This window comes from Nocardiopsis sp. ATB16-24 (genome assembly GCF_030271535.1).
Classification (GTDB): domain Bacteria; phylum Actinomycetota; class Actinomycetes; order Streptosporangiales; family Streptosporangiaceae; genus Nocardiopsis.
This window is the reverse complement of sequence record NZ_JASCXJ010000020.1, coordinates 1-55,786: the sequence shown is the minus strand read 5'-3', so window position 1 is coordinate 55,786 and position 55,786 is coordinate 1. Positions and strand designations below refer to the sequence as shown.

Here is a 55,786-nt window from a genome sequence, read left to right as displayed (position 1 = left end):
ACCGGATACCTGCTCCAACGCTTCCACGTCCGGCAGGTCTTCGTCACGGCGATGACGCTGTTCAGCCTCGGCACGCTCCTGTGCTTCCTGGCGCCCGATTTCGCCTTCCTGCTCCTGGGACGCGTGGTCCAGGCGATGGGAACGGCGATCATGATGCCGCTGCTCATGACGACCGTGCTGAACATCGTTCCGACCGAACGCCGTGGGCGCACCATGGGCAACATCTCCATCGTCATGTCCGTCGCGCCCGCCGTCGGCCCCACCCTGGCCGGACTCATCCTCAGCGTGCTCGACTGGCGGTGGATGTTCGGGCTCGTGCTTCCCATCGCGCTCCTGGGGCTGGCCCTGGGCGCGTTCTTCATCCGCAACGTCACCGAACCACGTGCGGCGAGCATCGACGTGCCCTCCCTGCCGTTGTCGGCGGTGGCCTTCGGCGGACTGGTCTACGGCTTCTCGGGTCTGGGGGAGGGGGAGGCCGCCGCCGTGGTCCCGCCCCTGGCCGCGATCGGCGTCGGCACCGCCGCCCTGGTGCTGTTCGTGTGGCGCCAACTCCGCCTCCAACGCCGAGACCGCGCCCTGCTCGACCTGCGCGTGTTCGCCTCCACGCAGTTCTCCGTCTCGATCGGCCTGGTCGTGATCAGCTTCATGGCCCTGTTCGGCGTCCTCATCCTGCTGCCGGTCTACATGCAGAACGTCCTGGGCCACGACACGCTCGTCACCGGACTCACCCTCCTGCCCGGCGGCCTGGCCATGGGCCTGCTCGCCCCGTTCGTCGGACGTCTCTACGACCGGGTGGGGCCGCGCCCCCTGGTCATCCCCGGCGCGGCGGTGGTCTCCGTGGTGCTGTGGAGCATGACCCTGCTCGACGCCCACACACCGGTCGGCTTCGTCGTGGCCGCACACGTCACGCTGAGCCTGGGGCTGGGCCTGATGTTCACACCGCTGCTCACCGGGGCCCTCGGATCACTCCAGCCCAGGCTGTACTCGCACGGCAGCGCCGTGGTCGGCACGGTGCAGCAGGTCGCGGGCGCGGCCGGTACGGCGACGTTCGTCGCGATCATGTCCGCGACCTCGGCCGGTCTGCTCACCGACGGGCTCGCGGAGGTCGACGCCCAGGCGGGCGGCGTCCACGCCGCCTTCCTGGTGGGCGCGACGGTCTCGGTCGTGGCCTTCGCCATGACCTTCTTCGTGCGGCGCGTGCAGGCCGACACCGGAGCACCGACGGCGACGGCCACGTCCTGAGGAACCCCACGGTGGAGGACCTTCCGCGGTCGCACACGAAGGACCTCGCGTGTGCGGCCGCCGCCCCTCGCCGCGGGTTCCGAGCACGGGTTCGGCCCGAGGCGGGGCCGGGTAGGGGCCCGCGCAGAACGGATATCCGCCGGGGGGACGCATATGGCACACCTGATCGACCTGCACGGCACCGCGATGGGCGAGTTCGGGAGACGGGTCCGCGAGATCAAGATGACCGACTGGGCCCTGCCCACTCCCTGCCGGGACTGGGACGTACACGACCTGGTCAACCATCTGACCACCGAACAGCTGTGGGTGCCGCCCCTGCTGGCCGGAGAACGGGTCGAGGACGTCGGGGACCGCTTCGAGGGCGACAACCTCGGAGAGGAGCCCATCACCACCTGGGAGGTCGCCTCACGTGAGGCCCGCACCGCCTGGCTCGCCCCCTCCTCCCTGGAGAGCACGGTGCACCTGTCCTTCGGTGACACGCCCGCGGAGGTCTACCTGTGGCAGATGACCTTCGACCTGACGGTCCACGCCTGGGACCTCGCCCGGGCCCTGGGTGTGGACGAGACACTCGACCCCGACCTGGTCAAGGAGGTCCACACCTGGGCGAGCGCCCAGGGATTGGGGCCCGGGGCGCTGTTCGACGCACCCGTCCGGGTCGGGGACGGCGTCGGCACCCAGGACCGACTCATCGCCCTGACCGGCAGGACTCCGTGAGCCACGCCCCCGCACGGGCGGACACGTTTCGGCGGAGCGGTTACGGAAAGTGCGCCTGACAGGGAGTCCCAAGGTCTCAGGAGGCGACATGCGCGCGGTACGGGTACACGAGTACGGAGGACGGCCTTCGGTCGACGAGGTCGACGAGCCGCGGATCCGGGGACCACTGGACGTCCTGGTGCGGGTCGACGCCGCGGGCGTGTGCCGCACGGACCTGCACATCGTCGAGGGCCAGTGGGCGGACAGGAGCGGCGTCGCACTGCCCTACGTCCTGGGACACGAGAACGCCGGGACCGTGGTCGAGATCGGCTCGGCCGTCACCAACGTCCTGGTCGGTGACAAGGTGATCCTGCACCCGCTGGCGACGTGCGGCCTGTGCCGTCCCTGCCGTGCGGGCGACGACGTCCACTGTGAGAACTCCTCCTTCCCCGGCATCGACGCCGACGGAGGCATGGCCGGACTGCTGCGCACCACCGCCCGCTCCTGCGTCAGACTCGCCGACGGCCTGGAGCCCGTGGAGGTGGCCGCGCTCGCCGACGCCGGACTCACCGCCTACCACGCCGTGCGCAGGGCCGTTCCGTTGCTGTACCCGGGCGCTCACGCCGTCCTGGTCGGCGCCGGAGGACTGGGCCACATCGGGATCCAGGTGTTCACCGCGCTCAGCCCCGCGGAGCTCACCGTCGTGGACCGTTCGCCGGAGGCCCTGCGCGTGGCCGAGGAACTCGGTGCGGCGCACACGGTCCTGGCCGACGGCTCCCAGGTCGAGGCGGTCACCGACATCACCGAGGGCAAGGGCGCACGGGTGGTGCTGGACTTCGTCGGTGAGGACGGCACCGAGAAGGAGGGCGTGACCATGACCCGCGACGGCGGGTCCTACTTCGTCATCGGTTACGGTGGCGCGCTCGACGTGCCCACGATCGATCTGATCTCCCGCGAGATCTCCGTCGTCGGCAACCTGGTGGGCAGCTACAACGACCTGGAGGAGCTCATGCACCTGGCCGCGATGGGCAGGGTGCGTCAAAGGACCAGGACGTACTCGTTGGACGCCGCCCTGGACGCCTTCGACGACCTCGACCAGGGACGACTGCCGGGGACCCGGGCCGTACTCGAACCCAACGCCGGCTGACCGGCATCGACGCCGCCTCCCACCCGCCGGGCGAACGTCGTGTCGGCCTTCGAAACGCCGTCACGCGCCGAGCCGCCGAGACCGCAGGGCCCGGGCACGCGACGCGGTCACCAAGGAGGGGCTCACCTCGGTGTCCACTCCGGGCGACCACAGCACGGAGACCGGTTCGCGGTCGTCGACGGGCACGCCCGCGGCCCGCAGCAGGTCGCCCTCGTAGGACCAGGAACGCACACGGTGCAACGGCCAGGGCCGGTGCTCGACCCGGATCCACCACGTGTTGGCGGCGTGGCGGGTGTGCAGGCCCCAGCGGGCGGTGACGAAGCGCTCCAGCCTCGACACGCGGTCCAGCCGTTCGCCCACGGTCAGTCGCCAACGACCCCGTGCGCCGCCCCCGGGCAGACGGCGGCGCACGGAACCCGCGTGGACGTCGTCGACACCGCGCATGCTGACGTCCGACCACATGTAGGGCAGCCCCGTCAGGGCCCGGGCCGCCAGGACGCCGTGCGCCGCATCGGCGTCCATGGAAAGGAAGACCACACCCCGGCGACCGTGGGGGTCCACCGAGTACAGTCGCACGTTGACCTCGTCGAACCCTCCGACGGGGATCCCCGCGGCCTCGGTGAAGGGGACACGGAAGGCCACGAGGCCGACGTAGGTGAGGCCGTCGAGGGTGTCGGGCCGTGTGTGCGCGGGCAGCAACGACGCGGCGCGCGCGGGTGGGATCGACCAGTGCGCGAAGACGGCGTCGCGCCACCCCTGCCGGAGCAGCGGGGGCCCGGGCAGGGGAGGAGGATCTGCGGGAGGAAGCAAACGTGTCGGGTCCGTCGTAGGCCCTCGCACCGGATCTCCTGCGGAAAGGGTGGAAAGGGAGGCCATGGGGAGGATCTCGCGCGCAAGCCCTCCTCCACCCGGTGTTCTCCGAGGGCGGAGGAGGGCGCTCGTCCACCGAGGGCTATTCCAGGGTGTCCTTGAGCTTGCCCATGACGCCTTCGCGCTTGGTGGCCTTCGAGGCCCCCTTGGTCGAGCCCTGACCCCCCTGGCCGTTGAAGGAGGCGTACAGCTCGGGGTCCGGCGGTGGAGCGCTGGCCGGTCCGCCCAGAGGATCGGGCTGGTCGAGGTAACGCAGCTCGTGCCGACCGTCGGGCCCGGTCCCCCGGGTGGCCCAGTGGGCCCGGGAGGCCTCCGTGCCGTCGGACAGGCCCCAGATCGTGTTGGCGTGTTCCTGGTTCTCCTCGTCGAACAGCGCGTCGGGGGCGATCTCGCCCTCGACGCCGTCCTCCTGAAGTTCCTCGATGGCGGCCAGCCACATGTTCTGGTGGACGGTGTCCCGGGCCAGGTTGAACTGGAGCATCGCCTTGACCCCGGGGTCGTCGGTCATGTTGTACAGGCGCGCGGTCTGTAGTCTGCCCTGGGCCTCGGCGGCGACATTGGCGCGAAAGTCCGCCAACAGGTTCCCGCTGGCCACGATGAACTTGCCGTTCCACGGGGTGCCCCTGGCGTCGGTGAGCATGGCCCCGCCTCCGGAGACGATGGCCTGCTGCGGGTCCATGCCGCCCACGATGGCCGCCACCGCCGGGTCCTCGACCGCCTTGGCCACGGTGGTGGAGGGCGCGCCCTCCAGCAGCCGCGCCACCATCGTGGCGAGCATCTCGACGTGGCCGATCTCCTCGGTGGCCACGTCCATGATCAGGTCCTTGTACTTGCCCTCGATGCGGCAGTTCCATCCCTGGAACAGGTACTGCATGGTGACGGTCATCTCGCCGTAGGCGCCGCCGATGAGCTCTTGGAGCTTCATCGCGTAGTGGGCGTCGGGAGCCTCGGGCTTGGCCTCGAACTGCAACCGCTTGGTGTGTCGGAACATTCTCTCGCCTCACCGGGGGATGTGATCACGGACGCCGGTCGTCCTGGCGGTCGCTACCCCAGGGCACGGGCGGCAAGCACGCTTGGAACAGAATTGGACAGCGCTATGACCACCCTGAAGACGAGCGGTACCGGACGAAGGGGCGGTGCGGAACCGGCGGAGGAGGTGACGTGCCGACGGCGTCGGTGTCGTAGCCGCGTGCCGCCCGGGCGGCACGCGGGCGCTCACTCCACCCGATGGAGTTCGACCTCGCGCAGGTGCCCGTTTTCGGCCACGGCGGTCATGTAGGTGTGGTGGGGCCGGCGGCGCCGGTCCGTGGGGGAACCCGGGTTGAGGAGACGGAGCCCGGAGGGGGAGACGGTGTCCCAGGGAATGTGCGAGTGTCCGAACACCACCACGTCGCAGTCGCCGAAGCGCCGCTCGCAGCGCCTTTCGCGGCCCCGGCTGTCCCCGGTCTCGTGCACGACCGCGAAACGCACGCCGCCGAGCGTGACACGGGCGGTCTCGGGCAGCCGTGCGCGCAGTTCGGGCCCGTCGTTGTTGCCGTGCACACCGACCAGACGCCGTGCGCGCGCCGACAGGCGCTCGAAGCCCTCCAGGTCGCACCAGTCCCCGGCGTGGATCACGACGTCGGCCCGATCGACCTCACGCCACACCTGTTCGGGCAGATCACGGGCGCGGCGCGGCATGTGGGTGTCGGACATGATCAGCACACGCATGGCTCCAGCCTAGGCGCCCGAGGGCCCCTCGCTCAGCCTTCACCGCCGATGGTGTTGTATCCGTCCACCCGCTCCTGCCCCGACATCCGGTGGATGGCGTCCATGACGCGGTCGGTGATCATCCTGCGGGCCTTGCCCGGGGCCAGGTGATCGTAACCGGTGGAGAAGTCCATCGGCTCGCCGAAGCGGATGGTGAAGGGGCGGGGACGCGGCATGGACGCGCCGATGGGCTGCACGTGTTGGGTGCCGCTGAGGGCCACCGGCACGACCGGTGCCTTGGACTCCATCGCCAACAGGCCCACGCCGGTACGGCCCCGGTACAGGCGGCCGTCACGGGAACGGGTGCCCTCGGGGTAGATCACGCAGGCCTCGCCCTCGCGCAGCCGGTCCAGCATCATCTCCAGGGACAGCATGGCTCCCCGTGCGTCGGCCCGTTGCACCGGCATGGCCCCCAACGAGGTGAACAGTGCGCGGGTGAGGCCGCCCTTGAGGCCGCGGCCCTCGAAGTAGTCGGACTTGGCCAGGAAACGCACCCGGCGCTGTGTCACCGACAGGGGGATGACCACACTGTCCACGAACGACAGGTGGTTGCTGGCGAGCAGTACCGCACCGGTCTTGGGGATGTTCTCCCGGCCCTGGACGGTCGGGCGGCACAAGGTACGGGCCAGGACCGAGGCCGTTTGCCGCAACGCACCGTAGAGCACGAGTTCTCCCTCACCAATGGCCGGATGACGCAGTCCAATGTAAGGGCGACCGGTGGGTAACCACGGATCGGAGTGCTCAGAAGGTGCGCCGGCTCACCCGGTGGGGACGAGGGGCCCCACGGGCGGCGGCCGCGGTCAGTCCGTGCGGCGCCATTCGGCGTTGGCCCCGCACACCACCACACAAGGACGCTCGCCGGGAACGCGTCCCGCGAGCCAGGCCGCGAAGGGTACGGCCGCGGCCGGCTCCGTGGCGATGCGGAACTCCTCCCACAGACGGTCCTGGGCCTGGACGATCTCGGCGTCGTCGACCAGCGCCGGCGTCACCGGATGGGCGCTCAGCACCTCGAAGGGCACCCGGCCCAGGGCGGCGGCGCCCAGGGCGGAGGAGGCCACCGACTCCACGGGGCCCTGCACGGGGCGGCCCGCGGCCAGCGCGGAGTGCATGCTCTGGCAGCCCTCGGGCTCCACCCCCACCACCCGGCGACCCTGCGCACCCAGACGCACCCCGGCGACCAGCCCGCCACCGCCCACCGCGACCGCGACGGTGTCGCACTCGGGAGCGTCGGTGGCGATCTCCAGGCCGATCGTGCCCTGGCCGGCGACGACGAGCGGATCGTCGAAGGCGTGCAGGTAACGCACCCCTTCGCTCTCGGCGCGTTCCCTGGCCGCCTCGGCGGCCACGGCGTAGTGCTCGCCGACCCGGACGATCTCGGCACCGGTGGCCGCCAACGGCGCCGCCTTGGCCTGGGGAACGGTCTGGGGAACGTAGACCGTGGCCTGGACGCCGAGCATCCGGGCCGCGGTCGCCACTCCGAGCCCGTGGTTGCCGCCGGAGGCGGTGATCACGCGGTCGGTGTCGGGGCCGCCCAGCAGTGCGTTGAGCGCCCCGCGCAGCTTGAAGGCACCCGTGCGCTGTAGGTGTTCGAGCTTGAGCGTCAGCGGCCGTCCGTCGACCTCGGTGTGCAGGACCGGGGTGCGGCGGGCGTAGGGGGCGATGCGTTCGGCGGCCGCACGGACGTCGGTGGCCGTGAGTGCGACGTGCGCTGTCTTGGGGCTCATGGATACCACTGTGCCGCTACTGGGTATTAACTTAAAGTTAAGACTGCTAAAGATACTTAAGTAAAAGTTTGTACCCTTATTTGTGCCAAGGTGGTGGGTTCGATGCTGGACGCCAACCGGCTGCGCGTGCTGGTGGAGATCGCGCACGCCGGGTCGATCGCGGCGGCGGCCGAACGACTCTCCTTCACCCCGCCCGCCCTGTCCCAGCAGCTCACCAAACTCGAAGGGGAGGTCGGCTGCCGTCTGGTCGAACGTCATCGCACCGGCACCACCCTCACCGAGGCGGGCAGGGTCCTTCTGGGCTACGGCGAGCGGGTGCTGGGAGAGCTGCGCGACGCCGAGGCCGCCGTGCGCGCCCTGTCGGGGGCCTCGCCCGAACGGCTGTCCCTGGGCGCCTTCGCCAGCGCGGGCAAGGTCCTGCTGCCCGCCACCCTCGCCGCCTTCGGGAACCAACACCCTCAGGTGCGGGTGTCCCTGGCCGACATCGAGCCTCCCGGCGGGTACGACCTGGTCACCTCCGGAGAGCTGGATCTGCTGCTGACCCACCGCTACCCCGGCGTTCCCCTGCCCCGGGCGGGGGGTCTGCACCGTGAACGCGTCCTGGTGGACCCGTTGATGGTGGTGGCCCCCACCGGCCACCCGATCACCGACCACGACCCGTCCCTGGCCGAGCTGGCCGGACAGGAGTGGATATGCGGAGCCCCGGGCATCCACAACCGCGTCAGTCTGGAGAGCGCCGCCGCTGCCGCCGGGGTGCGTGTGGACGTGGTCTACGAGACCCGGGACTACGAGGTGGCCCTGGCCCTCATCGAGGCCGGTGTGGGCCTGGCCCTGATCCCTCTCAGCATCCTGGGCGCGGCCCGCGCGGGAGGCTGGGTGAGCCGCCCCCTGCGCGACGTCCGACTGGCCCGCGAGATCTACGCCGTACACCGCCCCCGGCCGCCGGAACCGGTCCCCGCCATGGTCGCCGTTCTGCGCGGTGTCGCGAGTCGGGCGTTGGAACCGGGCGCCTCCGGGGGACGGGCCGCCGGAGGCGGCTGAGGGCACCGATCCTCACAGCGGCGAGGCGCCCGGCGGGGTGGGCGCGCTCCAGCGGTACATCAGGGCCAGCAGCCGCACGGTGAAGCACAGGACCGCCCCCACCACGGAGATCCAGCCCCAGGTCAGACCGACGGTGTAGGCCAGGGCGACCAGACCCGCGCCGATCAGGGCCGGGATCGCGTACAGGTGCGAGTTCGAGCTGAGCACGGTGGGGACCCGGTTGAGCAGCACGTCGCGGATGGTTCCGCCGCCCACACCCGTCAGGACGCCCAGAAGGGTGGCCTGCAAGGGGCCGAAGCCCAGCTCCAGGGCCTTGGTCACACCGATCACCGCGAACAGACTCAACCCCGCCGCGTCGAAGATCAGGATGGGCTTGGCCAGGTGGGTGAGTTGGCGGCTGAGGAAGAAGGCGACGGTGGCGCCCAACAGGGCGGTGCAGATGTAGCGCCAGTCCTGGAAGGTCTCGGGGGTCACCCCGAGCAGCAGGTCCCGTATGATGCCGCCCCCCAGAGCGGTCACCAGGCCCAGGACCATGACACCGACGATGTCCACGCGTGCGGTCCGAATGGCGGTCAGCGCCCCGTCGATGGCGAAGGCGAGGATGCCGATGAGGTCGAGGATGATGATCAGCGTCTTGGTGGACATGGGCATGTGCCGGGGCGGCGGTTCCTTCCGTTCGACCGGATCCCGACCGGTCATTGCACCACGGCCTCCCTCGGGCCGGGCACCCCACGACGCGACCCGTCCGAGAACGCGCCGGGCCCTCCTGGGATCGCCGACGGCGTGTCGGCCCTTCCCCGTGGTCGGGCGATGGAGAACATCGGAGGCGAACGGGAAACGGGCGGAATGAGGGCGTATGCGGCACAGGGACGTGGTGGTCATCGGTATGGGGCCGGGCGGTGAGACCGTCGCGGAGCGGTTGCTCTCCGCGGGCAGGGACGTGGCGGTGGTCGAGCGTGAGCTCATCGGCGGTGAGTGCGGTTACTGGGCCTGCGTCCCCACCAAGGTGCTGCTGCGTCCCCCCGCGGTGCGCAGGGAGGCCGAGGACGCGGCCGGGGTCACCCGTCCGGACCTGGACTGGCCGGGGCTGCGAGCCTATCGCGACCAGATGATCCGTCACCTGGACGACTCCGAGCAGATCGAAGGGTATCGGAGACGAGGAGCCCTGGTGCTCAAGGGAGGGGCGCGTCTGACCGGCCGCGATCCGTGGCGCGTGGAGGCGGAAGGCACCCAGATCACCGCCGATCATGTGGTGGTGGCCACCGGTTCGGAGGCGGTGCGGCCTCCGATCGAGGGATTGGAGGACCTGGACGCCTCGGTGGTGTGGACCAACCGGGAGGCCACCTCCCTCACCCGGATCCCCGAACGGGCGATCGTGGTCGGCGGCAGCGCCGTGGGCGTGGAACTGGGGCAGTTCCTGGCCCGGATGGGTTCGCGGGTGACCCTCGTCCAACGCGGTCCCCGCCTGATGGACCGGGAGGAGCCCCGGCTGAGCTCTTTGGTCGGTGACCAGTTCGCACGGGACGGCATCACCGTGCGCCTGGACACCGAGGTCTCCTCCGTGGTCCAGAACGGCGAGGAGGTCCAGGCCACCCTGGACGACGGTGGGCGGGTGCGCGCCGACGTGGTGGTGCTCGCCACCGGACGTCGTCCCCGCACCCGCGGACTCGGACTGGAGGAGATGGGCGTGCGGACGGACCACGGCGCCCTCCTGGTCGACGAGCACTGCCAGGCCGCACCGGGGTTGTGGGGAGTCGGCGACGTGACCGCGAAGGCGATGTTCACCCACGTGGCCAAGTACCAGGGGCGCATGGTCGTCGACGGCATCCTGGGCCGTGCTCGTAGGGCCGACTACACCGCCGTGCCGCGCGTGGTCTTCTCCCACCCCGAGATCGCGGGCGTGGGCCTCACCGAGGAGCAGGCCAGGGACCAGGGCATCGACACCGTCACCGCCGAGGTGGACCTGCCCGAGACCCTGGTCCGGCCCTGGACCCATGAGACCGAACCACGCGGCACCCTCGGCCTGGTGGCCGACCGCGAACGGGGGGTGCTCGTGGGCGCGTGGGCGTTCGGGCCGATGGCCGGTGAGTGGATCCACACCGCCGCGCTCGCCATCCGTACCGGCCTGCCGGTCGCGGCCCTTGGCGACACGATCCCACAGTTCCCGACCTTCAACGAGGCCTACCTCATCGCCGTGGACCGGCTCGCCCTGTGAGACCGGTACGCTTTCGGCCTCAGCCCCCGGACGCGGCCAGGGCCTTGGCCTCCTCGGCCTCCACGCTCTGGTTCCACGCGGCCTTGGAGGCCTGCCAGCCGTCCTCGTCACGACCCGACCTCCAGTAACCCGAGATCGACAACCGCTCCTTGGGAAGGCCGTGCTCGACGCGCAACAGACGGCGCAGGTCACGGACGAAGGCGGCCTCTCCGTGCACGAAGGCGTGGACCCCGCCCTCGGGGAAGTCCAGGGAGCGAACGGCCGGCACCAGGAGCGATCCCACGGGCCGATCCCCACGGTGCAGCCACCGCACGTGCACGTTCTGGCCGCCGGCGAGTTCGATCTCCTCCTCAGGGCCTTCGACCTCCACGAACACGTGGGCGAGGGCGTGGGGGGCGAGCCGTTCCACGGCGGCGGCGATGGCGGGCAGGGCGCTCTCGTCACCGGCCAGGAGGTGCCAGTCGGCCTCGGGGTCGGGGGAGTAGCCTCCGCCCGGACCCAGCAGCCGGACCCGGTCGCCGGGCCGGGCGGCGGCGGCCCACACGGCGGCCAGGCCCTTGTCTCCGTGGTGGACGAAATCGAGGGTGAGTCGCAGGGCCTCGGGGTCCCAGGATCGCACGGTGTAGGTGCGGGTGACCGGCCACTCCTGGCGGGGTCGCTCGGCGCGGAACCGGTCCAGGTCGAAGGACTCGGGGTCGCCGGGGGCGGGCGGCGGAAAGAGCAGTTTGACGTAGCTGTCGGTGTGCCCACGGGTGGCGAAGGCGGACAGGCCCTCCCCACCGAGCACGACCCGGATCATGTGCGGCGTGAGCCACTCGACGCTCTCCACCCGGCCGGTGTGGACGGTCCTGCTCCCACGTTCCCTCTGCTGCGCCACGAAGCCTCCTCATTCGGGTCAGGTTAGCCAACCCTAAGTAAGGCACACCGTAGGGTAAGGGGAGGTAAAGGGCAAGACCACGCCGAGGTGGGAGCCCTTTTCAGGCCGCGTCGGGACGATCCTGTTCGGGGCTTTGCTCGGGGCGGGTGAACGCCGAGTGCAACCGGTGGTCCTGTTCGTGGACCCCCGTGCGCAACGCCGCCAGCCAGGCCGCGCCGCCCGCCGTGCACCCGGCCATGGTGATCGTGGACCTGGCCGCCCCCAGCGCGAGCTTGCGCGTGAGCGCGGCGCGCACCGGCTCCGACCCGGCCAGGACCCCGCCCACCAGGACCACGGGCAGTCTCTCGCCGGGACTGCGCACCTGATGCACCGAGCGCGCCAGGTGCCCGGCGGCGGCCTCCACGATCACCCCGGCCGCCGGATCCCCCAGTTCGTGGGCCTGACTGACCAAGGGGGCGAGCTCGGCGAGTGCGACCGGGGCCGCGGCGGTCAGGGCGCGGGCGAAGTCGCGGGCGTGCTCCTCGGGCGGGCGGCCTCGGCCGTGCGCCGACCCGTGCCCGGAGAGGACGCGTTCGGACACCGCACGCGCCAGCGGGCTGAGTTCTCCGCCCCGGGACAGCTGCCGCGCCGTCTCCCGAGCCGCCTGGTGGCCCATCCAGACCCCGGAGCCCTCGTCGCCGATCAACCAGCCCATCCCGTCGGCCGAACGGGCCCGCTCGCGCCCTTCGATGCGGGTGGCGATCGCCCCGGTACCGGCGATCAGTACCGTGCCGTCGGCCGCGGGGGTCCCCGAGGCGAAGGCGACCTCGTCGTCGCCGGTGAACACCCCGCATCCGGCAGGCAGGCCCGCGTCGATCAGCGCGCGTACCATCCGGTCGCGCACGTCCTTCTCCCGCAGGGAGGAGACCCCGGCCAGACCGACCACGGCGGCGGCGACGCTTCGGCGGGCGCGGGCGTCGGCCTGGTCCAAGGCCAGGCCGACCGCCTCGGAGAGCCGCTCCGCGGCCGTCCGCGCACCGTGGGCGTTGGGGTTGCAACCCTCGGCCCTGGCCTCGCCGACCCGTTCTCCTGACAACGTGGTCACCAGTGCCCGTGTGGTGGTCCCCCCGGCGTCCACCCCCACCACGAATCCGTCCCGACCGTCGTGGTCGGAGGAGTCGGACCGGGCCCGGGAAGAAGAGGTAGTAGTACGTGTCACAGAGGAAAGGTGCCCCGGGAAGAAGCAGGTTACTCACCCGCTCCGACGAAGGGGCGCCGCACGCCGAGAGGAGGGCGAAAAACAGTGGCGTCCACCCGAGCGCGAATGAAAGGGTCTGCCCATGGCGGACGTGCGACAGGACGAGCCCTCCGGGGCGCCATGTCGCGTGCGCGGGCCCGGGAACCGCGCGGGAGGGGTCCCCCGGCGTCGTGGAGGTCCACGAGGAGCCGACGCCCTTCCTTCCCCGGCCGACCTCCGAACACCGGCCGCCGACGCCCGGGCGGGTCCACGGACGCCGTCCATCCGGGTACCGCTCGTCCCCGACGCCGCTCGCCCCCGACCACCTGGGCGGGGCCGCGCGCGGAGTAGGCCCTCGGAGTCGTCGCCGCGCCGGACACCGCCGAGCACACCCCACGCCCACCCTCGTGCGGCGTGGTCTTTCGGCCGCCACGGCGCACCGGACCACCGGGCGCCGTCACCGTGCCACCGACGAAGGAACGACAGATGACGATCACTCCCGACCCCGGCGCCGACTGGGTCGTACGGGGAACCGACCGCGACGAGTACACCGAGGTGATGCGCGTCGTCAACGAGGCCCTGCTGATACCGGAGCGACCCGAGGAGCGCGAGCACCTCGTCCGCCCCTTCATGGACGCCGAGGGCTACGACCGTGTCCTGGTGGCCGTGGACGGCGACGAGGTCGTGGGGACGGTCAACGGCTTCGCCTTCGAGATGACGATGCCCGGCGGTCCCCGTGCGGTCACCGGCGTGACCGGTGTGGGGGTGTGGCCCACCCATCGGCGCCGGGGCATCCTCAGCGCGATGATGCGCCGTCAACTCGCCGACGTCCACGCGCGCGGAGACAGGTACGCCGCGCTGTGGGCGTCCGAGGGCGCCATCTACGGCCGCTTCGGCTACGGTCGGGCGGCCACCGAGATGGAGACCTTCGTACGAGCGCCCCACACCGCCCTTCGGCCCGACGCCCCCCGCGACCCGGACCTTCGCGTCCGCCTGGCGGACCCCGGACAGGTCCGCCCCGACCTGGAACGGGTGCACCGCGAGGTCGCCGCCGTCCAGGTGGGCCAGTTCCAACGCGCCGCGCACTGGTGGGACCGCGTCCTACGCGACGTGCCCGGGGCACGCGAGGGCAGGGGGCCGTTGCGGGCCGTGGTGGTCGGCGGACCACGGGGCCCGCTGGGTTACGCGCTCTACCGCACCCGCGGTGAACGGGAACAGGACGGCGCGCACGGCGAGGTGCACGTCAAGGAGATCACCGCCACCACCCCGGCCGCCTGGACCGCCCTGTACGAGCACCTGTTCGGGCGCGACCTCGTCGGCAAGGTCTCCTTCGAGTTCCTGGCCCTGGACGACCCGCTGCGCCACCTGCTCCTGGACCCCGATCGAGCGGCGCCCACGTTGTACACCTCCTTGTGGCTGCGGCTGGTGGACGTGCCCGGAGCCCTGGCCGAGCGCTCCTACTCCGTTCCCTTCGAAGCGGTCCTGGAGGTCACCGACGGGTACGCGCCGTGGAACGCCGGACGCTGGCACGTCAAGGCGGACACCGGAGGCGCCCGGGTGGAGGCCACCGACGCCGACCCCGACCTCAGCCTGGACGCCGCCCACCTGGGGGCGGCCTACCTCGGCCAGACCACACTGGACGGTCACCTGCGCGCGGGACTGCTCACCGAGCACACCCCGGGCGCGGTGGAGCGCCTGGACCGGGCCCTGCACCGCGCCCGGGCGCCGTTCTGCGGGCTGATCTTTTGACGGTCAGCCCCCGAGCGCGTCGACCAACCGGTCCACGTCGGACTCGTCGTTGTACAGGTGGAACGCCGCCCGCAACCGCCCGTTGCGGACGGCGGTGCCGATTCCGGCCTCGGTGACGCGTTCGGCGACCCCCTCGGAGAGGGGCACCGACACGATCGCCGAACCCGTCGGTTCCATGTCCATGGCCGCACGGAAACGGTCGGCGAGGGCGACGTTGTGCGCGCCCACCTGCGCGATCCCCACCTCCTCCAACAGGGCCAGGGACTCCGCCAGGGTGATCCACGCGGGCCACACCGGAGGCAGGTCCAGGCGACGGGCGGTCTCGGCCAACCGTGGCGGGCCTCCGTACAGCGACGTCGACCGGTCCAGACCCGCGTACCAGCTCGGCGCCTGGGGCCGGAGCGCGGCCAGGGCCTCGGGGGTGCCTGTCAGCATCGCGGCTCCGCGCATGCCCATCAGCCACTTGAAGGTCGAGCACACCGTGTAGTCGATCCGGCCCGCGTCCAACGGAAGCCACCCGGCGGACTGGGTGGTGTCCACCAGCAGACGCGCGCCGTGCTCGGCGCAGGCCTCGATCAGATCGTCCACGGGAGCGAGGGCGCCGTCGGCGGACTGTACGGCCGAGACCGCCACCAGGGAGGTCCCGCGGTCGACCTTCTCCGCCAGGTGCTCCAGGGGCACCCGGTGAACGTCGAGGCCGTGCTCCCGGGCCATCAGGGGAAAGGTCACGGAACTGAACTCGTCGACGGCGGTCAGCACGCGCGAACCGGGCGGCAGGCTCGCGGCGACGGTACCGACGAACGGGGAGACGTGGGTGCCGATGGCCACGTCGTCCGCGGACACACCGCTGACACGGGCGTAGGCGGCGCGGACCCGGTCGACGACGAGATCGGAGTCGGACATGGAGAAGCGGCCGGTGGCCACCTCGGCGGTGTGCCGTTCCAGGGCCCGCAGCGCCCGATGGGGCGTCAGACCGTACGTGGCGGTGTCGAGGAAGGTGACCTGAGCGGAGAACTGTCGTCGCGCGGCGCGCAGGCGGGTACGGCTGGAGTCGTCCATGCCTTGATGGTCGCCGGTGCGAGGGGACGACGTAAAGGCCCTCCGTCTGGCCGGGAGGACCTCCCTCAGTTGCGGAACTTGGCCTTGGCGTCGGTGGAGCCCGCCATGAGCTTGTTGAGCAGGCGGACGAACTCTTGACGCTCCTCGGGTTCGAGGGCCGCGGCCCAGGCGCTCTCACGCCGGTTGTGCGCGCGGAAGCCACCGAGGATCGCGCCGTAGCCGGCCTCGGTGAGGCTGAGCTGGAGGGCGCGCCGGTCGTGGGAGGCGCGTTCGCGCACGATGAGGCCGTCGCGTTCGAGGGTGTTGAGCAGCGCGGACAGGGCCGCGCGGCTCATTCCGGAGATCTCGGCGGTGGTCTTGGCCTCCATGGGACCGGCCAGCCACAACGCGAAGATCACACGGAACCCCGGCCAGGTGAGTCCACGAGGACGGTGAACGGAGGACTCCAGGTCGTAGATGACCATGCTCGCGGCTCGGCTGAGGGTCAGGATCATGCGCATGGCGTCGGCGTCGACCGAGGGCAGTTCCTGCTCGGCCTTGCGCACCGCGTAGTCCACGAAGGACCAGAAGGTGAGGTCGCTCGGGGGGAGGGCGTTGTGGGTCACGATCACCAGCGTAGTACTTGGCGTACGAACGCTGTTCACCGTTTTCCCCCCGTCCCGTCGTGTAGGGCGAGCAGGACGCCCGCTCGGCGCGTCCGTCCGTCCGGGAGCGGGACGGCGAGGCTCGGCCCGCGTGTGACCTGCGACACTCCTCAGGTGGCTTCACGCCTCTTGGTGTTGTGGCGTGGGGCACGTTATGGTCTGATTATCAAACCTTTGATTAAAAGGGTGGCGGTCGCCACCCGAAGCGAGTGAAGGGCCCGACCATGGCAGCCAAGCCGTTCGCCTCATCCGCCGACACCCAGGCCAAGGAGCAGACCCTGGAGGTACTGGCCGACGGGGTCTACGCGCTCACCGCCGAGGGCGACCCGAACGTGGGCGCCATCGAGGGCGAGGACTTCCTCGTGGCCTTCGAGGCCCTCGCCACCCCGACCGCGGCCAAGGAGTGGCTCGCCAAGCTGCGCGAGCACACCGACAAGCCCGTGCGCTACCTGGTGCTCTCGCACTACCACGCGGTCCGTGTCCTGGGCGCCAGCGCCTTCGACGCCGAGATCATCCTCACCCACGAAAAGACCCACGAACTCATCCGCGAGCGCGGCAAGGAGGACTGGGAGAGCGAGTTCGGCCGCATGCCCCGCCTGGCCAAGGACGCCGACTCCGTGCCCGGCCTGACCTGGCCCACCCAGACCTTCGCCGACCGCACCACCATCGACCTGGGCGGCGACCGCGGAGAACTCGTCCTGGAGTACTTCGGCCGCGGACACACCGAGGGCGACATCGTCGCCTGGCTGCCCGAGCACAAGATCCTCTTCGCGGGGGACCTCGTCGAGGCCCAGGCCGCCCTCTACACCGGAGACGCCTTCCACCACGACTGGGCCGGACCGACCCTGGACCGTGTCAAGGCCCTGGAGGCCGAGATGCTCGTCGGCGGTCGCGGCGCCGTCAGCCGGGGTCGCGAGGAGGTCGACGCCGCCATCGAGCAGACTCGCAACTTCCTCCAGGTCATGATCGACCAGGTCGGCGCGGTCCACCGACGCGGCGGCACCCTCAAGGAGGCCTTCGACGCCACCCACGCCGCCCTGGTCGACGACTACGGGCACTGGCCCATCTTCGAGCACTGCCTGCCCTTCGACGTCTCCCGCCTGTGGGACGAGTTCTCCGGCATCGAACGCCCCGTCATCTGGACCGCCGAGCGCGATCGCGAGGTCTGGGACCAGCTCCAGAACTGAGCCCGCCCACCAGTCGCCCGTCCCCGTCGCCCGTACGGGACGCCTACGCCGAACGGAGCCAACACATGCGACCCCCTGCTCCACGCACCCCCACCGACGAACCCGTCCTGGTACTGGGCGCCGGGCCCGTCGGCCAGACGGCGGCCCTGCTGCTGGCCCGGCGCGGCGTCCCCGTACTGGTCGTGGACGCGCGCCCCGCCCGTGAGGCCATCGGGTCCAAGGCCATCTGTCAGCAACGCGACGTGCTCGACGTGTGGGACTGGTTGGGCGCCGGAGTCATCGCCGAACAGGGGCTCACCTGGGACACCGCCCGCACGTTCTACCGTGAGCACGAACTGTTCAGCGTCCACCTGTCCGACCCGGGCGCCTCGCCCCTGCCCCCCTTCGTCAACATCTCCCAGTCCCGCACCGAGGAGGTGCTCGACGAACGCCTGGCCGAGGCCGGTGTACCGATCCTGTGGCGACACCGGGTCACCGGCCTGACCCAGGACGAACACGGCGTCACGGTCGCGTGCGACACCCCCGAGGGCACGGTGTTCCTGCGCGGCCCCTACGCCCTGTCGTGCCTGGGCGCCCACGGCGGCGTGGTCCGTGAGGCCCTCGGGATCTCCTTCGACGGCACGACCTTCGACGACCGTTTCCTCATCTGTGACATCCGCGCGGACCTGGGCGGGTGGGAACGGGAACGCCGCTTCTACTTCGACCCGGAGTGGAACCCCGGCCGCCAGGTGCTCATCCACCCCTGCCCCGACTCGGTCTACCGCATCGACTGGCAGGTCCCCTCCGACTTCGACCTGGCCGCCGAAGAGGCCGGCGGACGGTTGGACGCCCGCATCCGCAAGATCATCGGAGATCGGCCCTATGAGATCGTGTGGCACTCGGTCTACCGATTCCACACCCGCGTGGCCGACCGCATGCGCGTGGGACGCGTCCTCCTGGCGGGCGACAACGCCCATCTGGTCGCGCCCTTCGGCGCCCGAGGTCTCAACTCCGGAGTCCAGGACGCGGAGAACGCCGCCTGGAAACTCGCCTACGTCCTGGCCGGATGGGCGGGGGAGGAGCTGCTGGAGAGCTACCACACCGAACGCCACGCCGCGGCCCTGGAGAACGCCGAGATCACCAGCGCCACCATGCGCTTCCTCGTCCCCCACGACGACCAGGAGCACCGCACACGCCTCACCGTGCTGGAACAGGCCCTGACCCAGGAGGAGGCCCGCGCCCGAGTCGACTCCGGGCGCCTGGCCGAACCGTTCTGGTACACCGACTCGACCCTGACCACCCCCTGCCCCGAACGGCCCTTCCGCGGAAGACCCCCGCGTGGACAGGCCCCCGACCCCTGCCCCGGGGTCCTCATGCCCGACGCCCCCGTCACCCTGCCCGGCCACAGCACCCCCTCCCGCATCCGTTCGCTGCTGCGTGAGGGCCTGACCCTGCTGCTGGGCCCCGCCCCCGACGGCAAGGACCCCGACGCCTTCCTGTCAGGGGTACGCACCGCCGCGCGCCAGAGCACCACGGCCCCCGTCACCGCCCTGTACCTGCACGAGGTCGACGGCACCGGCGCGCTCACCAAGGCACTGGCCCCCCGCCCCGGCCAGGTGTGGGTGGTGCGCCCCGACGCCCACATCGCCGCCATCGTCACGGCCGAGGACCTCTCCACGGTGCGCTGCGCGGTGCGCACCTGCCTCGGGCTCTCCGCCTCCGCCTTGCCCGACACGGCCGGCGGCGAACCCGCCCCGACCACCTGACCGTTTCCGACCCACACGCAGGGAGAACACCGCCATGGCCTACTACCGGCAGGTGGGCGAGGTGCCCCGCACCCGCCACACCCAGCACCGCAACCCCGAGGGCGGCCTGTACTACGAGGAACTGATGGGGGAGGAGGGCTTCTCCTCCGACTCCTCGCTGCTCTACCACCGCGCCATCCCCTCGGCCATCGTCGACGCCGCCGAGTGGCGGGTCCCCGACCAGACCCGCACGCCCAACGCGCCGATGGTGCCCCGCCACCTGAGACTGCACGACCTGTTCCCCGGGCAGGGGTGGAAGGGCGCGGACGTGGTGGAGTCGCGCCGCCTGGTCCTGGGCAACGACGACGTGCGCATCTCCTACGTGGTGGCCGGAGCCCCCTCCCGGCTGTACCGTAACGGCATCGGTGACGAGTGCGTGTACGTGGAGTCCGGCACCGCGCGTGTGGAGACCGTCTTCGGTCCGTTGGAGGTCGGCCGGGGCGACTACGTCATCCTGCCGCGCGCCACCACCCATCGCTGGGTGCCCACCGGCGACCGGCCGCTGCGCGCCTACGTGGTCGAGGCCAACAGCCACATCGCCCCGCCCAAGCGTTACCTGTCCCGGTACGGGCAGTTCCTGGAGCACGCCCCCTACTGTGAGCGCGACCTGCGCGCCCCCACCGAACCGCTGCTGGCGGAGGGCGAGAACGTGGAGGTGCTCATCAAGCACCGCGGCGACGGCCCCGGCGGCATCTCCGGAACCCGCTACACCTACCCCACCCACCCTTTCGACGTCGTGGGCTGGGACGGCTGTCTGTACCCCTACGCGTTCAACATCGAGGACTTCCAACCCATCACCGGCAGGGTCCACCAGCCGCCGCCCGTCCACCAGGTCTTCGAGGGCCACAACTTCGTCATCTGCAACTTCGTGCCGCGCAAGGTCGACTACCACCCCGGTGCCATCCCGGTGCCCTACTACCACTCCAACGTCGACTCCGACGAGGTCATGTTCTACTGCGGCGGCGACTACGAGGCCCGCAAGGGTTCGGGGATCGGCCAGGGGTCGATCTCCCTGCACCCGGGCGGTCACTCCCACGGTCCCCAGCCGGGCGCCTACGAACGCAGCATCGGGGCGGAGGCCTTCGACGAACTCGCCGTCATGGTGGACACCTTCCGACCCCTGGACCTGGGAGAGGGCGGGATCGCCTGTGACGACGGCGTCTACGCCTGGTCCTGGGCCGGCGGACGAAAGGAACAGTGATGCGCGACATCCTGTACCGCGGACTCTTCGACGACGCCGCTCTCTTCCCTCCCGGTAACGCGCCCATGGCCGAGGCGCTGCCGGCCCACCGCGCCCACCGGGCGGCCCTGCGAGCCCACTACGTCGGCCCGTTCCTGGTCTCCGACGCCCGCGTGGCCGAGCTGCGCCAGGTTCTGCGCTCGGAGGAGGACGACCACGCACCCCTCACGGTCGTGGTCACCGTCCCCGGGGGCGCCGACGCCGTCGCCCCCGCCATCGAGGCCGTCCTCGCCGACCCCGCCCTGCGCCTGGCCGGAGTCGAGGCCGCCGCCGCGCCCGGGCGGGTCCCGGCCGTCGCCTCCCGGCTCACCGCACACCTCCCCGAGGGGGTGGGCGGTTTCGTGGAGGTCTCCCGACAGGCGGACGTGCGCACCGAGTTGGAGGCCCTGGTCGGCACCGGACTCCACGCCAAGTTCCGCACCGGCGGACTCACCCCCGAGGCCCACCCCGACGAGGAGGAGCTGGCCGCGTTCCTGTACACGGTCGTGGAGCTGGGACTGTCCTTCAAGTGCACGGCCGGACTGCACCACGCCGTCCGGCACAGGACCGACGAGGGTTTCGAACAACACGGATTCCTCAACATCCTGGTGGCCACCGCCGCCCTGCTCGACGGCTCCCCGCCAAAGGAGGCGGTCGGACTGCTGGCCGAACGCGACGGCCCCCGATTGGCCGGGCTCGCGGCCGAGCTCACCGACACCGAGGCCCAGAAGGTGCGGCGGACCTTCCGCTCCTTCGGCACGTGCAGCGTCACCGAACCCCTGGAGGACCTGGTCGTCCTCGGGGCGCTGCCCGCCTCCCGTACCCACTGACCCGACCACTCCCAGAAAGGGAACGCCATGCCCGACAGCTGGCTCGACCTCGCACCGGACGCTCAGTTCGGTCTGGCCACCCTGCCCTACGGGGTGTTCAGCACCGACGCCGACCCCGCTCCGCGCACGGGCGTGGCCATCGGCGACCACGTCCTGGACCTGGGCGCCGCGGCCCGCGCGCTGGACGCGCCCTTCGCCGACATCGTCGCCCGGCCCGACCTGGACGCGCTGATGGCGGCCGGGCGACCGGTGTGGGAGCGGGTGAGGGCCGCGCTGACCGACTGGTTCACCGATCCCGCCCACGCCGACGCCGTGCGCCCCCACCTGGTCGACCGGTCCTCGGTGCGCATGCACCTGCCGTTCACCGTCGCCGACTACGTGGACTTCTACGCCTCGGAGCACCACGCGAGCAACGTCGGTCGTATCTTCCGCCCCGAACAGGAGCCCCTGACCCCGAACTGGAAGCATCTGCCCATCGGCTACCACGGCCGGGCGGGCACCATCGTGGTCTCGGGCACCGACATCGTGCGCCCCACCGGTCAGCGCAAGCCGCCGACGGAGACCTCCCCGCTCTTCGGCCCCTCGACGCGTCTGGACATCGAGGCCGAGGTCGGCTTCGTCGTGGGCACCGGCACGGAACTGGGGGAGCGGGTGTCGGTGGACTCCTTCGCCGACCACGTCTTCGGCGTGTTCCTGCTCAACGACTGGTCCTCGCGTGATCTCCAGGCCTGGGAGTACGTACCGCTGGGTCCCTTCCTGGGCAAGTCCTTCGCCACGTCGATCTCTCCCTGGATCGTGCCCCTGGCCGCCTTGGAGTCCGCCAGGGTCGAGCAGCCGGCGCAGGACCCCGAACCGCTGCCCTATCTGCGGGGAAGCCGGCCCTGGGGGCTGGACCTGCGCCTGGAGGTGCGACTCAACGGGCACCTGGTCTCGACCCCGCCCTTTTCGGGGATGTACTGGACCGCCGCCCAACAGTTGGCCCACATGACCGTCAACGGCGCCCGCCTGCGCACCGGCGACGTCTACGCCTCGGGCACCGTCAGCGGTCCCGAGGTCGGCCAGCGCGGATGTCTGCTGGAGCTGACCTGGAGCGGCAAGGAGCCGCTGCGTCTTCCCGACGGCACCGAGCGGTCCTTCCTGGAGGACGGCGACGAGGTGACGATCACCGCCACGGCCCCGGGACCGGACGGCGCGGTGGTGCACTTCGGCGAGGTCTCCGGCACGATCCTGCCCGCCCGCTGAGAAGGGGAGCCGGAACGGACGGCGAAGGGGGGAGCGCCAGGCGCGCTCCCCCCTTCGCCCTACCGAGGGGATTCCTCGACCGTCGACCCGAGAGAACATGGTGATCTACGTCGTAAAGGCAGGGGTCGTTCTCCGCGTGAGGACCGAGGAAACGGCGGTGGCGCGAAGTGAACGTCGGGACCGACGCGTCGCTTCCGCCAGAACCCGGCGGGGGTGACGGGACTCTCACCCTACGTCCCTACCCTCCACTGGAAAGGTCCCCTGGTGACCATCCTGCACTGGTTTCTCCTACTTCCCGTCGGCTGGGGCGTCCTGATCGTGTGCAAACCGCAGGTGCACTGGCGCCTCCGGTCCTGGCGGTCCCGTGGCCCCAAGACCGACCACCCCGGTGACACCTGGCTCCTCATGCACCGGCTCGGCGCGGCCGTCACGGTCATCGTCGCTCTGGTGCTGTGGGCAACGCTGTGGGAGAGCGCGCCCGACGGCGGCTCCTCCACCGACCTGGCCGACGTCTCCGAGGAGTCCTCCGACGGTCCTGAACCGCGGCCGGAGAACCACACGCTGACCACGACGTGGGGGGAGGCGGGCCGTATCTCCGGCTACACCGTGGACGCGGAGGACCGGCTCACGGTCCACGTCAGCCTGGGTTCTTGTGCTTTTCTGCATCTTGTGCGGGCCGTGGAGGGCGCGGACAGGGTCGTCCTGGCCGGCGGCGCCTCCACGGGCGAGTCGTTCTGCGAGGAGGACCCGGATGGCTCCTTGCGCGAGGTGGTGACGCTGGACCGGCCGTTGGGGGACCGTGAGGTCGTGGACTTCGACGACAAGGTCGTGCCCTTGTGCGAAGAGCGCTGCTAGCGCGCGCCTGGACCACCCCTTCCCCCGCCCCGGCGTCGAGAGTCGAGAAAGGTGCTCACAGCCGCGGGCGGCGAAAACCCGTTCGCGGTCACGGAAGGGGCATGGCGCGGGCGAGGTGGGTACGGCATGCCGTACCCACGTCAGCGGGGCCGCTCCTTCGTGGTGGAGGAGCGGCCGTGCGGGCTCCGGCTTGTGCAACGGGGCCTCGCCTACGTCGGGTTCGGGGCGGATGCGGTCCCGGGCGTCACCGGTCCCTCGTCCCGGGTCGCTCACGACCACTGTCGGCCCATGCTCGTTCGACCGACGTCCGCGTGCTTGCCGACACGAGGGCCGAACCCCCTCCCATGGCCATGTTCGACCGCTTCCTCTGCCATGGCAGGGACGGCCACGATCGGAGCGTGATCCGTCGCAGGCGGCCGTTAGCCTCAGGCGCCATGAGGACACACATCGACGTGGTGGTGGCTCACCCGTTCACGAGCGAGATGGCCCAAGTGCTCGAACAGGCCGAGAGGATCGGCGAACCCGTCACCCTCGCGTTCCTGGAGGAGGGGCGTGAAGAGGCAAGGCGTGCCGTGCTGGTGCCCGCGGCCACGTTGGCGCTCTGGGAACACTGGGCGCCCGCGGCCTACCCGATGGGGGAGGAGGGGGCCGGAACGGAACGGCCGGAGCCGGCCCACCCGGAGAAATGCGGTGCGTTCACGCTCTTTCGTCGTCGTGTGGGAGGGCGCACGGCGGTCGCTCGCCAAGGCGTGGTGGTCGCCGAACTCCTGGACCCCGACGAGGCGCACTGGCTCCAGGAGAAGGCTCGCCATGTCCGCCAGAGCTTCATGGACCCGAGGCAAAGGGCGGCGTTCGAGGAGTTCCTCGCCCGACAGCCGCCCCCTGAGGAGCAGCGACGTGTCGGCTCCCGCTCGGGCCGTGGCCGCTGACGGACGCCAGAACGTGCTCCGCAAGGTCGGTCCGCTCACCGGCCCGACACCACCGGGGTCGTGAGAGGGTCCGACGTCCGCGCTCGTTCCGGTTCTTGTCCAGGTCGGCCTTGCCCTCCGACGAAAGAGTTGATCTACATCGTAAAGGTGGCGGTTTCGATGTTCATCCCACGAAGATGACGCTCCCTCACTCCCCCCTGGCTCCCAACGCCCGCAACAGATAAGGGAGCAATCGCTCCGCCATCTCCTGGCCGGGTCGGGAACCGGGGGTGTGGGAGATGAGGAAGGTGTGGCTGACCATCGGACCGATCACCATCTCGCCCACCACCGACGAGTCCTGGTCGGCCGGGATCTCCCCTCGATCGACGGCCCGACCCAGTAGGGCCTCCACCCTGGCCTGGAGGGGGAGTACGAACTGTTCCATGAGCACGTCGGCCAGAGCCTGATTGTGCGCGGCCTCGCCCAGGACGGCGCGCAGCAGACGCCCTGAGGGCCCGTCCAGGGCGGCGGCCTTGTCGTGCAGGAGTCGGGACAGGTCCGAGCGCAGGCTTCCGGTGTCGTGGTCGGGGCCCAGTTCCTCGGCCCAGGCCTGGGCCGCCCCCAGGACCAGCTCCTCCTTGGAGCGCCAACGCCGGTAGAGGGTCGCGGTGGACACCCCCGCCCGCTTGGCGACGGCGGCGGTGGTCAGGCCGCTGTAGCCGTGCAGCTGGAGTTCGGCCAGGGTGGCGTCCATCAGCGCGCGGTCTCGGGCGGCGTCGCGCGGCCTGCCGCGGCGAGGTGCGTGCGGCGCGTCCGGCAGGGGATCCATGGTCATGGCAGGATCTTATGAGACGCCCTATCGAAACGAAAATGTTTCGTTTACCATCCCTCCATGACCAACACCACCGACCAGCACACGGTCGAGGACACGGCCCCACCCGAGCCGCTGACCCTGGCCACCGAGATCCCCCCGACCGTGGCCCGTCTGCGCGCGGCCTTCGCCTCCGGCCGTACCAAGCCTCTCTCCTGGCGTCGGGCCCAGCTGCGCGCGCTGCGCGACATGCTCGTCCGGGAGCGCCCCGTCTTCGAGCAGGCACTCAAGGCCGATCTGGGCAAGAGTCCGGTGGAGGCGCACACCACCGAGATCGGTTTCGTCGTCAACGAGATCGACCACACGCTCAAGCACCTGTCCTCCTGGCTGCGGCCACAGCGGGTCCCCGTGCCGGTGTCCCTGGCTCCGGCCAAGGCACGACGCGTGCGCGAACCGTTGGGCACCGTGCTCATCATCGCCCCGTGGAACTACCCGGTGAACCTGTCCCTGGCGCCCTTGGTGGGGGCCGTCGCGGCGGGCAACACCGCGGTGCTCAAGCCCAGCGAGCTCGCCCCGGCGACCTCCGCGGCCCTGGCCGAGCTGTTGCCCCGCTACCTGGACACCGAGGCGATCGCGGTGGTGGAGGGCGGTGTCCCCGAGAGCACCGCCCTTCTGGAGGAGCGCTTCGACCACATCTTCTACACCGGCAACGGTGCCGTGGGCCGCATCGTCATGGCCGCCGCGGCCAAGCACCTGACCTCCGTCACTCTGGAGTTGGGCGGCAAGAGCCCGGCCATCGTCGAGCCCGGCGTCGACCTTTCCACCACCGCCCGGCGTCTGGCGTGGGGCAAGTTCACCAACGCCGGACAGACCTGTGTGGCTCCCGACTACGTGCTCGCCATCGGCGACACCGCCCGACCCCTGCAACGAGAGTTGGCGGCGGCCATCACCGAGATGTTCGGAGAGGACCCCGCGTCGAGCGCGGACTACGGGCGTATCGTCAACGAGCGCCACTTCGCCCGGCTCACCGCGTTGCTGGAGAGCGGGACCGTGGTCGCCGGCGGTCGGCACGATCGTGAGGACCTCTACATCGCCCCCACCGTGCTGGGGGATGTGGACCCGTCCTCCCCGATCATGGCGGAGGAGATCTTCGGCCCGATCCTGCCGGTGATCGAGGTCGCGGACCTGGACGAGGCCATCGCCTTCGTCAACGAGCGTGACAAACCGCTGGCGCTGTACGGCTTCACCGACTCGGAGCGGACCAAACGCCGTCTGACCATGGAGACCTCCTCGGGAGGCCTGGCCTTCGGTCTGCCCATCGCGCACCTGGCCGTACCCGACCTGCCCTTCGGCGGGGTGGGGGAGAGCGGTATGGGCGCCTACCACTCCGTGGCCTCGATCGACACCTTCTCCCACACCAAGTCGGTACTGGACAAGTCGTTGTTCATGGACACCATGAGGGTCGCCTACGCGCCGATCACCGAGCTGAAGGAGAAGCTGCTGCGCAGGCTTCTTTGAACGGTGCTCAGGACGGCCGGGCGTCGGTGTACACCTCGCCCGGCTCCAGGGCGGCTCCCGCGAAGACGTCGGTGACCGTGACGAAGTGGTAGCCCTGGCGGTGCAGGCCCGCCAGTACGGCCGGTACCGCCTGTACCGAGGTCTGGTGGATGTCGTGCAGGAGCACCACGCTCCCGGGGGAGGTCTGCGCCAGTGCGTGCTCGCTGATGTCCTCGGCCTCGCGGCTCTGCCAGTCCATGGTGTCCACGTCCCACAGGATGAGCGGTCGGTCCACGGAGCGACGTACCGTGGCGTTCAGTGATCCGTAGGGAGGCCTGATCGTCGGTGGGTCGCTCCCGGTCACCTCGCGCACGGCCTCGTCGGTGCGTGCGAGGTCTTCTTCGACCTCCTCTCCCGTCATCTCGGCCAGGTCGTCGTGCTTCCAGGTGTGGTTTCCCAGTTCGTGCCCTTCGGTGGCCATGCGTTCCACCGTCGCGGGGAACTCCGTGACCATCGAACCCAGGACGTAGAAGGTGGCGTGGGCGTCGTATTCGGCCAGGACGTCCAGTAGGTCGTCGGTGTGTTCGCCGGGGCCGTCGTCGAAGGTCAGGGCCACGCATTTGAGTCGTGCGCAGTCCAGTGTGCGTCCGGGGGAGCCGGGTTCCCCGCTGGTGGGCAGGTCGTCGGTGTCGTTGCCCGCCAGTGCCGCGTCACGGGCCTTGCGTCCCAGTTCGGACAGGAGCGGCTCGGTGTCCTCGGGGTCCACCGGCACCAGCACCTCGGTGACGCGGCCGGCTTCGGGGACGTGGGAGGGGTCCATGCGTACCGCCAGGCCCGCGTCGGTGCTGAAGGCCACGTCCTCCAAGGGTGAGCCCGCCCAGCGTCGGGCGGCCTCCCGGGCCCGTTCGGGGTCGGCCAGGTCGGGCCCGCTCTCGGAGGCGGTGTCCGGGGAGGGCGCGTCCTCGGCCTGTGGGGGGTGGCCTAGCGCGACTTCGCCGATCAGGCCGGGAAGCCGACGTGCGGGCATGTCGTAGCCCTCCCCCAGCGTCCGGGCGAGCGCCAGGTGGGCCTGTGCGATGGCCTCCTCGTCACGGAAGAGCGATGTCCACGGCAGGACCCGGTCGCTGTCGGCGTCGTACCACAGGGTGCTGGAGTCCAAGTCCTGGTCGCGACCCGTAGAGGTGGTCGCGGTCAGTCGTGCGCCCAGCACCCGGGGGGAGGCGGCCAGGATGGTCACGTCCTGGTGCAGTTCGGGGGTTCCCTTCTGGGGAAGCCGTTCCAGGAAGGCCGTCTGGCGTTGGGCCATGAGTGTGCGTGCCTGTACCGTCAGCGGGTGTCCGCCGCCCAGCGTCGGATAGCGGTAGCTCACCTGGCTGTGGTCGGTGGTCACCGTCACCGTCTGTGTCCGTAGGCCCTCCACGTCTTCGGGCGGCGTGCGGATCGCCTCGGCGTAGGGCAGGGCCTGCTCCAACGGACGGTGGCCCGGGATCAGGAGAAGGCACAGGGCCGCGCCGAAGGTCAGTTTGCGTCGCAAAGAGGTGACAGCCACGCAGGGACCCTATCCCGCGCGAGCCCGTCACAGGTGTTCTTTCTCGCGTGGGGCGGGGTTCGAGGGGTGGCCGTGGTGTGGTCAGAACCTGGGAGACTTTCGGTGCGTCATACCCCGTCAGAGTCTTCGCTCGGACGTTCCCCCGAAAGGCATTCATGAGTTACGGTTCCGGAACAGGCGGTTATTTCCCTCCGGAGGGAGGCGGCGGTGGTTATCCTCCCCCGCCGGGGGGCGGTCATCCGCCGCCCGGCGGCATGCCTCCGCCGCCCGGTGGTTGGTACGGGGGTTCCGGTCCCCAGCCACCGCCTCGACCCGCCGGTCAGGGGTCGGCGATCGGCGCGCTCATCGCCAACATCGTCGGTCTGTGCATGTGCTGGTTGCTGGCCCTGGTCGGCGTCGTCCTGGCGATCGTCGCCCTGACCATGGCCGCCAGTAACCCCAAGGCCGCCAGGACGTGCACCATCATCTCCTGGGTGCTCTTCGGTGTGGGGACCCTCTTTTGGGTGGTGCTGCTCTTCTTCTACGGCGCTATGGGCGTCTTCACCGTGTTGGAGGACCCTTCGGTCTACACCTACTGACGGCTCCCTTCCGCCTCGGCGGAAGGATCCTGGGCCGTGGTCTCGGCCACCGAGGAGGCCACGGCCGCCACGATCCGTCTCACCTGGGTCAGGAGCGCGCTGTCGGGGGCGGTGGTTCTGGGCAGGTGCACGTGTCCGGCCGGGATGCGGCGGCCGGACCGGTCGCGTAGCAGCGTGTTGCGGTAGGCGATCTCGTTGGACAGGTAGTCCCCGCCGCCTCCGCGTCGTGCGGTGGAGCCGGGGGTCGGGCCGTCGGGGCGTACGATCTCCTCGGTTCCGCCCTCCGGTATCTCGGTCACCTCGGTGTTGACGGTCACGGGGTAGGGGCCGTCGCCCGCCTCCGCCAGGATCCGTTCGTGGGGAAGCGAGGAACGTGTCCACTCCGGGGCGTGGTGTTCCATGGCGCGGCCCGTGCGCGACACGCGCAGGTTGTCCCGGCCTCCGCCGCGCCAGAGGCCGTTCCACATCTCCAGGTCGAAGCGCCCGGGGCGGCCGCGGCTGAGCGTCACGACCGCGTCGGCGTGGTCGTGGAGGTCGGCCAACGCCTCCTCGACCAGTCCCGCGTCGAAGTCCGCCCACCGTACGGGGAACACGGCCGTGCGTACCACGGCCGTGCGTGTTCCCACGGGGAACGTCCAACCGTTCATGTCCAGTGCCGCCGCGCCGGAGGGGTTGGAGCAGGTGGGGTCCTCGTCCAGGTGGAAGGGGTCGAAGCCGGTCACGACCATCCGGATCCACCGGTCCCCGGGCGGGAAGCGCAGGTCGGTGATGCCGCGTGAGGTGGTCTCCAACAGATGCAGCAGGTCGGCGTGCTCGCCTTCGGTGACGGAGAAGTCCGGACGCCATGACCGCAGCCCGGCGGTGAGCAGCAGTCGGGCCCAGTACAGGGGGCGGTCGTCGGCGCCGTCGCGGGCGGCTTCGGTCCACAGTCGGGAGGCGTGTGCGGCGACGGTCCGTTCGACCTGGGCCAGGTCGGTTCCGGCGCGTAGCGCGGCGTTGAACAGGGGTTCGGCGGCGGCGAATCCGGAACGGTTCAGGATCGCGCGCGGCTCGTCCAGCTTCGCGCGGTCCTCTTCGGGGGTGGTGTGGTGGTGCACGGCGTCGCTGTCCGTCTCCAAAGGGTTCTCGGTGTGCGGTGCGGGGTGGGGCCAGGTGAGTCTAGCGCTGTGCGGTGCGGGGTGCGGCGTCGAGTGCGTCGTGGTGGTGAGGGGCGGCGGGGGGTGGACCGGCGGGGCCGGAGTTGGCAGTGTGTGTGGTGACCGTCCGCCCTCTCAACGGAGAGAGAAACACATGCGCACTTTCGTCCTTCCCGACACCGAGGTCCTCGCCGAGCGCGCGCGGGCCGCCTTCGATCGGTGTGGCGTCGAACGGCCGCGGGAGGTGGAGGGGGCCTCGGGTGCGGCCAGGTCGCCCATCACCGGTCAGGAGCTCTTCGGGTTGGAGTACGACACCGAGGAGTCCACCGATCGGGCGATCGCGGAGGCCCAGGAGGCCTTCGCCGCCTGGCGGGACACTCCGGCTCCCGTCCGTGGGCGGCTCGTCCATCGGCTGGGTGAACTTTTGAGGGAGCACAAGGCCGACCTCGCCGCGTTGGTGACCATCGAGGCGGGGAAGGTCGGCTCCGAGGCCTTGGGCGAGGTCCAGGAGATGATCGACATCTGTGACCTGGCCGTGGGCATGTCCCGTCAGTTGTACGGGCGCACCATGCCCTCCGAGCGGCCGGGGCACCGGCTGATGGAGACCTGGCACCCGTTGGGCGTGGTCGGTGTGATCACGGCGTTCAACTTCCCCGTCGCGGTGTGGTCGTGGAACACGTGTGTGGCCTTGGTGTGCGGTGACACCGTGGTGTGGAAGCCCTCGGAGCTGACCCCTTTGACCGCGTTGGCCTGTCATGGTCTGCTCATGCGCGCGGCGGCCGACGTCGGTGCGCCCTTGGGCGTGCACCGTGTGGTGCTGGGCGGTCGTGAGGTCGGTGAGGTGCTGGTGGAGGACCGTCGTGTGGCGCTGTTGTCGGCGACCGGGTCGACGGCCATGGGTCGTGCCGTGGCGCCCAAGGTGGCGGCCCGTATGGGGCGTTACCTGTTGGAGTTGGGCGGCAACAACGCCGCGGTGGTCGCGCCCTCGGCCGATCTGGACCTGGTGGTGCGTGGCAGTGTCTTCGCGGCGGCGGGGACCGCGGGTCAGCGTTGTACGACGTTGCGTCGTCTGATCGTGCACGAGGACGTGGTCGAGGAGGTCGGTCGCAGGATCGTGGACGCCTACAAGCAGTTGCGTGATCGCATCGGTGACCCCTTCGAGGAGTCCACACTGGTGGGTCCGTTGGTGGGCGAGCGTGGTCATGCGGCCATGCGTGCGGCGTTGGAGCGGGCCCAGGCCGATGGTGGGGAGGTGTTGGTCGGGGGTGATCGGTGTTTCGCGGAGGAGGCGGCCGACGCCTACTACGTCGAACCCGCGGTGGTGCGTATGCCCGGTCAGACCGAGGTGGTGCGGGAGGAGACGTTCGCTCCGATCCTGTACGTGATGGCCTACCGCACTCTGGAGGAGGCGGTGCAGATGCACAACGATGTCCCCCAGGGGCTGTCCTCGGCGATCTTCACCCAGGATCAGGCGGAGGCGGAGCGGTTCTTGTCCTCGGCCGGTTCCGACTGTGGGATCGTCAACGTCAACATCGGTACCTCTGGTGCGGAGATCGGTGGCGCCTTCGGTGGTGAGAAGGACACCGGTGGTGGTCGTGAGTCGGGTTCGGACGCGTGGAAGACCTACATGCGCAGGGCGACCAACACGGTCAACTACGGTGGTGGGCTTCCGTTGGCCCAGGGCGTGAGATTCCTCTGATCCGGTGCGGTGCCCGCGCTCGGTGCGGGCACCGACCGCCATCGTAGGAAAGTTGCGCCCCATCATGTTGTGCACAACCTGATTCTGTTACGGTGGTGGCAGGGCCGAGGGTTCCAAGGTGCGGGAGGCGACACCGTGTCCGAAGACGCAAGGGACGATCCCCTGGCACTGGACGGCCAGTTGTGCTTCTCCCTGTACGCGGCCTCCCGGGCTCTGACGGGGCTGTACCGGGAGGTGCTGGAGGAGCTGGGGCTGACCTATCCGCAGTATCTGGTCATGCTCGTGTTGTGGGAGCGGGGGATTCTCAGTGTCAAGGAACTGGGTCGGGCTCTGCGCCTGGACTCGGGGACGCTCTCGCCGCTGCTGCGCCGTCTGGAGGGTGCGGGGTTGTTGACCCGTGAGCGCAGCGCCGTCGACGAGCGGGTCGTGGAGGTTTCGGCCACGCGCAGGGGGCGTGACCTTCGTGCGCGTGCCGTGGACGTTCCTCGACGGGTCCTGTGCGCCGTCGATCTGACCCCGGGCCAGGCCGAGGTGCTGCGGGACGCGCTCGGCCGACTCACACGTTCGGTGGAGGACAGGACCCGAGGCGCTCCGCGTGCCGAGGTCGGGTTCGGACCTTCATCGGAACACAGCCGACGACCATGACCGTGTGTCGTCAAGGAGAAAGGCAACCATGGCATACGACGTGATGTACACAGCCCACGCCTCCGTCACCGGTGAGGGACGCAAGGGGCACGGTCGTACCGACGACGGCCGTTTGGAGGTCGACCTATCCGTGCCCAAGGGCGTGGGCGGCGACGACGGTCCGGGGACCAACCCCGAACAGCTCTTCGCGGTGGGCTACGCGGCCTGCTTCCACGGTGCGCTCAAGGCGGTCGCCCGCAAGGACGGCACCGACGTCGAGGGTTCGAGCATCGACAGCAAGGTCAGCCTCGGCAAGTCCGAGGAGGGTCTGGACATCGCGGTGGAGCTCGCCGTCACCATTCCGGGGGTGGACCAGGCCAAGGCCGAGGAGCTGGTCCAAGGGGCCCACCAGATGTGCCCCTACTCCCGCGCCACCCGCGGCAACATCGAGGTGACCCTGACGGCCAAGACCGCCTAGCGGTCGGCGGCAGGGGCGCTGGTGGTCACCGCGCCGCGCTCCGTCCGTGCCGAGGGGGAGGACGCCTACGGCGTCCTCCCCCCGTGTGGTCCTGTGGCGCGTGCCCCCATGGGGGCACGGCTCAGGCGACCGTTTCCAGCAGCAGCAGGCGGTTCAGGATGTCCTGGAGGGTGACCAGGCCGATCACCCGGCCGTCGGACTCCACCAGCGACAGGTGGCTGCGACTTTCCCGCATGATGCTCATCGCCGTGTACATCGGCGTCTGGGAGGGGAGGGTGAGCACCGGTCGCATCAGATCGGCCGCGGTGGTCTGCGGCGGGCTCGCCAACACCTCGCGCACGTGCAGCACGCCGACGGGTTCGTCCTGGTCCATCACCACCAGGCGCAGGTGCGTGGACTCCTGCGACACCCGCTTGATCTCCTCCACACCCGCGTCCGGAGCCACCCAGGCGATCTCCTGTCGGGGGGTGATGATCTCGTCCAACGGGCGGGAGTTGACCTCCAACGCGGTGGCGAGCTGGTCGCGTCGTTCGGGGTCCAGCGCGCCGGCCTTGGCCGAGTGCTCCACCAGCTCGCGCACGTCCTCGGGGCCGTGTCCGGCCGACAGTTCGTCCACGGCGTCCACCCCGACCCGGTGCAGGCACCAGTTGGCCATGCCGTTGAGCATCACCAACAGGGGGCGGGTGAACCACATGAAGACCCGCATCGGTATCGCCAGCAGGGTCGCCGACTTCTCCGGGTGGGAGATCGCCCAGGACTTGGGCGCCATCTCGCCCACCACCAGGTGCAGGAACGTCACCACGATCAGGGACAGCACGAAGGAGACCACGTATCCGACGGTCTCGGGCAGGTCGCTGAACAGGGGTTGCAGCAGGTGGTGGACGGCGGGCTTGGAGACCGCGCCCAGTGCCAGGGTGCACAGCGTGATGCCCAGTTGCGAGCCGGCCAGCAGCAGCGACAGGTCGCGTGCGCTGCGCAGCGCGGCCCGCGCAGACAGGCTCGTCTCGGCGGCCTTCTCCAACCGGTAGCGGCGGGCCGCCACCAGCGCGAACTCGATGGCCACGAAGAACGCGCTGAGCGCGATGAAGAGGGCGGTCAGCCCCAGGGCCAACCACACGTTCATGCCGCTCATGTGCGCACCTGCCTTTCGCTCCCGGCCGCCTCACGCAGGCGTAGTTCCACGGTGTGGGGGACGTGCCGTTGCACGGTGTTGACGGTCAGGGTCAGCGCCATGTCGGGGTCGTCCTCGTGCGCGCTCGCGGGGCGGGGCAGGTGGATCAGGGCGCTGTCGCCCACCTTGGGCAGTCGGTGCAGCTCGTGGATGACCAGTCCGCCCACGGTCTCGTAGTCGCCGGCTGGCAGGTCGTGGCCGATCAGACGCTCGACCTCGTCGATGTGCAGTGCGCCGGGGACCAGGTAGGAGCCCTCGCCCTCCAGGTAGGCGGGCGACTCCTCCTCCGGGGTGTGCTCGTCGGCGATCTCCCCGACCAGTTCCTCTGCCAGGTCCTCGGTGGTGACGACGCCGGCCAGGCCGCCGTACTCGTCCACGACGCAGGCGAACTCCTCCTCGGCCTCGCGTAGTCGGTCCAGCAGCACCGGCAGCGGTAGGGAGGCGGGGACCATCACGGTCTCCCGTGCCACCTGCCTGACGTTCACCTCGGACAGGTCGCGGTCGCCCAGGACGAGGACGTCGCGCAGGCAGATGACGCCCACGATGTCGTCCACGCCCTGACCCAGGACCGGGAAGCGCGAGTGGCCCGAGGCCATCAGTTCCACGACCCGGCTGACCGGTTCGTCCTCCTCCACGGTGGTCACCTCCGGACGCGGGATCATCGCGTGTCCGGCCGTGCGTTCGTGGAAGTCCAGGGTGCGGTCCAGCAGGGTGGACAGCTCGGCGGGCAGGTCCCCGCTCTCCCGGGACTCGGCGATGATGCTCTCCAGGTCGTGGGGCGTGGCCGCGTGCTGGACGTCCTCGACCGGTTCGATGCGTACCGCCTTGAGCAGCATGATCGCCGCCTGGTCGAACAGCCAGATCACCGGTCCGAAGATCTTCAGGTAGATCCCCGTGGACAGGGCCAGCCAGCGTGCCACCGGTTCGGGGCGGGCGATGGCGAGGTTCTTGGGGAAGAGCTCTCCGAAGATCATCTGCACGATGGTGGAGAACAGCAGGGCCAGGACGGTGCCGACGGCCACGCCGGTGCCGGAGGGGACCCCGACACCGCCGAGGAGTTCGCCGACCCCCTGTCCGATCATGGGTTCGGCCACGTAACCCACCAACAGGCCGGTCACGGTGATGCCCAGTTGGGCGCCGGAGAGCATGAAGGATGTGCGTCCGGTGATGTCCAGGGCTCGTTTGGCCCCGGTGTCACCGGCCGCGGCCCGCGCTCGCAGGCGCGAGCGGTCCACGGCCATGTAGCCGAATTCCTGGGCGACGAAGTATCCCGTCGCGACGGTGATCAGGAAGACCACCAAGGCTCCGAAGGCGATGCTGAGAACGGTGCTCATCATCGGGCACGCACCGCCTGGTTCCGCCTTCGGATCGGATTCCTACGAAGGTGCGCGCCCTCCGTAGAGGGGGGCTCGTCGTCTGGGTCGCAGCATCCTCGCAGGATGCTGCCGGTACTTCGGGACGGGTCCACTGTTCCTCTCTCTGCGCTTGTGCGCGTCTGTGCGGTGGAAGCGGTCCTGCTTCGTGGAAGGACAACACCGGGAGCGGGAGGGAAGTTCCCCTCAGGCGCCCACGGGAGTGTCGGCCTCTCCACCCAGGGAGGCCCATTCCCTGCGGCGGGCCTCGGCGAGTGCGATCGCGGTGGCGACGGCCACGTTCAAGGATCCCACCCGCCCGATCTGCGGGATGTAGGTGATGGCGTCCGCGCCCGTGAGCAGGGCGGGGGAGCAGCCGTGGTCCTCGGCGCCCACGGCCAGGCACACGTCCGCGTCCAAGGGGGCGGCGTGCAGCGGCACGGCGCCGTTGGCCAGCTCGACCGCGACGACCCGGTATCCCTCGTCGCGGGCGGCGGTCAGGGCCTGGGCGGTGGAGGCCAGCCGTGTGTGCTCGACCTTGGTGGCGGTGCCCAGGGCGGTCTTGCCGACCTTGGGGTCGTCGGGGTCCGCGCTGTTACCGGTGAGCCAGAGCCGGTCCACTCCGAAGGTCGCGCAGGTGCGCAGGATCGATCCCAGGTTGAAGGGTTGGGTGACCGATTCGACGAGGAGGGCGAGTCGCCCCTCGGTGCGCCTGCGCCATTGGCGGTTCAGGCGTTTGACGTCGGTGGGACGCAACTGCGTGCTCAACTGCGGTGTGTTCCTCAGCGGGTGTGCCCGGGGTGTGCCCAGGGGTCGGTTGTCCGCCACAGAGTACCGGTCACCGCGCGTGCCCGCACGCATGACCCGGGACACACCATGGCAAAAGACGTTTCAAGCCCCAGATCGCCGTACCGCCAGCACACGGAAGCCCGCGCGTGAGGCCACGCGTTCGGTGGCCAGTCCTTGGGAGTCCAGCCATGTGTGCAGCGAGTCCGCGCCCAGGTGACGCTGCACCACCAGGTGGGCCACGCCCTGGGGGGTCAGTCTTCCCAACCAGGTGCGCAGCATCGTGTGCAGGACCTTCTTGCCCACGCGGATGGGCGGGTTGGACCACACCGCGTCGAAGGGGCCCGACAGGTCCTCTCGGGAGGGCGTCTCGTCGGTGGGGGAGCCCTCGGGCGTGACCACCGCAAAACGTGCGTTGCGCAGGCCGTGCTCGGCGGCGTTGCGTCGTGCCAGGTCCACGGCACGGGAGTTGACGTCCACGCCCAGCACCTGGGAGGAGGGTGCGCGCGAGGCCATGGTCAGCGCGATGGGGCCGTAGCCGCAACCCAGGTCGAGCAGACGTCCCTGCGGGGGCGGGGGCGGGACGGTCTCCAGCAGCACCCGCGTGCCCAGGTCGACCTTGTCGGGGGAGAAGACGCCCCGGTCGGTGTGCAGCCGCAGGTGCAGGTCCGGCAGGACCAGGTCGGCGGTGGAGGGGCGGCTGGCCGCGCCCGGGTCGGAGTCGAAGTAGTGCTGGGCCACGTCGTGACGCTACCAGTCCCGCGCGGCACGATGTGATGGACAAAATTCTCGTATCGCCCCATGAATGAAGTTCCCAACCTTCCGGACCTTCGCGGCGGGAATGTCGAAGATGGAGGTAGCCGACGTTTGCGGGGGAAGGTATGCGAGCACAGGTAGGGGACCGATTGGTGGTGGAGAGTCCGCGTGAAGACCTTCACCGCAGGACGGGCGTCATCACCGGAATCCGGGGCACCGATGGATCGCCCCCGTACCAGGTGCGCTGGTCCGACTCCGATGGGGGACGCGAGTCCCTGGTCTATCCGGGTCCGGACGCGCACATCGAACACCCGCCCGGCGGTACGGGCGCGGACGTCTCATGAGGAGGCCGATGACATGCAGACGACGAAGCGGTGGACCGTCGACGTCGTCGTCGCCGAGGAGACCGAGGCCGACAGCGCGCGGACCTGGGCCGAGGTGGACCTGGTCGCGGACGACGGGACGGCCCTGAGGGGACACGGGATGGCCCGCAAGCACCCCACGGACCTGGACGTACCCGAGATCGGTGAGGAGCTCGCGGTCTCGCGTGCCCTGTCCGACCTTTCACGTCAACTCCGTCAGGTCGCCGCCGAGGACATCAACGACAACACCGGTTCTCCCTGGCGTCCCACCTGAGGGGGCGCCCACGGCGGCCGTGACGGGCCGCGGGACGGACACGGGGGTGGGCCCGGGCCGGTACCGGCCCGGGCCCACGTGTGTGCGAAACGGCGTGGACCGTCGCCGACCGTCTTGGTCATGAGCCCTTCGCCCCCGGTGGTCACCGGTATCGGGCACACTCGGAAGGGGCCGTGACGAGGGGAGGGTGCGCCGGCCGGCACACGAGGTCCACCGTCACGTCCGAGGTAGCGGCGTGACCGTCCGGAAGGCGTCCGGCAAGGGCGCGTCACCCCGGCGAGCGCCGGGAGTACCCACGCAAGGAGACCTGTTGCCCACCTCTTCCGGATCCCAGGCCGGACCCGTCCGAGCCCTTGGCATGGTGGACGCCGTCGCCATCGGCGCGGGCGCGATGCTCGGTGCCGGAGTGTTCACCGTCTTCGCCCCGGCCGCGCTCGGCGCGGGGGCCTGGCTTCCCGTGGCCATCCTCATCGCGGGTGCCGTCGCCTACTGCAACGCCGTCTCCTCCGCGAGACTGGCCGCCCGCCATCCCGAGTCCGGCGGCGCCTACGTCTACGGACGTGAGCGCCTGGGAGAACTGTGGGGTTACCTGGCGGGCTGGTCCTTCGTCGTCGGCAAGGTCGCCTCCTGTGCCGCCATGGCGCTGACCTTCGCCTCCTATCTGCTACCGGGGTGGGAGGAACCCGTGGCGGTGGGCGCCGTGCTGGCGCTGACCGTGCTCAACCACCGGGGGATCAGACGTTCCACGCTGGTGGTGAAGATCCTCCTGGCCTGTGTGCTGGCGGTGCTGGCCGCCGTGGCCGTGACGATGCTCCTCAGCGGACGCCTGGCCGCCGTCGCCCAGGTGGAGGGGTTGGGACCCTGGCCGGGGTCCTTCGGTGTGCTCGGCGCGGCGGGAATGGTCTTCTTCGCCTTCGCCGGTTACGCGCGTGTGGCCACCCTGGGCGGTGAGGTCCGTGATCCGCGGACCACGATCCCGCGCGCCACGAATCTGGCCCTGGGCGGTGTCCTCCTGCTGTACCTGGTGATGGGCACCGGGCTGCTGATCGTGCTGGGTCGTGAACGTCTGTCCACCACCGACACCCCCATGGTCGACGCCGTGCAGGTCGCGGGTTTCCCCTGGCTGACGCCCTTGGTGGTCGCCGGCGCGGCCGTGGCCGGCCTGGGGGCCCTGCTCTCCCTGTTGCTGGGGGTGTCCAGGACCACGGCCGCCATGGCCGCCGACGGGCACCTGCCCCGTTCCCTGGCCGCGGTCCACGAACGTTTCGGGTCCGTGTACCGGGCCGAGGCGTTGATCGCGGTGGTGGTCATCGGCCTGATCCTGTTCACCGACCTGCGCGGGGCCATCGCCTTCTCCTCCTTCGGCGTCCTGGTGTACTACGCCATCACCAACGCCTCGGCGTTGCGCCTGGGACCCGACGAGCCCCGTCCGCCGCTGGTGGTGCCCCTGGCCGGGCTGGTGGGGTGCGTGGTCCTGGCGTGCAGTCTGCCGCTGGGCACGGTCATCACCGGCATGGCGGTCCTGGCGTTGGGCGCGGGCCTGTGGTGGGTCCGTGAGCGTTGGGGGCCGCGTTCTTGACCAGGGAGCGGGCGGTGTCAGGAACGGTCGTGTGGGTTCGTGTGCCTCAGGCCTCGCAGCGCGGTCCTGGACAGGTCGAGTCCGTTCACCTGTTGGGGGGTGAACCAGCCGCAGTCGGCGGTGGAGCCGTTCTCCTCCATCACCCGGGGGAGGGAGGGTCGGGCCACGAACACGTGGAAGAACGCCCACACCGAGTAGATCTCGTGACCCTCGCTTCGGGGTCGGTGGTGGCTGGAGACGGTGATCAGGTCGCCGACCTGTCCGTCCTGGCCGGTCTCCTCGGTCACCTCGCGTCGCAACGCGGCGCGTACGTCCTCCCCGGGGTCCACCCCTCCGCCCGGCAGGTGCCAGGTGCCCGCTCCGGGGAAGCCCTCGGCGATCCTGCTCAGCAGGACACGGCCACGGGGGTCGACGACGATTCCGTAGGAGGAGAACCGGCGCAGCCGGGGGCGGTCGGGTGGGAGGGCCTCCTCCTCGGCCAGTTCGGACGCGAGTGGGCGCAGGCCGGCCTTCGCGGCGGGTGAGGGCCAGTGGTGTTCGGCTCCGGGTTCGGCGAAGACCACGCGGTCGATGTGCAGGGGGGTGCCGTCGGGGGCCCGTGTCAGTTCGGTGAGCACGTCCAACGCGCGCAGGGGCGTGCCCGCCGGAAGACCGACCAGGTCGCACACCACGTCGGCCGGGTCCTGACCGAACAGCACCCGGGCGCCCCGCACCTGGGATCCGGTGACCAGGTGTGCGGTGACGCGTCGCCGTGGGGCGAGGGTCACAGGGATCCCACGGTGGGGGCGGGGCTGGTCAGGCCCGTGGCGCGCAGCAGGTCCTCCAGACCGGTGATGGTGTGCACGCCCTCGAAGCGCTGGTGGCCCCGGCGGTCGATCATGACCGGGTGCATGCGCGCGGCGATGGCGCCCACGCCGTCGGCCTGGATCTGGTCGCCCACGTGCCAGCACGCGGTGGGGGTCACCCCCATGCGCTGCGCCGCGGTGTGGAAGATACGCGGATCGGGTTTGCCGACCCCCACGGTGTCGGCGCACACCACGGTGTGGAAGTAGGGGCCCAGTTCCAGGGCTTGGAGTTTGGCGTGCTGGAGGGCCTCCACGCCGTTGGTGACCACGGCCAGGCGGTAACCGGCCGAGGCCAGGGCGCTCAGGGTCGGGACGGCGTCGGGGAAGACCTGCCAGGCCGAACGGTGCGCGTCCAGGTACAGGCGGTAGAGGTCGTCGCAGTGCTGGTCGGCGATGTCGCTGTGTCCGGCCTGGACGGCCAGCGCGCGGATGCGTTCGCGGCGCTGTTGTTCCAGGCTCAGGCGGCCGCGCAGGTAGGAGCCGAAGGAGATCTCGGTCTGTACGTCCCACAGGCGGCGCGCGGCACCGAAGTCGGGGTGACCGAGGCGCTCCATGACCGCGTGGAGCCCCGCGGACGACGCGGCGAGATCGTCGATGAGGGTGTCGTCCAGGTCGAAGCAGATCGCTGTCGGAGCTGCGGGTGTGTTCGGCATTGTTCCTCAAGTCGGTGGGCATGACAAAACATGCCAACGCTAACCCGTGAAGATGACGGAATAGGTGTAAACCCCTGCTAAAGGGATGTGACTCAGGTCACTTAAAAGGGTGTGAGTGGGGCGGCGACCGCCCATGGATCACGGGAGTCGCTGGAACCACAGTAGCGATGTCAACGCCGTGGCCAGCGACAGGACGATCGCCACCAGGACGAAACGTGTGACGATCTCCTCATGGACCACCTCGGTGCCCAGGGACGAACCGATGTCCTCGTAGACGCCGTCCAGTTCCGATTCGCTCTCGGCCTCGTAGAAGTGCCCGCCGGTGTCCTGGGCCAGGCCCCGCAACGCCTCCTTGTCGATGTCGGCCGGCACCTGGTAGCCGTCGATCTCGATCATCGCCGCACCGCTGCCGAAGGCGATCGTGGACACCGGCACCTCCTGTTCGGCCGCCACCGCCGAGGACTGTGAGATGTCACGCCCACTGGTGTTCTCACCATCGGAGAGCAGCACGATCGCCGAGGGCGGCGGATCCTCTTCGGAGTCCTCGTCGAAGCCGCGGATGGCCTCCAAGGAGGCGAACACCCCCTCGCCGATGGCGGTCCCCGGACCCAGTTGCAGGTTCTCGATCGACCCGATCACCGCCTGGTGGTCCTGGGTGGGGGAGGAGACGACCGTCGCGGTGGAGGAGAAGGCCACCAGTCCCACGTTGAACCGGTCGGGAAGGGTCTCCACGAAGCCCTGGGCCGACTCCTTGGCCGCGCTCAGACGGTCGGGGTCGATGTCGGTGGCCGCCATGGACAGGGACACGTCCACGGCCACCATGATCGTCGCCCGCTCCCGTGGTTGCTCCACCGGCATCGCGGGCACCGCCATGGAGGCGATGAGCACGCCCAAGGACAGACCGAACAGCGCCGCCGGGACGTGCCGGCGCACGTCCGGGCGGTGCGGCACCACCTGGTCCAACAGGGACAGGTTGGTGAAGCGCACCGTGTACTCGCGCCGTCGGGTCTGGGCGAACACATAGGCGCCCACCAGCAGTACGAGCAGAAGCAACCACCACAGCCGCTGGGGCTCCAGGAAGGTCATCGCTCAGTCCCCCGTACCTCGGCTTCACGTCCGCGGGTCGCCGCCCGCGCCCTCGTTCGGTTCATGTGGCCCTTCCCGTTCAGCGGGGCGTCGCCGGGGTGTGGCGGGCCAGGTGGTGCGCGGTACGCCTCTGGTGGATGACGAACCGTGCCGTGTCCACTACCCAGTCACGGTCCGTCCTCAGCGAGAGGTGGTGCACCCCGCACCGGCGCAACGCCCCGCGCACCGCCGCGCGCTGGGCGGCCGCCGCCTGCCGGTAGCGTTCGCGCACCGCCCGTGTCAGACGGATGTCGCGCACCCGGCCGGTGCGGGGGTCGCGCAGGGACACGTCCCCCACCTCGGGCACGTCCAGTTCACGTGGGTCCACCACCTCCACCACCAGGACCTGGTGGCGTGTGGCGAGTTGGCGCAGGGGCCGCTCCCAGGGGACCTCGCCGCCGAAGGCGGGGGTGTCCAGGAAATCGGAGATGACCACTCTCAGTCCGCGACGACGGCGGGCACGCACCAGGTCGGCGATCGCGTCGGCCAGGGTGGCCCGGTGGGGGGAGGGATCGCTCTCGTCGCCGGTGGGCGCCGCGGCCACCGTGGCCAGCAACGCCAACAGGGCCTCCTTGCCCGAACGTGCGGGCCAGCGCCGGATCGTGCCCCGGTGCAGGAAGTGCGCGCCGAAGCGGTCCCCGACCTTCTGGGTGAGCAGGTTGGCCGCCACCATCGCCCCGACCGCCACCTCGCGTTTGGAGCGCAGGCCGGTGCCGAAGTCCATGCTCGGCGACAGGTCCAGCAGGGTCCAGCTCTCCAGTTCGCGGTCGGCGACCAGATCGCGTACGTGCGGGATGGTGGTACGGGCGGTGACCGACCAGTCCATACGACGTACGTCGTCCTCGCCCGGTTGGTAGAGGCGGGCCTCCGCGGCCTCCGAGCCCGGGCCCAGACGCAACCCCAGGTGTTCGCCGTGCAGCAGACCCTCCAGTCGGTGCACGATGCGCAGGTCCAGGCGGCGCAGCGCGGCGTGGAGGCGGGGATCGGTGCCGATGGCGGGAGTGGTCATGGTCCTCACCTCGGAGAGGCGAAGGAGGCGGTCTCTCCGCTGGGGGGCTCGTCCCAGATCACCCGGGGGGCCGGCACGGTCGACAGGATACGGTCGATCACCTGCTCGGCGGTGACCCCGTCGGCCAGGGCGTCGAAGGTGAGCACCAGGCGGTGGGCGATGACGTCGTGGGCCAGGACCCGCACGTCGTCGGGCAGGACGTAGTCGCGCCCGCGCAGCAGTGCCAGGGCCCGGGCGGCCGAGACCAGGCCCAGGGTCGCGCGGGGGCTGGCCCCCATCTCCAGCACCTGGCGCAGGTCCGGCATCTGGTGGTTCTCGGGCTCACGGGTGGCCATGACCAGCCGCACCACGTAGTCGGCGATGAGCTGGTGGACGTGTACGCGCTGGGCGTCGGCCTGTAGTTCGCTCAGGGTGACGGGGTCCAGGATCTGGTGGGCCGTGGGCGGGGTGGTCGACATCCGGCGCAGGATCTCCATCTCCTCGTGCGCGCGGGGGTGGCCGACGTTGACCTTCATCAGGAACCGGTCGCGCTGGGCCTCGGGCAGGGGGTAGACGCCCTCGGACTCGACCGGGTTCTGTGTGGCGATGACGATGAAGGGGGAGGGGAGGGGGTAGGTGATCCCGCCCAGGGACACCTGCCGTTCGGCCATGACCTCCAGCAGGGCCGACTGGACCTTGGCGGGAGCACGGTTGATCTCGTCGGCGAGGACGAAGTTGACGAAGACCGGCCCCAGCTCCACGTCGAACTTCTCGGTGGAGGGATGGTAGATGCGCGTGCCGATGATGTCGGAGGGCACCAGGTCCGGGGTGAACTGTAGACGGGCGAAGGAGCCGCCGGTGACCTTGGCCAGGGTGGACACCGCCAGGGTCTTGGCGATCCCGGGCACCCCCTCGATCAGGCAGTGGCCCTTGGCGACCAGGGCGATGAGGGAGCGTTCCACCATGCGTTCCTGGCCCACGATGACCGTGGACACCTCGTGCAGCGCGGCGCGCAGCAGCCTGGTCGGCTCACCGGGGGCGTTCTCCGAGCCCGATGAGGGCGCGGAGCCGTTGCCGGTCTCTGCCATGTCCCGCCTTCCTCACGGGCGGCCCCGCACGGGGTCGCCGGATAGGTTGTGGATCACTCACCTGTGGTGACACTACCCGTTCTGTGGGCCGCGGTCTGGTACACAACGCCGCGAAGTGGACGGGTAGGACGGGTGTGGAGGGGGGAGTGAGATGACGGTTCCCACGATGGGGTTGAACGAGGGCGACCCGCGCCAGTTGGGCGGTTACCGGCTGCTGGGGCGGTTGCGTGACTCCTCCCTGGGCGTGGTCTACCTGGGCAGGGACGGCTCGGGCGACCCGGTGAGCGTGGCGGTGCTGGACTCCGGCGCGGCCGGTGACGGCGGGGCACGTGAACGTTTCGCCGAGGTGGTGCGCACCAGTCCCGACGTCGTGGCGGCCCGTACGCACGGGCGTTCGGCGCTGTGGGCCGCGGTCGCCGGTGAGGGGCACGCCCGGGCGGAGGAGTTGCTGGCGGCGGCGGCCGGGTCGGGGCGGGTCGGTGCGCGGGGGCCGGTGGTGATGCCGCACTGGGCGGGTTCGCGTGGCGCGGCCGCGTTGCGGTGGGCTCCTTGGGGCGGACGCCGGGACAGCGCGGTGTCCGCGGGGGAGAGCAACTGGTGGCTGATCGCCGGACTGGGGCTGGTCCTGGTGCTCCTTCTGTTGTCGGTGTCGCTGTTGTACTGGTGGATGTTGCAGTTCCCGCAGCCGGAGATGCCGGGGAGCGTGCCTCCCCCGGAGTCGCAGGAGAGCCCGGAGGGGCGGCCCGGGCCCGGGCCCGAGTCCCAGGAGGAGGGGGAGGGGAGCCCGTCCACCCCGGTGATCCCGACGCCGGGAGAGGGTGATGGGCAGTGGGACGATCTTCCCGAGGACAACCTGTAAGGGCTCTTGAGGTGAAGGGTCGTCCTCCGGCCCGATCACTAGATATCTACATCGTAAAGGTGGCGGTTCTTTTCAAGAAAAAAGAACCGCAAAGAAATATCGCGCGGCTACGCCGCCCATCTCTTACATCCTCTCGATTCGACAGATCCACCTCTGGTGGCCTTCGCCGGTGTACGGCCACAACGTGTTCAGAGTCCCTCGGTGGGTGTCGTGGGGGTGGACGGGACGGGGGAGGGTGGAGCGGCCCCGTTCACGGTGTCCGCGTCGAACTCAGAGGGCCCTGGACTCGGAGACGGACGGGGCCGCTTTCGGCGGTGCCTATGCTGGTCCGCGTGCTGACAAACGTGGTCGCGACGCGGTACGTGCTACCCCTGCGCGAAGGAGGTTCGCTCCCGGGTCTGGTCGAGGCCGACGACCTGGGAATGTACGTGGTCAAGTTCATCGGGGCGGGGCAGGGGCGTAAGACGCTCGTGGCCGAGATCGTCTCTGGTGAGTTGGGGCGGGCCCTGGGGCTGCCGATCCCGGAGCTGGTCCTGGTGGAGTTCGACGCGGTGATCGGTCGAAGCGAACCCGACTCGGAGGTGCAGGAGCTGCTCAAGGCCAGCGACGGGCTCAACCTGGGGATGGACTTCCTGCCGGGAGCGCTCGGTTTCGATCCGCTGGCCTTCGAGGTGGATCGGGAGTTCGCCGGGCGGGTGCTGTGGTTCGACGCCCTGACGGGCAACGTGGACCGTTCCTGGCGTAACCCGAACATGTTGGTGTGGCACGGCAGTCCCTATCTGATCGACCATGGTGCGACGCTGATCTTCCATCACAACTGGGCCGGTGCCGACAGGTTCGTCCAGCGTGCCTATGACGCCTCCGATCACGTGCTGATGGGCGGGTCTCCGGATCTGGCCGGTGCCGACGCCGCGTTGGCACCGCTGGTGGATGAGGAGACCCTGCGTCGGGTGGTGGGGCTGGTTCCCGAGGAGTGGCTGGTGGACGAGCCGGGCTTCGCGTCGGTGGAGCAGGTTCGTGAGGCGTACGTGGACCATCTGTTGCGGCGGGTGGCCGATCGCTCCTGGCTGCCGGAGGTGGAGGGATGAGGCGCTACAGCGATGCGGTGACGACCGGTCGGGTGGGCGAGGAGCGTGACCGTGCGGTGTTCGAGTACGCGCTTTTGCGGGTGGTGCCGCGGTTGGAGCGTGGTGAGTGTGTGAACGCCGGGGTGATCGTCTACTGCCAGGAGAGAGGTTTTCTGGCGGCGCGTTCGGCGTTGGACGAGGGGCGTTTGTTGGCCTTGGACCCGGGGGCGGACGTGGCGGGTGTGCTGCGGGCGTTGGAGGGGGTGGAGGCGATGTGTCGTGGTGGTGAGGGTGCGGGTGTGGCGGGTCGTGATCGGCCTGGTCAGAGGTTTCGGTGGTTGACGGCGCCGCGGAGCACGATCGTGCAGCCGGGGCCGGTGCATGGGGGTTTGACGGAGGATCCGGAAGCGGAGGTCGTGCGGTTGCTGGACCGGCTCGTAAGGTGACGGGCTGAGTCGTAACGGATATCACGGCGTTTGTCGGGCTGAAAAGAGGTGTCCGGGCGGGCGGGGATGTTGGTATGGGATGGTCCCCGCCGTCTGGGTTTCAGGCGGTCTTTTTCCGTTCCTGAACTGGAGTGCCTGTGCAGTCCCCCGATTCTTCCTCCACGGCCCCTGCGCGGGGGGCGTCTGTGTCGAGTTCGGTGCCCTCGTGGACGCCTTCGCGTGGGTCGGTGGCGTTGTTGGTGTTGGTGCTGGGTGTGCTGACGGCGACCGGGCCGCTTGCGACCGACATGTATCTTCCGGCCTTTCCGCAGATCACCGGGGATCTGGGGACGAGTGAGGCTCGGGTCCAGTTGACGTTGACGGCGATGATGCTGGGGTTGGCCGTCGGTCAGTTGGTGATCGGGCCGATGAGTGATGCCTGGGGTCGTCGGGGTCCGCTGTTGGTGGGCGTGGCCGTGTTCACGGTGGCGTCGGTGTTGTGTGTGTTCGTTGCGGACGTGACGTGGTTCGTGGTGTTGCGGTTCGTGCAGGGTGTGGCCGGTGCTGCGGGTGCGGTGGTGTCGCGTGCGGTGGTGCGTGATCTTTTTAAGGGCGATGACGCGGTGCGGTTCTTTTCGCGTTTGGCCTTGGTGATGATGTTGGCGCCGTTGTTGGCGCCGTTGTTGGGTGCTCAGTTGTTGTTGGTGGGTCCGTGGCAGTTGAGTTTTTTGGTGTTGGCGGTGATGTCGGCGCTGAGTTTTGTGCTGGTGTTGGTGTGGTTGCCTGAGAGTCTGCCTGTGGGTGAGCGTCGTGGGCGTGGGCCGCGTGCGTTGGTGGCGACGGTGGGTGGTTTGTTGCGTCAGCCGCGTTTTGTGGGGCCGGTTCTGACGTTGGGTTTGAGTTTTGGGATGTTGTTCACGTATGTGTCGGCGTTCTCTTTTGTTTCGCAGTCGGAGTTCGGTGTTTCGCCGCAGTTGTATGCGGGTTTGTTCGCGGTGAATGCGCTGGGGATGATGGCGGGTACGCAGGTGAACGGTCTGTTGGTGGGCCGTGTGGAGACGTTGCGGCGTTTGGGTTCGGGTTTGGTTTTGGCGCTGGTGTCGGTGGGTGGGTTGGTGGTGTTGGCGCTGGCGGGTGTGGCGGTGTTGTGGGTGGTCGTGGCGTTGTTGGCGTTGATGATGTTCAGTGTTGGTTTTGTGATGCCGAATGCGACGGTGACGGCGTTGGACGGGCAGCCTGTGGCGGTGGCGGGTACGGCTTCGGCGTTGATGGGTGGGTTGCAGTTCGCTTTGGGGGGTGGGGTCGCGTCGTTGGCGGGGTTGACGTCTACGGGTGAGCCGTCGTTGGTGAGTATGTCGGTGGTGATGGTGTCGGCGGCGGGGTTGTCGTTGCTGGCGTATGTGTGGTCGGTTCGCACAAAGGTGGGATGACCTTGTGTTTGTGGTTCGCGGTCCCGGCTTGCCGTGGATGAGGGAAGTCGGCACAGTAGGTCACGATTCCCCGATTTGAGGTGGCCTGGCGGGTCGCCTTCCGATGTGGCAGAGGATGAGTGGGTATGGGCGAGCCGAGTGTCACTCTTGGTACGTGGGCTCGGGGTCTTTCCGGGTTGAGCGATCTGATTTATGAGACGGCGACCACGGATGCGCGCGCCGAGGTGTTGGCGGTGCGGGGGGATCGGGACCGGTGGGAGCAGGTGACGGCCGGGGAGTTCGCCACGGAGGTGACGGCGCTGGCCAAGGGGTTGGTCGCGGCCGGTGTGGGTGAGGGCGACCGGGTGTTGGTGGTGTCGGGGTCGCACGAGGAGTGGGTGCGGCTGGCTTTTGCGGTGTGGTCTGTGCGTGCGGTGTTGGTGCCGTTGGCCGAGTCGGCGTCGGTGGAGCGGGTGCGGCATGTGGTGGGGCAGACGACTCCGGCTGCGGCGGTGGTGCAGGGTGAGCGGTTGCTGCGTGTGATGTCGGAGTTGCAGCGTGAGGTGCCGGATCTGGGTCGGGTGTGGAGATTGGAGCCCGGTCTGGAGGAGGTGGTGCGCTTGGGGGCGTACATGGACGCTTCGGCGGTGCGGTTCCGGCGGGATGCGACGGTGGCGGAGGATGCGGCGGTGGTGCTGTATCCGTTGAGTACGGTGTCGCGGTTGATGCGGGGTGTGGTGCTTTCGCACGGGGCGTTGTTGGCTTCGGCGGCGGATCTGGTCGATCGGATGGGGCCTCGGTTGGCGGAGTTGCCGGCGGGTGGGGCGAGCACGTTGTTGGGTCTGCCGTTGTCGCAGTTCGCGGGTTTGGCGTCGTTGGTGGCGTGCATGGTGGGCCGGGTCCGTGTGGGGTTGGTCGGGGCGGCCGAGGTGGTGCGTGAGGCGCGGAGGTTCAGGCCGACGGTGTTGGTGTGCTCTGCGGGGGAGTTGGAGGGGGCTTTCGAGGCGGAGCAGGGGGGTGCGCGTTCGACGGGGTGGGATTCGTTGAGCACGTTCAATTCGTCGGTGGAGGCGGCGGTGCAGTTCGATCGGTCGCCGAAGAGGGGTGCTTGGCGGCGGTTGTCGCGGTCGATGTATGACTGGCAGTTCTCGCGGGTGCGGGATGTGGTGGGTGGCCGGGTGCATCTGGTGGTGTGTTGGGGTGGGGGGTTGTCGGAGCGGTTGGACTCCTTCTTCTCCGGTGTGGGGATGCCGGTGGTGCAGGTGTTCGGTACGGCTGAGGCGGGGGGTGCGTTCTTGGCCGGTGCGGTGGGGGATCGTGTGCCGGGGACGGTGGGGCGTGTTCTTGGTGGGCGTGAGTTGTGGGTTTCGCCTGAGGGTGAGGCGCATGTGCGGGGTGGGGCTGTTTTTTCGGGTTATTGGGGTGATCAGGAGGCTTCGCGTCGTGCTTTTCGGGAGGGGTGGTTGGCGACGGGGTTCGGGGTGGAGGTGGACGCGGATGGTTTTGTGACGGTGGTGGGGCGGTTGCGTCCGCAGGCGGCGATGGTGGAGGTTCCGGGGAGGTTCGTGGCGTCGGGGCCGGTGGGGCGTGGGGTGGAGGCCGAGTCGGGGGCTGTGGGGGAGACGGTGGCCTTGCCTGTGGTGGGGGAGTCGCGGGAGCGGTCGGATGCGGAGTTGGTGGCGGAGTTCGAGGCGCGGTTGCGTGCTCATCCGTTGATCAGTCAGGTGTTGGTGATCGTGGAGGGGCGGCCTTTTGCCAGTGCGTTGGTGACGTTGGTGCGTGATCAGTTGGAGTACTGGCGTTTGGTGAATGGTCGGCCGTTGTCGATGGCGCCGGAGGAGATCGCGGGGGATCGTGATCTTTTGCGTGAGGTGCAGGGGTTGGTGTATGAGGCCAATCGGAGTGTGCCGCGGCATTTGGCGGTGAGGTCGTTTCATGTGTTGGCGGAGGAGTTCACTGTGCAGTCGGGGTTGGTGGATCCTTCGGGTGAGTTGCGGCGTGAGGCGGTGTTGCGGGCTTTTGCGGAGGAGATCGATGGGTTGTATCGGGTGCGTGGTGAGCAGCGGCAGTCGTAGGTAGTAGGTGGGTGTTGGGGCCGTGGCCTGACCCTGGTGGGTCGGGCTGCGGCCTTTGTGTGTTCATTGGCCGTTGAGGAAGGCGAGGACGGCCAGGACGCGGCGGCTGGCGTCGGAGGAGGGTGGGAGGTTGAGTTTGGTGAAGATGTTGTTGATGTGTTTGCTGACGGCTTTTTCGGTGATGTAGAGGCGTCCTGCGATGGCGGAGTTGGAGCGGCCTTCGGCCATTTGGGAGAGGACTTCGCGTTCGCGGGGGGTGAGTTGGGCCAGGGGTCCTTTGTGGTCTTGGCGGGCGAGGAGTTGGGAGATGACGGCGGGGTCCATGGCGGTGCCGCCGTCGGCGACGCGGCGGACGGCTTCGATGAATTGTCCGATGTCGAAGACGCGGTCTTTGAGGAGGTAGCCGACGCCTCCGGTGTCGTCGGAGAGGAGTTCTCGGGCGTAGAGCTGTTCGACGTGTTGGGAGAGCACGAGGATGGGCAGGCCGGGGATGTGGGTGCGGGCGGCGATGGCGGCCTGGAGTCCTTCGTCGGTGAAGGTGGGGGGTAGGCGGACGTCGACGACGGCGACGTCGGGTTTGTGGTGGGTGAGGGCGGTGTGGAGGTCGGGTCCGTTGTCGACGGCGGCGACGACGGTGAAGTCGTGTGCTTGGAGGAGTCGGATCAGGCCGTCTCTGAGGAGGGCGAGGTCTTCGGCGATGACAACGCGCACGGGATCTCCAGGGTCACGATGGTGGGGCCGCCTGGTGGGCTGGTGATGTTCATCGTGCCATCAAAGGCGTCGAGTCGTCGTTGGATGCCGATGAGTCCGGTGCCGTTGGTGGGGTCGGCTCCGCCTTGGCCGTTGTCGGTGATGGTGATGACGAGGCGGTCTTTGCCGTGGTTGATGTGGACGCGGGCGTGGGTGGCGTTGGCGTGTTTGGCGGTGTTGGTGAGGAGTTCGGCGATGGCGAAGTAGGCGGCGGATTCGACGGGGTCGGCGGGGCGGCCGTGGAGGTCGATGGTGACGGTGATGGGGAGGTGGTGGGTGAGGGCGAGGGCGTGGACGGCGCCGTGGAGTCCGCGTTCGACGAGGACGGGTGGGTGGATGCCGCGGACGAGGGCGCGGAGTTCGGTGAGGGCGTGGCGGGTGGTTTCTCGGGCTTCGGCGAGCATGGCGCGGGCGGTGTGGGGGTCTTGTTCGACGATGTGTTCGGCCATGCCGAGGTTCATGCCGAGGGCGACGAGTCGGGCTTGGGCTCCGTCGTGGAGGTCGCGTTCGATGCGGCGGATTTCTGCTGCTTGGGTGTCGATGGTGTTGGCGCGGCTGGTGGCGAGGTGGGCGACGCGGGCGGTGAGTCGGGCTTTTTCTGAGGGGGCGAGGAGGAGTCGGTTGAAGCGGGTGTAGAGGTCGGTGGCGGGTGGGAGGAGGAGGTAGCCGGTGGTGAGGAGGGTGAGTGCGGTGGTGAGGAGGAGGAGGTGTTGGAGGGGGGTGGTGGGTGTGTAGAAGTCGTAGAGGGCGGGGCCGGTGAGGTGGAGGAGGTGGAGGAGGTGGTAGGTGCCGTGGAGGAGGAGGGTGGTGGGGATGGTGAGGAGGGCGAGGCTGGGGACGGCGGAGATGAGCCAGAGGAGGTCTTTCCAGGTGGCGGGGTCGGTGATGATCGTGGTTCCGCGGCGGGTGATGCCGGTGGGTGGGAGGGGGCGGTAGGCGGAGTGGAGGGGGTTTTTGGGGTTGAGGTGGGTGAGGGTGCGGCGTTGGCTGTCGGCGAGGGTGCGTAGGAGGGAGCTGGTGAGGATGACGAAGGGGAGGCCGATCCAGGTGAGGGTGAGGATGGCGGAGATCAGGACGAGGGGGAGGAGGAGGAGTGCGGCGATGTTCTGGGAGAGCAGGAGGAAGAGGTAGGCCAGGGTGGTGAGGCGGCCTGCCCGGTGGTGGGGTGTGGCTGTGGCCATGGGTGGTCTTTCTTCCGTTCCTGCGTGTGGGTGTTGGTGTCCATTGTGTCCTGTTCGTTGGTGGGTGTGGGTGGGGGCGTGTCGCCGGTGGTGGAGTCGGTCGTGTCGGGTCTTGGGGCTTTTTGACGGCCTGGTGGGGTGGTGGTCCTGTGGTCGGTCTTGTGGTGTGAGAGTGGGTGGTGTGCGGCTGTCGTGGCGTGTTGAGGGGTGTTCGTGTCTGTTGTGGCGGGTGGGTGTCGGTGACCGGTTCGCCGTTCTGTGGGGCTTGGGGGCTTTGACGTGGCCTGTCCCGTCTGTTGGCTGTGGTTCTTCGGGACGGGGTGGGGTCTTGGGTGTTTTTCAGGGCCAGCGCATGTCGGTGGCGGGGCCGAGTGTGTCGATGCGGGTGGTGGGGTGCGCATTGAGGGCGTTTTTGAGCTGGTTCCAGGCTTGTTGTGGTGTGTTGTCGGTTTTGTTGCAGCTGCGCTGTTTGCAGGCGGTGTGTTGGGACATGGCGCCGGCGAAGCGGAGGGGGTCGCCGGTGTTGGCGTGGCCCCAGCGGCTGATGGTGGCCCATTGGCGGGCCTGGATGCCGTCGGTGCGGTAGATCTGCGGGATGGCGTGGATGGTGGGGTTGCCTCCTCCGGCCATGTGGTGGACGTCGGCGAGTTTCCAGCCGTTGGCGCAGTTGGTGGTGTTGGTGTTGGTGGGGCAGGAGTCGGCGGAGTTGGCGGCGTAGAGGGGGATGGTGGTGGTGTTGGTGTAGGCGGTGAGCCAGTCGCGGGCCCAGGTGGGGCTGGACCAGGAGGGTTCGGCGTCCAGGGCGGTGGTGATGGTCACGGCTTCGGTGGTGGAGTCGTGGCGTGCGGTGGTGACGAAGTGGGCCCAGCGTTGTCCGGCGTGGGCGCCGGTGAGGCCGCTGTCCTGTTTGTTGTTGATGCCCAGGGCGAGTTCGGCGGTGGTCTGGCCGGTGCGGCATTGGGTGAAGCCTTGAGCCCAGTGGTGGGCGTATTGGGCGGCTTTGGTGTAGGGGGAGCGGGGGGTGGAGGTGCTGGCGGTCCTGCCGGGTTCGCGTAGGGTGTCGTTTTTTTCTTGGGTGCCGAAGAAGAGGATGCGTAGGCCGCTGGTGCCGGTGCGGCCTTCGGCGCAGCCGTGTTCGTGGGCTTGGGCGTTGGTGACGTTGGTGAGGGGGACGTAGCGGCTGGTGGTGTGGCCGGGGTAGTCGGTGTGGGTGGTGGCGTGGGCCGGTAGGGGCAGGGTCAGGGCGACGGTGAGTGTGGTGGCGAGGAGCAGGCGTGTGGTGGTGGCCATGTGGTCATTGTGCGTGAGGGTGATCATGTGTGCACGCATAGTGATTTGGGTGGCGTGTCGGGGTTGTTCGGGGTGAGCGGGCGGCCCGATGGCGGTGTGGTGGGGGTTTTTGGCGCAACTCGCCGTCGACGATTTCCCGTGTGTTGCCACGACCTGTGATGATCAAGGGTGTGTGGCGTGAACTGATCCTGGAGATGTATCCCGAGGCCGAGTTGAACGATCCGGCCGATGAGGTGACCCTGGCCGAGGTCGAGAAGCATCTGATGCTTCCTTTGCCCTTTGAGCTGGCCTCTTTGCTGCGGGAGACCGACGGGGTGACCAATGAGTACGGGGACGCGGTGGTGTGGAGTGCGCGGCGTCTGGTGGAGGACAACCTGGCGATGCGTCAGGAGCCGGACTATCTGGAGTTGTACGCGCCCTTCGATGAGATGATCTTCTTCGGTGATTCCGATATGGGTCCGCAGTTCGCCTATGTGCACACGGACTACGGTCCGGGGATCGTGGTGTGGGACCATGAGAGCGACCGCAGGCGCCTGGTGGTGGTGTCCTTGCGCGACTATCTGGCGCGGTGCCTGATCCAGGGCAATTCCTGGTTCCGTTGAGGTTCTTGTGCGCGGGCGCGGCGGGTCCGGTGTTTCGTGCTATTTTTCGGGTGCCGGTGGTGGTGTGCCACCTGTTGTCGTCGGTCGCGTTGTGAGAGTAGGGCCATGTCGGAGCAGTCCAGACCTGCCCAGGTCGCCGCTGTCGTTCAGGGACGCCGGGTGGAGGATTTTCCCAGGTTCGCTCCGGAGGCCGCTCGTGGCAAGGTGCGGCGGATCACCGTCACGGGTGAGGACGTGCTGCACCGGCGTAACGCCGACGTGCCCCAGGAGATGCTGGGCGGGCGGGAGCTCGAGCAGTTGATCGCCGACATGTTCGTGACGATGTACGCGGCCGAGGGTGTGGGGTTGGCGGCCAACCAGGTGGGTGTGGATCTGCGCCTGTTCGTCTACGACTGCCCTGACGATGAGGGTGTGCGGCATGTGGGGCATGTGATCAACCCGGTGTTGGACGAACGTGACCTGGACGATCCGGTGGTGGTGGACTCCGAGGGGTGTTTGTCGGTGCCGGGCCCGCACGCGGAGTTGGGGCGAGCCGAGCATGCGACGGTGCGGGGTGTGGACCGTAACGGTGAGCCGGTGGTGGCCGGTGGGAGCGGGTACTTCGCCCGGTGTCTACAGCACGAGACCGATCACACCCTGGGCCGGTTGTACGTGGACCGGTTGAGTACGCGTGAGCGTAAGCGGGTGTTGAAGAAGATGAACGAGATGGCCAACGACGTTTTCGCGCGCCGTCAGGAACGCGCCGAGGAGTTGGTCGAGGAGCTCTCGGCCTGAACGGGGCCCGAGCCACGAAGAAGGAGGGGGTGCGTCCGCTCACGGCGGGCGCGCCCCCTCCTTCGTGGTTGGAGGGTGTGCGCGGTGGGCCTGGCCCGGGGTCATGGCCTTGGGGGGTCGGGGCGTCGTCGTGGACGCTCACGGGGTTGGGGTGGGTGTGGTCGGCCCCTGCCTCGTTTCGTGGGTGTGGTCGGGGTGCTTTGAGGGTTCAGAAGGGCCGTGGCGGCCGTCGAGGGGTGCTGTGGGCGGTGGTCGGCACCGGCGGGTGTGAGGGTGCCTTTGGTGTGCGTGGTGGTCCGCAATGGCGGGTCGTGGGGTGCCACTGGTCGGTTGTGGCTCTTTTTGTGGCGCGTTCGTGGGGGGATGTGGCCTTTTCGTGACCGTGGAGGGCGATAGATTGCCCGGCATGCGTAACGGGGACGAGGTCGACGAGGAGTCGACGCGGCGAGTGGTCATTTACACCGACGGAGCGTGCAGCGGCAACCCGGGCCCGGGAGGGTGGGGTGTGTGGCTGCGCTACGGCGAGCACGAGAAGGAGATGTACGGCAGCGAGAAGCAGACCACCAACAACCGGATGGAGTTGATGGCGGCCATTCGGGCGTTGGAGAGTTTGAAGAAGCCCTTGCCGGTGCTGGTGCACACCGACTCCTCCTACGTGCGTAACGGCATCACTTCCTGGGTGGAGAACTGGAAGCGGCGCGGGTGGCGTACGGCGGACAAGAAGCCGGTCAAGAACGTGGATCTGTGGCAGCGTCTGGACGAGGTGGCCTCGCGTTATGACGTGGAGTGGCGTTGGGTGCGCGGGCACAGCGGGGACGAGGGCAACGAGCGTGCCGACAAGTTGGCCCAGCGTGGGCGGGACGAGGCGGCCGGGAGGTGAGGGCGGCCCCTGAGCGGGGTCGTGATCGTGTGGCGGGGGCCGGTGGTGTGACGGGCCCCCGTTTCGGTGTTGGAGGGCCCGGGTTCGTGGCCTGGGCGCCCTCCGTGGCTAGGCGTGGTCGTGTGCGGTCGGGGTGGGGTCGGTGCCGGGGGTGCTTTCGTTCTTCAGGGCGGGGACCATCAGGTGGCGTGGTCCGGGGCCTGAGGTGGCGAGTTCGTCGTCGGGGTTGGACAGGGTGCAGGTGCTCAGGGACAGGCATCCGCAGCCTATGCAGTCGGTCAGGTCGTCGCGGAGGCGGACGAGTTGGTCGATGCGGGTGTTGAGTTCTTCGCGCCACTGCTCGGACAGGCGGGCCCAGTCCTGGCGGGTGGGTGTGCGGCTTTGGGGGAGGGAGTCCAGGGCCTGGCGGATCTTGGCCAGGGGGATGCCCACGCGTTGGGAGATGCGGATGAAGGCGACCCGTCGCAGGGTGTCGCGGCGGTAGCGGCGCTGGTTTCCGGGGGTGCGGCGGGCCTGGATGAGGCCTTGGCGTTCGTAGAAGTGCAGGGCCGAGACGGTGACTCCGGAGCGTTCGGCGACCTGGCCGACGGTGAGTTCCTTGCCTGGTGGTGTCACGGGTTCATCCTAGGGCGCGGTGGGCTCCGGCGAGGGCGTACAGGCGTGCGTAGGCTCCGCCGCGGGCCAGCAGGTGGTGGTGGGTGCCGGTCTCGGTGACACGTCCTTGGTGCAGCAGCAGGATGCGGTCGGCGTCACGGGCCAGGGTGGGTTGGCGGGTGAGCAGGAGCAGCCCGGTGTGGGGGGTGGGGGTGAAGGGGGCCTGGTCGGGTGGGGGGTCGGTGAGCAGGAACAGGCGTGCGTTGGTGCTTTGTGCG

The 55,786-nt window shown here is 69.6% G+C and carries 55 protein-coding genes and 1 pseudogene (1 of these 56 cut by a window edge); 29 read left to right on the top strand and 27 right to left on the bottom strand.

The features are described from left to right. The 3 genes from PFX91_RS19130 to PFX91_RS19120 form a co-directional block, all read left to right on the top strand. Positions 1-1,242: the 3' portion of an MDR family MFS transporter gene (locus PFX91_RS19130; protein WP_285733814.1), read on the top strand. It extends 246 nt beyond the left edge of the window; only the last 1,242 of its 1,488 coding nucleotides appear in the window; the start codon falls outside the window, past its left edge; its stop codon occupies positions 1,240-1,242. 153 nt (positions 1,243-1,395) lie between these two features. Further along, positions 1,396-1,956 carry a TIGR03086 family metal-binding protein gene (locus PFX91_RS19125; protein WP_285733812.1) on the top strand — a complete coding sequence of 187 codons (561 nt, stop codon included), beginning with the start codon at positions 1,396-1,398 and terminating at the stop codon, positions 1,954-1,956. A gap of 88 nt (positions 1,957-2,044) precedes the next feature. Continuing rightward, positions 2,045-3,082, top strand: a complete 1,038-nt coding sequence (locus PFX91_RS19120) for an NAD(P)-dependent alcohol dehydrogenase (protein ID WP_285733811.1) — start codon at positions 2,045-2,047, stop codon at positions 3,080-3,082. 60 nt (positions 3,083-3,142) lie between these two features. Here PFX91_RS19120 and PFX91_RS19115 read toward each other — a convergent pair whose 3' ends face one another. From PFX91_RS19115 to PFX91_RS19095, 5 genes are all read right to left on the bottom strand, one after another. Continuing rightward, complete coding sequence (locus tag PFX91_RS19115; RefSeq protein WP_285733809.1) at positions 3,143-3,892, bottom strand: YqjF family protein; 750 nt, start codon at positions 3,890-3,892, stop codon at positions 3,143-3,145. A gap of 142 nt (positions 3,893-4,034) precedes the next feature. Then, positions 4,035-4,943 carry a manganese catalase gene (locus PFX91_RS19110; RefSeq protein WP_285733807.1) on the bottom strand — a complete coding sequence of 303 codons (909 nt, stop codon included), beginning with the start codon at positions 4,941-4,943 and terminating at the stop codon, positions 4,035-4,037. A 224-nt stretch (positions 4,944-5,167) separates the two neighbouring features. Beyond that, complete coding sequence (locus tag PFX91_RS19105; protein WP_285733804.1) at positions 5,168-5,662, bottom strand: metallophosphoesterase family protein; 495 nt, start codon at positions 5,660-5,662, stop codon at positions 5,168-5,170. 32 nt (positions 5,663-5,694) lie between these two features. Further along, entirely contained in the window at positions 5,695-6,366 is a 672-nt protein-coding gene (locus PFX91_RS19100) for a lysophospholipid acyltransferase family protein (RefSeq protein WP_285733802.1), read from the bottom strand. Between the two features lie 135 nt (positions 6,367-6,501). Continuing rightward, positions 6,502-7,425: a serine/threonine dehydratase gene (locus tag PFX91_RS19095; RefSeq protein ID WP_285733801.1), complete on the bottom strand. Its 924-nt coding sequence runs from the start codon at positions 7,423-7,425 to the stop codon at positions 6,502-6,504. Positions 7,426-7,527: 102 nt separating this feature from the next. On the opposite strand from PFX91_RS19095, the gene PFX91_RS19090 reads away from it, so the two are divergent. Then, positions 7,528-8,466 (top strand): LysR substrate-binding domain-containing protein, encoded by a 939-nt coding sequence (locus PFX91_RS19090; RefSeq protein ID WP_285733799.1) that lies wholly within the window; start codon positions 7,528-7,530, stop codon positions 8,464-8,466. Between the two features lie 12 nt (positions 8,467-8,478). Here PFX91_RS19090 and PFX91_RS19085 read toward each other — a convergent pair whose 3' ends face one another. Next, positions 8,479-9,111: a trimeric intracellular cation channel family protein gene (locus tag PFX91_RS19085; protein WP_285733910.1), complete on the bottom strand. Its 633-nt coding sequence runs from the start codon at positions 9,109-9,111 to the stop codon at positions 8,479-8,481. A gap of 211 nt (positions 9,112-9,322) precedes the next feature. Here PFX91_RS19085 and PFX91_RS19080 point away from each other — a divergent pair, with 211 nt between their 5' ends. Further along, positions 9,323-10,681, top strand: coding sequence for a dihydrolipoyl dehydrogenase family protein (locus PFX91_RS19080; protein WP_285733796.1), 1,359 nt, complete (start codon positions 9,323-9,325; stop codon positions 10,679-10,681). A 19-nt stretch (positions 10,682-10,700) separates the two neighbouring features. Here PFX91_RS19080 and PFX91_RS19075 read toward each other — a convergent pair whose 3' ends face one another. Together PFX91_RS19075 and PFX91_RS19070 are read right to left on the bottom strand one after the other, a co-directional pair. After that, positions 10,701-11,558, bottom strand: coding sequence for a siderophore-interacting protein (locus PFX91_RS19075; RefSeq protein ID WP_285733794.1), 858 nt, complete (start codon positions 11,556-11,558; stop codon positions 10,701-10,703). A 100-nt stretch (positions 11,559-11,658) separates the two neighbouring features. Beyond that, on the bottom strand, positions 11,659-12,675 hold the full coding sequence (locus tag PFX91_RS19070; protein WP_285733908.1) for an N-acetylglucosamine kinase: 1,017 nt from the start codon (positions 12,673-12,675) through the stop codon (positions 11,659-11,661). A gap of 585 nt (positions 12,676-13,260) precedes the next feature. Here PFX91_RS19070 and PFX91_RS19065 point away from each other — a divergent pair. Beyond that, positions 13,261-14,523, top strand: coding sequence for a GNAT family N-acetyltransferase (locus PFX91_RS19065; protein ID WP_285733793.1), 1,263 nt, complete (start codon positions 13,261-13,263; stop codon positions 14,521-14,523). Between the two features lie 3 nt (positions 14,524-14,526). Here PFX91_RS19065 and PFX91_RS19060 read toward each other — a convergent pair whose 3' ends face one another. Next, on the bottom strand, positions 14,527-15,582 hold the full coding sequence (locus tag PFX91_RS19060) for an aminotransferase class V-fold PLP-dependent enzyme (protein ID WP_285733792.1): 1,056 nt from the start codon (positions 15,580-15,582) through the stop codon (positions 14,527-14,529). Between the two features lie 65 nt (positions 15,583-15,647). Next, positions 15,648-16,187, bottom strand: coding sequence for a MarR family winged helix-turn-helix transcriptional regulator (locus PFX91_RS19055; RefSeq protein ID WP_285733790.1), 540 nt, complete (start codon positions 16,185-16,187; stop codon positions 15,648-15,650). A 263-nt stretch (positions 16,188-16,450) separates the two neighbouring features. Here PFX91_RS19055 and PFX91_RS19050 point away from each other — a divergent pair, with 263 nt between their 5' ends. From PFX91_RS19050 to PFX91_RS19020, 7 genes are all read left to right on the top strand, one after another. Continuing rightward, positions 16,451-17,413: an MBL fold metallo-hydrolase gene (locus tag PFX91_RS19050; RefSeq protein WP_285733789.1), complete on the top strand. Its 963-nt coding sequence runs from the start codon at positions 16,451-16,453 to the stop codon at positions 17,411-17,413. Between the two features lie 65 nt (positions 17,414-17,478). Next, entirely contained in the window at positions 17,479-19,158 is a 1,680-nt protein-coding gene (locus tag PFX91_RS19045; protein WP_285733787.1) for an FAD-dependent monooxygenase, read from the top strand. A 34-nt stretch (positions 19,159-19,192) separates the two neighbouring features. After that, positions 19,193-20,398, top strand: a complete 1,206-nt coding sequence (locus tag PFX91_RS19040; RefSeq protein WP_285733786.1) for a homogentisate 1,2-dioxygenase — start codon at positions 19,193-19,195, stop codon at positions 20,396-20,398. Further along, entirely contained in the window at positions 20,398-21,246 is an 849-nt protein-coding gene (locus tag PFX91_RS19035; protein ID WP_285733785.1) for a hypothetical protein, read from the top strand. The genes PFX91_RS19040 and PFX91_RS19035 overlap by 1 nt, the downstream gene beginning before the upstream one ends. A 27-nt stretch (positions 21,247-21,273) precedes the next feature. Then, entirely contained in the window at positions 21,274-22,488 is a 1,215-nt protein-coding gene (fahA, locus tag PFX91_RS19030) for a fumarylacetoacetase (protein ID WP_285733784.1), read from the top strand. Positions 22,489-22,752: 264 nt separating this feature from the next. Beyond that, positions 22,753-23,343 (top strand): DUF6199 family natural product biosynthesis protein, encoded by a 591-nt coding sequence (locus PFX91_RS19025; RefSeq protein ID WP_285733782.1) that lies wholly within the window; start codon positions 22,753-22,755, stop codon positions 23,341-23,343. Positions 23,344-23,777: 434 nt separating this feature from the next. Beyond that, positions 23,778-24,272 (top strand): hypothetical protein, encoded by a 495-nt coding sequence (locus tag PFX91_RS19020; protein ID WP_285733780.1) that lies wholly within the window; start codon positions 23,778-23,780, stop codon positions 24,270-24,272. 187 nt (positions 24,273-24,459) lie between these two features. Here PFX91_RS19020 and PFX91_RS19015 read toward each other — a convergent pair whose 3' ends face one another. Further along, entirely contained in the window at positions 24,460-25,086 is a 627-nt protein-coding gene (locus tag PFX91_RS19015; protein ID WP_285733778.1) for a TetR/AcrR family transcriptional regulator, read from the bottom strand. Between the two features lie 57 nt (positions 25,087-25,143). Between PFX91_RS19015 and PFX91_RS19010 the strand changes: the two genes are divergently transcribed. After that, complete coding sequence (locus PFX91_RS19010) at positions 25,144-26,580, top strand: aldehyde dehydrogenase family protein (protein ID WP_285733776.1); 1,437 nt, start codon at positions 25,144-25,146, stop codon at positions 26,578-26,580. 7 nt (positions 26,581-26,587) lie between these two features. Here PFX91_RS19010 and PFX91_RS19005 read toward each other — a convergent pair whose 3' ends face one another. Then, positions 26,588-28,108 (bottom strand): polysaccharide deacetylase family protein, encoded by a 1,521-nt coding sequence (locus tag PFX91_RS19005; protein WP_285733774.1) that lies wholly within the window; start codon positions 28,106-28,108, stop codon positions 26,588-26,590. A 155-nt stretch (positions 28,109-28,263) separates the two neighbouring features. On the opposite strand from PFX91_RS19005, the gene PFX91_RS19000 reads away from it, so the two are divergent. Further along, positions 28,264-28,686, top strand: coding sequence for a hypothetical protein (locus PFX91_RS19000; protein WP_285733772.1), 423 nt, complete (start codon positions 28,264-28,266; stop codon positions 28,684-28,686). Here the strand turns inward: PFX91_RS19000 and PFX91_RS18995 are convergent. After that, positions 28,680-29,783, bottom strand: a complete 1,104-nt coding sequence (locus PFX91_RS18995) for a PA0049 C-terminal domain-containing protein (protein ID WP_285733905.1) — start codon at positions 29,781-29,783, stop codon at positions 28,680-28,682. The genes PFX91_RS19000 and PFX91_RS18995 overlap by 7 nt on opposite strands. 193 nt (positions 29,784-29,976) lie before the next feature. On the opposite strand from PFX91_RS18995, the gene amaB reads away from it, so the two are divergent. The 3 genes from amaB (at position 29,977) to PFX91_RS18980 (ending at position 32,623) form a co-directional block, all read left to right on the top strand. Then, a complete protein-coding gene (amaB, locus tag PFX91_RS18990) occupies positions 29,977-31,521 on the top strand; it encodes an L-piperidine-6-carboxylate dehydrogenase (RefSeq protein ID WP_285733770.1) in 1,545 nt (514 codons plus the stop codon). Positions 31,522-31,656: 135 nt separating this feature from the next. Next, positions 31,657-32,166: a MarR family winged helix-turn-helix transcriptional regulator gene (locus PFX91_RS18985; RefSeq protein ID WP_285733768.1), complete on the top strand. Its 510-nt coding sequence runs from the start codon at positions 31,657-31,659 to the stop codon at positions 32,164-32,166. 28 nt (positions 32,167-32,194) lie between these two features. Continuing rightward, entirely contained in the window at positions 32,195-32,623 is a 429-nt protein-coding gene (locus tag PFX91_RS18980) for an organic hydroperoxide resistance protein (protein ID WP_285733732.1), read from the top strand. A 121-nt stretch (positions 32,624-32,744) separates the two neighbouring features. Here the strand turns inward: PFX91_RS18980 and PFX91_RS18975 are convergent, their stop codons facing one another. From PFX91_RS18975 to PFX91_RS18960, 4 genes are all read right to left on the bottom strand, one after another. After that, on the bottom strand, positions 32,745-33,755 hold the full coding sequence (locus PFX91_RS18975) for a hemolysin family protein (protein WP_285733731.1): 1,011 nt from the start codon (positions 33,753-33,755) through the stop codon (positions 32,745-32,747). Continuing rightward, on the bottom strand, positions 33,752-35,131 hold the full coding sequence (locus PFX91_RS18970) for a hemolysin family protein (RefSeq protein ID WP_285733729.1): 1,380 nt from the start codon (positions 35,129-35,131) through the stop codon (positions 33,752-33,754). Before PFX91_RS18970 ends, PFX91_RS18975 begins: the two co-directional genes overlap by 4 nt. A 222-nt stretch (positions 35,132-35,353) precedes the next feature. Then, positions 35,354-35,914, bottom strand: a complete 561-nt coding sequence (locus PFX91_RS18965; RefSeq protein ID WP_285733727.1) for a TrmH family RNA methyltransferase — start codon at positions 35,912-35,914, stop codon at positions 35,354-35,356. A 123-nt stretch (positions 35,915-36,037) separates the two neighbouring features. Then, positions 36,038-36,673 carry a class I SAM-dependent methyltransferase gene (locus tag PFX91_RS18960; RefSeq protein WP_285733725.1) on the bottom strand — a complete coding sequence of 212 codons (636 nt, stop codon included), beginning with the start codon at positions 36,671-36,673 and terminating at the stop codon, positions 36,038-36,040. A gap of 140 nt (positions 36,674-36,813) precedes the next feature. Here PFX91_RS18960 and PFX91_RS18955 point away from each other — a divergent pair, with 140 nt between their 5' ends. From PFX91_RS18955 to PFX91_RS18945, 3 genes are all read left to right on the top strand, one after another. After that, entirely contained in the window at positions 36,814-37,032 is a 219-nt protein-coding gene (locus tag PFX91_RS18955; RefSeq protein ID WP_285733724.1) for a DUF1918 domain-containing protein, read from the top strand. A gap of 13 nt (positions 37,033-37,045) precedes the next feature. Then, positions 37,046-37,324, top strand: coding sequence for a DUF1876 domain-containing protein (locus PFX91_RS18950; protein ID WP_285733722.1), 279 nt, complete (start codon positions 37,046-37,048; stop codon positions 37,322-37,324). A gap of 310 nt (positions 37,325-37,634) precedes the next feature. Beyond that, the gene (locus PFX91_RS18945) at positions 37,635-38,903 is read left to right on the top strand and encodes an APC family permease (RefSeq protein ID WP_285733720.1); all 1,269 of its coding nucleotides are present in this window, start codon (positions 37,635-37,637) and stop codon (positions 38,901-38,903) included. A 17-nt stretch (positions 38,904-38,920) separates the two neighbouring features. Here the strand turns inward: PFX91_RS18945 and PFX91_RS18940 are convergent, their stop codons facing one another. The 5 genes from PFX91_RS18940 to PFX91_RS18920 form a co-directional block, all read right to left on the bottom strand. Continuing rightward, a complete protein-coding gene (locus PFX91_RS18940; RefSeq protein ID WP_285733718.1) occupies positions 38,921-39,670 on the bottom strand; it encodes an NUDIX hydrolase in 750 nt (249 codons plus the stop codon). Next, positions 39,667-40,401, bottom strand: a complete 735-nt coding sequence (locus tag PFX91_RS18935) for an HAD family hydrolase (protein ID WP_285733716.1) — start codon at positions 40,399-40,401, stop codon at positions 39,667-39,669. Before PFX91_RS18935 ends, PFX91_RS18940 begins: the two co-directional genes overlap by 4 nt. A 138-nt stretch (positions 40,402-40,539) precedes the next feature. Then, on the bottom strand, positions 40,540-41,487 hold the full coding sequence (locus tag PFX91_RS18930; RefSeq protein ID WP_285733713.1) for a VWA domain-containing protein: 948 nt from the start codon (positions 41,485-41,487) through the stop codon (positions 40,540-40,542). Positions 41,488-41,566: 79 nt separating this feature from the next. Beyond that, positions 41,567-42,535, bottom strand: a complete 969-nt coding sequence (locus PFX91_RS18925; protein WP_285733712.1) for a DUF58 domain-containing protein — start codon at positions 42,533-42,535, stop codon at positions 41,567-41,569. A gap of 5 nt (positions 42,536-42,540) precedes the next feature. Continuing rightward, positions 42,541-43,602 carry an AAA family ATPase gene (locus PFX91_RS18920; RefSeq protein WP_285733710.1) on the bottom strand — a complete coding sequence of 354 codons (1,062 nt, stop codon included), beginning with the start codon at positions 43,600-43,602 and terminating at the stop codon, positions 42,541-42,543. A gap of 151 nt (positions 43,603-43,753) precedes the next feature. Here PFX91_RS18920 and PFX91_RS18915 point away from each other — a divergent pair, with 151 nt between their 5' ends. From PFX91_RS18915 to PFX91_RS18895, 5 genes are all read left to right on the top strand, one after another. After that, positions 43,754-44,461 carry a hypothetical protein gene (locus tag PFX91_RS18915; RefSeq protein ID WP_285733708.1) on the top strand — a complete coding sequence of 236 codons (708 nt, stop codon included), beginning with the start codon at positions 43,754-43,756 and terminating at the stop codon, positions 44,459-44,461. 320 nt (positions 44,462-44,781) lie between these two features. Then, positions 44,782-45,549 carry a HipA family kinase gene (locus PFX91_RS18910; protein WP_285733903.1) on the top strand — a complete coding sequence of 256 codons (768 nt, stop codon included), beginning with the start codon at positions 44,782-44,784 and terminating at the stop codon, positions 45,547-45,549. Further along, positions 45,546-45,974, top strand: coding sequence for a DUF3037 domain-containing protein (locus PFX91_RS18905; RefSeq protein WP_285733706.1), 429 nt, complete (start codon positions 45,546-45,548; stop codon positions 45,972-45,974). Before PFX91_RS18910 ends, PFX91_RS18905 begins: the two co-directional genes overlap by 4 nt. 137 nt (positions 45,975-46,111) lie before the next feature. After that, entirely contained in the window at positions 46,112-47,383 is a 1,272-nt protein-coding gene (locus PFX91_RS18900) for a multidrug effflux MFS transporter (protein WP_502888337.1), read from the top strand. A gap of 125 nt (positions 47,384-47,508) precedes the next feature. Continuing rightward, complete coding sequence (locus tag PFX91_RS18895) at positions 47,509-49,437, top strand: AMP-binding protein (protein WP_285733702.1); 1,929 nt, start codon at positions 47,509-47,511, stop codon at positions 49,435-49,437. Positions 49,438-49,500: 63 nt separating this feature from the next. Here PFX91_RS18895 and PFX91_RS18890 read toward each other — a convergent pair whose 3' ends face one another. The 3 genes from PFX91_RS18890 to PFX91_RS18880 form a co-directional block, all read right to left on the bottom strand. After that, positions 49,501-50,148 (bottom strand): LuxR C-terminal-related transcriptional regulator, encoded by a 648-nt coding sequence (locus PFX91_RS18890; RefSeq protein WP_285733700.1) that lies wholly within the window; start codon positions 50,146-50,148, stop codon positions 49,501-49,503. Beyond that, positions 50,100-51,368, bottom strand: coding sequence for a sensor histidine kinase (locus PFX91_RS18885; RefSeq protein ID WP_285733698.1), 1,269 nt, complete (start codon positions 51,366-51,368; stop codon positions 50,100-50,102). Before PFX91_RS18885 ends, PFX91_RS18890 begins: the two co-directional genes overlap by 49 nt. Before the next feature lie 339 nt (positions 51,369-51,707). Continuing rightward, the gene (locus PFX91_RS18880; RefSeq protein ID WP_285733696.1) at positions 51,708-52,658 is read right to left on the bottom strand and encodes a hypothetical protein; all 951 of its coding nucleotides are present in this window, start codon (positions 52,656-52,658) and stop codon (positions 51,708-51,710) included. 158 nt (positions 52,659-52,816) lie between these two features. Between PFX91_RS18880 and PFX91_RS18875 the strand changes: the two genes are divergently transcribed. From PFX91_RS18875 to rnhA, 3 genes are all read left to right on the top strand, one after another. Beyond that, the gene (locus PFX91_RS18875; RefSeq protein ID WP_285733901.1) at positions 52,817-53,260 is read left to right on the top strand and encodes an SMI1/KNR4 family protein; all 444 of its coding nucleotides are present in this window, start codon (positions 52,817-52,819) and stop codon (positions 53,258-53,260) included. A gap of 105 nt (positions 53,261-53,365) precedes the next feature. Beyond that, entirely contained in the window at positions 53,366-54,034 is a 669-nt protein-coding gene (gene def / locus PFX91_RS18870) for a peptide deformylase (protein WP_285733694.1), read from the top strand. A 406-nt stretch (positions 54,035-54,440) separates the two neighbouring features. Next, positions 54,441-54,914 (top strand): ribonuclease HI, encoded by a 474-nt coding sequence (gene rnhA, locus PFX91_RS18865; protein WP_285733692.1) that lies wholly within the window; start codon positions 54,441-54,443, stop codon positions 54,912-54,914. Positions 54,915-55,022: 108 nt separating this feature from the next. Here rnhA and soxR read toward each other — a convergent pair whose 3' ends face one another. Together soxR and PFX91_RS18855 are read right to left on the bottom strand one after the other, a co-directional pair. Continuing rightward, positions 55,023-55,529 (bottom strand): redox-sensitive transcriptional activator SoxR, encoded by a 507-nt coding sequence (gene soxR / locus PFX91_RS18860; RefSeq protein ID WP_285733691.1) that lies wholly within the window; start codon positions 55,527-55,529, stop codon positions 55,023-55,025. A 4-nt stretch (positions 55,530-55,533) separates the two neighbouring features. Next, positions 55,534-55,786, bottom strand: a pseudogene (locus PFX91_RS18855) (ABC transporter ATP-binding protein); the annotation flags it as partial.

Bases quoted from the DNA above. Each gene is read 5' to 3' on its own strand.
- PFX91_RS19000 (WP_285733772.1), top strand. From the start codon at position 28,264: ATGAGTTACGGTTCCGGAACAGGCGGTTATTTCCCTCCGGAGGGAGGC.
- PFX91_RS19065 (WP_285733793.1), top strand. From the start codon at position 13,261: ATGACGATCACTCCCGACCCCGGCGCCGACTGGGTCGTACGGGGAACC.
- PFX91_RS19060 (WP_285733792.1), bottom strand. From the start codon at position 15,582: ATGGACGACTCCAGCCGTACCCGCCTGCGCGCCGCGCGACGACAGTTC.
- fahA (WP_285733784.1), top strand. From the start codon at position 21,274: ATGCCCGACAGCTGGCTCGACCTCGCACCGGACGCTCAGTTCGGTCTG.
- PFX91_RS19010 (WP_285733776.1), top strand. From the start codon at position 25,144: ATGACCAACACCACCGACCAGCACACGGTCGAGGACACGGCCCCACCC.
- PFX91_RS19085 (WP_285733910.1), bottom strand. From the start codon at position 9,111: ATGTCCACCAAGACGCTGATCATCATCCTCGACCTCATCGGCATCCTC.
- PFX91_RS18920 (WP_285733710.1), bottom strand. From the start codon at position 43,602: ATGGCAGAGACCGGCAACGGCTCCGCGCCCTCATCGGGCTCGGAGAAC.
- PFX91_RS19120 (WP_285733811.1), top strand. From the start codon at position 2,045: ATGCGCGCGGTACGGGTACACGAGTACGGAGGACGGCCTTCGGTCGAC.
- PFX91_RS18885 (WP_285733698.1), bottom strand. From the start codon at position 51,368: ATGGCCACAGCCACACCCCACCACCGGGCAGGCCGCCTCACCACCCTG.
- PFX91_RS19110 (WP_285733807.1), bottom strand. From the start codon at position 4,943: ATGTTCCGACACACCAAGCGGTTGCAGTTCGAGGCCAAGCCCGAGGCT.
- PFX91_RS18930 (WP_285733713.1), bottom strand. From the start codon at position 41,487: ATGACCTTCCTGGAGCCCCAGCGGCTGTGGTGGTTGCTTCTGCTCGTA.
- PFX91_RS18905 (WP_285733706.1), top strand. From the start codon at position 45,546: ATGAGGCGCTACAGCGATGCGGTGACGACCGGTCGGGTGGGCGAGGAG.
- PFX91_RS19050 (WP_285733789.1), top strand. From the start codon at position 16,451: ATGGCAGCCAAGCCGTTCGCCTCATCCGCCGACACCCAGGCCAAGGAG.
- PFX91_RS18880 (WP_285733696.1), bottom strand. From the start codon at position 52,658: ATGGCCACCACCACACGCCTGCTCCTCGCCACCACACTCACCGTCGCC.
- PFX91_RS18955 (WP_285733724.1), top strand. From the start codon at position 36,814: ATGCGAGCACAGGTAGGGGACCGATTGGTGGTGGAGAGTCCGCGTGAA.
- PFX91_RS19080 (WP_285733796.1), top strand. From the start codon at position 9,323: ATGCGGCACAGGGACGTGGTGGTCATCGGTATGGGGCCGGGCGGTGAG.
- amaB (WP_285733770.1), top strand. From the start codon at position 29,977: ATGCGCACTTTCGTCCTTCCCGACACCGAGGTCCTCGCCGAGCGCGCG.
- PFX91_RS19125 (WP_285733812.1), top strand. From the start codon at position 1,396: ATGGCACACCTGATCGACCTGCACGGCACCGCGATGGGCGAGTTCGGG.
- PFX91_RS19040 (WP_285733786.1), top strand. From the start codon at position 19,193: ATGGCCTACTACCGGCAGGTGGGCGAGGTGCCCCGCACCCGCCACACC.
- PFX91_RS18915 (WP_285733708.1), top strand. From the start codon at position 43,754: ATGACGGTTCCCACGATGGGGTTGAACGAGGGCGACCCGCGCCAGTTG.
- PFX91_RS18950 (WP_285733722.1), top strand. From the start codon at position 37,046: ATGCAGACGACGAAGCGGTGGACCGTCGACGTCGTCGTCGCCGAGGAG.
- PFX91_RS18970 (WP_285733729.1), bottom strand. From the start codon at position 35,131: ATGATGAGCACCGTTCTCAGCATCGCCTTCGGAGCCTTGGTGGTCTTC.
- PFX91_RS19095 (WP_285733801.1), bottom strand. From the start codon at position 7,425: ATGAGCCCCAAGACAGCGCACGTCGCACTCACGGCCACCGACGTCCGT.
- PFX91_RS19035 (WP_285733785.1), top strand. From the start codon at position 20,398: ATGCGCGACATCCTGTACCGCGGACTCTTCGACGACGCCGCTCTCTTC.
- PFX91_RS19020 (WP_285733780.1), top strand. From the start codon at position 23,778: ATGAGGACACACATCGACGTGGTGGTGGCTCACCCGTTCACGAGCGAG.
- PFX91_RS18925 (WP_285733712.1), bottom strand. From the start codon at position 42,535: ATGACCACTCCCGCCATCGGCACCGATCCCCGCCTCCACGCCGCGCTG.
- PFX91_RS19045 (WP_285733787.1), top strand. From the start codon at position 17,479: ATGCGACCCCCTGCTCCACGCACCCCCACCGACGAACCCGTCCTGGTA.
- PFX91_RS19105 (WP_285733804.1), bottom strand. From the start codon at position 5,662: ATGCGTGTGCTGATCATGTCCGACACCCACATGCCGCGCCGCGCCCGT.
- PFX91_RS18875 (WP_285733901.1), top strand. From the start codon at position 52,817: ATGATCAAGGGTGTGTGGCGTGAACTGATCCTGGAGATGTATCCCGAG.
- def (WP_285733694.1), top strand. From the start codon at position 53,366: ATGTCGGAGCAGTCCAGACCTGCCCAGGTCGCCGCTGTCGTTCAGGGA.
- rnhA (WP_285733692.1), top strand. From the start codon at position 54,441: ATGCGTAACGGGGACGAGGTCGACGAGGAGTCGACGCGGCGAGTGGTC.
- PFX91_RS18980 (WP_285733732.1), top strand. From the start codon at position 32,195: ATGGCATACGACGTGATGTACACAGCCCACGCCTCCGTCACCGGTGAG.
- PFX91_RS18910 (WP_285733903.1), top strand. From the start codon at position 44,782: ATGCTGGTCCGCGTGCTGACAAACGTGGTCGCGACGCGGTACGTGCTA.
- PFX91_RS18975 (WP_285733731.1), bottom strand. From the start codon at position 33,755: ATGAGCGGCATGAACGTGTGGTTGGCCCTGGGGCTGACCGCCCTCTTC.
- PFX91_RS19090 (WP_285733799.1), top strand. From the start codon at position 7,528: ATGCTGGACGCCAACCGGCTGCGCGTGCTGGTGGAGATCGCGCACGCC.
- PFX91_RS18935 (WP_285733716.1), bottom strand. From the start codon at position 40,401: ATGCCGAACACACCCGCAGCTCCGACAGCGATCTGCTTCGACCTGGAC.
- PFX91_RS19015 (WP_285733778.1), bottom strand. From the start codon at position 25,086: ATGACCATGGATCCCCTGCCGGACGCGCCGCACGCACCTCGCCGCGGC.
- PFX91_RS18895 (WP_285733702.1), top strand. From the start codon at position 47,509: ATGGGCGAGCCGAGTGTCACTCTTGGTACGTGGGCTCGGGGTCTTTCC.